Annotated in this window: 51 protein-coding genes and 3 pseudogenes; 19 read left to right on the forward strand and 35 right to left on the reverse strand. The window is 60.2% G+C overall.

Annotated features, from left to right (window positions below; genetic code table 11):
* Positions 1-97: 97 nt before the first annotated feature.
* The 3 pseudogenes from BI292_RS13505 to BI292_RS13515 form a co-directional block, all read left to right on the forward strand.
* Positions 98-175 (forward strand): annotated as a pseudogene (locus tag BI292_RS13505) (HAD-IB family hydrolase); the annotation flags it as partial.
* A gap of 121 nt (positions 176-296) precedes the next feature.
* Positions 297-377: pseudogene (locus tag BI292_RS13510) on the forward strand (HAD-IB family hydrolase); the annotation flags it as partial.
* A 124-nt stretch (positions 378-501) separates the two neighbouring features.
* A pseudogene (locus BI292_RS13515) lies at positions 502-579 on the forward strand (HAD-IB family hydrolase); the annotation flags it as partial.
* A gap of 122 nt (positions 580-701) precedes the next feature.
* On the opposite strand, the gene BI292_RS13520 reads toward BI292_RS13515, so the two are convergent.
* Complete coding sequence (locus BI292_RS13520; protein ID WP_101208154.1) at positions 702-1,127, reverse strand: DUF2269 domain-containing protein; 426 nt, start codon at positions 1,125-1,127, stop codon at positions 702-704.
* A 39-nt stretch (positions 1,128-1,166) separates the two neighbouring features.
* Positions 1,167-2,681: a threonine ammonia-lyase, biosynthetic gene (ilvA, locus tag BI292_RS13525; RefSeq protein ID WP_101208155.1), complete on the reverse strand. Its 1,515-nt coding sequence runs from the start codon at positions 2,679-2,681 to the stop codon at positions 1,167-1,169.
* Positions 2,682-2,999: 318 nt separating this feature from the next.
* Here ilvA and rpiA point away from each other — a divergent pair, with 318 nt between their 5' ends.
* A complete protein-coding gene (rpiA, locus tag BI292_RS13535) occupies positions 3,000-3,671 on the forward strand; it encodes a ribose-5-phosphate isomerase RpiA (protein ID WP_101208156.1) in 672 nt (223 codons plus the stop codon).
* 113 nt (positions 3,672-3,784) lie between these two features.
* Here rpiA and BI292_RS13540 read toward each other — a convergent pair whose 3' ends face one another.
* From BI292_RS13540 to BI292_RS13560, 4 genes are all read right to left on the reverse strand, one after another.
* Positions 3,785-4,702, reverse strand: coding sequence for an SdiA-regulated domain-containing protein (locus BI292_RS13540; RefSeq protein WP_101208157.1), 918 nt, complete (start codon positions 4,700-4,702; stop codon positions 3,785-3,787).
* A 129-nt stretch (positions 4,703-4,831) separates the two neighbouring features.
* A complete protein-coding gene (locus BI292_RS13545; protein ID WP_101208158.1) occupies positions 4,832-5,761 on the reverse strand; it encodes an SdiA-regulated domain-containing protein in 930 nt (309 codons plus the stop codon).
* A 254-nt stretch (positions 5,762-6,015) separates the two neighbouring features.
* Positions 6,016-6,681: a fumarylacetoacetate hydrolase family protein gene (locus BI292_RS13555; RefSeq protein WP_101208159.1), complete on the reverse strand. Its 666-nt coding sequence runs from the start codon at positions 6,679-6,681 to the stop codon at positions 6,016-6,018.
* A 37-nt stretch (positions 6,682-6,718) separates the two neighbouring features.
* Positions 6,719-8,113: an FAD-binding oxidoreductase gene (locus tag BI292_RS13560; RefSeq protein WP_101208160.1), complete on the reverse strand. Its 1,395-nt coding sequence runs from the start codon at positions 8,111-8,113 to the stop codon at positions 6,719-6,721.
* A 204-nt stretch (positions 8,114-8,317) separates the two neighbouring features.
* On the opposite strand from BI292_RS13560, the gene serA reads away from it, so the two are divergent.
* Positions 8,318-9,547: a phosphoglycerate dehydrogenase gene (serA, locus tag BI292_RS13565; protein ID WP_092276607.1), complete on the forward strand. Its 1,230-nt coding sequence runs from the start codon at positions 8,318-8,320 to the stop codon at positions 9,545-9,547.
* Between the two features lie 118 nt (positions 9,548-9,665).
* On the opposite strand, the gene BI292_RS13570 is transcribed toward serA, so the two are convergent.
* Positions 9,666-10,097 (reverse strand): DUF4399 domain-containing protein, encoded by a 432-nt coding sequence (locus tag BI292_RS13570; RefSeq protein ID WP_092276603.1) that lies wholly within the window; start codon positions 10,095-10,097, stop codon positions 9,666-9,668.
* 135 nt (positions 10,098-10,232) lie between these two features.
* Between BI292_RS13570 and BI292_RS13575 the strand changes: the two genes are divergently transcribed.
* Positions 10,233-10,820: a transporter substrate-binding domain-containing protein gene (locus BI292_RS13575; protein ID WP_092276600.1), complete on the forward strand. Its 588-nt coding sequence runs from the start codon at positions 10,233-10,235 to the stop codon at positions 10,818-10,820.
* 548 nt (positions 10,821-11,368) lie between these two features.
* Here the strand turns inward: BI292_RS13575 and BI292_RS13580 are convergent.
* Positions 11,369-11,854 (reverse strand): DUF523 domain-containing protein, encoded by a 486-nt coding sequence (locus BI292_RS13580; RefSeq protein WP_101208161.1) that lies wholly within the window; start codon positions 11,852-11,854, stop codon positions 11,369-11,371.
* 2 nt (positions 11,855-11,856) lie between these two features.
* Positions 11,857-12,489, reverse strand: coding sequence for a 2OG-Fe(II) oxygenase (locus BI292_RS13585; protein WP_092276594.1), 633 nt, complete (start codon positions 12,487-12,489; stop codon positions 11,857-11,859).
* 108 nt (positions 12,490-12,597) lie between these two features.
* Here BI292_RS13585 and BI292_RS13590 point away from each other — a divergent pair, with 108 nt between their 5' ends.
* Positions 12,598-13,329: a DUF2059 domain-containing protein gene (locus tag BI292_RS13590; protein ID WP_092276591.1), complete on the forward strand. Its 732-nt coding sequence runs from the start codon at positions 12,598-12,600 to the stop codon at positions 13,327-13,329.
* A 130-nt stretch (positions 13,330-13,459) separates the two neighbouring features.
* On the opposite strand, the gene BI292_RS13595 is transcribed toward BI292_RS13590, so the two are convergent.
* A complete protein-coding gene (locus BI292_RS13595) occupies positions 13,460-14,407 on the reverse strand; it encodes an alpha/beta hydrolase (RefSeq protein WP_101208162.1) in 948 nt (315 codons plus the stop codon).
* 97 nt (positions 14,408-14,504) lie between these two features.
* Here BI292_RS13595 and BI292_RS13600 point away from each other — a divergent pair, with 97 nt between their 5' ends.
* Both BI292_RS13600 and BI292_RS13605 read left to right on the forward strand, forming a co-directional pair.
* Positions 14,505-15,083 (forward strand): DUF6436 domain-containing protein, encoded by a 579-nt coding sequence (locus tag BI292_RS13600; RefSeq protein ID WP_101208163.1) that lies wholly within the window; start codon positions 14,505-14,507, stop codon positions 15,081-15,083.
* 118 nt (positions 15,084-15,201) lie between these two features.
* The gene (locus tag BI292_RS13605; RefSeq protein WP_101208164.1) at positions 15,202-17,604 is read left to right on the forward strand and encodes a penicillin acylase family protein; all 2,403 of its coding nucleotides are present in this window, start codon (positions 15,202-15,204) and stop codon (positions 17,602-17,604) included.
* Positions 17,605-17,714: 110 nt separating this feature from the next.
* On the opposite strand, the gene BI292_RS13610 is transcribed toward BI292_RS13605, so the two are convergent.
* A complete protein-coding gene (locus BI292_RS13610) occupies positions 17,715-18,620 on the reverse strand; it encodes an AraC family transcriptional regulator (protein ID WP_101208165.1) in 906 nt (301 codons plus the stop codon).
* A gap of 110 nt (positions 18,621-18,730) precedes the next feature.
* Here BI292_RS13610 and BI292_RS13615 point away from each other — a divergent pair, with 110 nt between their 5' ends.
* Positions 18,731-19,072: a carboxymuconolactone decarboxylase family protein gene (locus BI292_RS13615; protein WP_092276575.1), complete on the forward strand. Its 342-nt coding sequence runs from the start codon at positions 18,731-18,733 to the stop codon at positions 19,070-19,072.
* Positions 19,073-19,281: 209 nt separating this feature from the next.
* Here the strand turns inward: BI292_RS13615 and BI292_RS13620 are convergent, their stop codons facing one another.
* On the reverse strand, positions 19,282-20,247 hold the full coding sequence (locus BI292_RS13620) for a GlxA family transcriptional regulator (protein WP_101208166.1): 966 nt from the start codon (positions 20,245-20,247) through the stop codon (positions 19,282-19,284).
* Positions 20,248-20,584: 337 nt separating this feature from the next.
* Here BI292_RS13620 and BI292_RS13625 point away from each other — a divergent pair, with 337 nt between their 5' ends.
* On the forward strand, positions 20,585-21,226 hold the full coding sequence (locus BI292_RS13625) for an HD domain-containing protein (protein ID WP_092276569.1): 642 nt from the start codon (positions 20,585-20,587) through the stop codon (positions 21,224-21,226).
* A 116-nt stretch (positions 21,227-21,342) separates the two neighbouring features.
* On the opposite strand, the gene BI292_RS13635 is transcribed toward BI292_RS13625, so the two are convergent.
* The 8 genes from BI292_RS13635 to BI292_RS13670 form a co-directional block, all read right to left on the reverse strand.
* Positions 21,343-22,233 (reverse strand): ABC transporter permease subunit, encoded by an 891-nt coding sequence (locus BI292_RS13635; protein WP_092276566.1) that lies wholly within the window; start codon positions 22,231-22,233, stop codon positions 21,343-21,345.
* On the reverse strand, positions 22,230-23,111 hold the full coding sequence (locus tag BI292_RS13640) for an ABC transporter permease subunit (RefSeq protein ID WP_178076580.1): 882 nt from the start codon (positions 23,109-23,111) through the stop codon (positions 22,230-22,232). The genes BI292_RS13635 and BI292_RS13640 overlap by 4 nt, the downstream gene beginning before the upstream one ends.
* 35 nt (positions 23,112-23,146) lie before the next feature.
* Positions 23,147-24,289, reverse strand: coding sequence for an ABC transporter ATP-binding protein (locus BI292_RS13645; RefSeq protein WP_092276560.1), 1,143 nt, complete (start codon positions 24,287-24,289; stop codon positions 23,147-23,149).
* 73 nt (positions 24,290-24,362) lie between these two features.
* The gene (locus BI292_RS13650; protein WP_101208167.1) at positions 24,363-25,460 is read right to left on the reverse strand and encodes a polyamine ABC transporter substrate-binding protein; all 1,098 of its coding nucleotides are present in this window, start codon (positions 25,458-25,460) and stop codon (positions 24,363-24,365) included.
* A gap of 235 nt (positions 25,461-25,695) precedes the next feature.
* Positions 25,696-26,793, reverse strand: coding sequence for a polyamine ABC transporter substrate-binding protein (locus tag BI292_RS13655; RefSeq protein ID WP_092276554.1), 1,098 nt, complete (start codon positions 26,791-26,793; stop codon positions 25,696-25,698).
* Between the two features lie 182 nt (positions 26,794-26,975).
* Positions 26,976-28,340, reverse strand: a complete 1,365-nt coding sequence (locus tag BI292_RS13660) for an aspartate aminotransferase family protein (RefSeq protein WP_101208168.1) — start codon at positions 28,338-28,340, stop codon at positions 26,976-26,978.
* A 57-nt stretch (positions 28,341-28,397) separates the two neighbouring features.
* Complete coding sequence (locus BI292_RS13665) at positions 28,398-29,756, reverse strand: glutamine synthetase family protein (protein ID WP_092276548.1); 1,359 nt, start codon at positions 29,754-29,756, stop codon at positions 28,398-28,400.
* Between the two features lie 50 nt (positions 29,757-29,806).
* Positions 29,807-30,187: a glutamine amidotransferase gene (locus BI292_RS13670; protein WP_101208181.1), complete on the reverse strand. Its 381-nt coding sequence runs from the start codon at positions 30,185-30,187 to the stop codon at positions 29,807-29,809.
* 279 nt (positions 30,188-30,466) lie between these two features.
* On the opposite strand from BI292_RS13670, the gene BI292_RS13675 reads away from it, so the two are divergent.
* Both BI292_RS13675 and BI292_RS13680 read left to right on the forward strand, forming a co-directional pair.
* Positions 30,467-31,843 (forward strand): glutamine synthetase family protein, encoded by a 1,377-nt coding sequence (locus BI292_RS13675; protein WP_054616983.1) that lies wholly within the window; start codon positions 30,467-30,469, stop codon positions 31,841-31,843.
* A gap of 259 nt (positions 31,844-32,102) precedes the next feature.
* On the forward strand, positions 32,103-32,741 hold the full coding sequence (locus BI292_RS13680) for a TetR/AcrR family transcriptional regulator (protein WP_092276545.1): 639 nt from the start codon (positions 32,103-32,105) through the stop codon (positions 32,739-32,741).
* A gap of 55 nt (positions 32,742-32,796) precedes the next feature.
* Here BI292_RS13680 and BI292_RS13685 read toward each other — a convergent pair whose 3' ends face one another.
* The 8 genes from BI292_RS13685 to BI292_RS13720 all read right to left on the reverse strand — a co-directional run bounded on the left by BI292_RS13685 (position 32,797) and on the right by BI292_RS13720 (position 40,199).
* Positions 32,797-33,012 carry a molybdopterin-binding protein gene (locus BI292_RS13685; protein ID WP_003229256.1) on the reverse strand — a complete coding sequence of 72 codons (216 nt, stop codon included), beginning with the start codon at positions 33,010-33,012 and terminating at the stop codon, positions 32,797-32,799.
* Between the two features lie 106 nt (positions 33,013-33,118).
* Positions 33,119-33,940 (reverse strand): aliphatic sulfonates ABC transporter ATP-binding protein, encoded by an 822-nt coding sequence (gene ssuB, locus BI292_RS13690; protein WP_178076579.1) that lies wholly within the window; start codon positions 33,938-33,940, stop codon positions 33,119-33,121.
* The gene (ssuC, locus tag BI292_RS13695; RefSeq protein ID WP_092276539.1) at positions 33,937-34,719 is read right to left on the reverse strand and encodes an aliphatic sulfonate ABC transporter permease SsuC; all 783 of its coding nucleotides are present in this window, start codon (positions 34,717-34,719) and stop codon (positions 33,937-33,939) included. The genes ssuB and ssuC overlap by 4 nt, the downstream gene beginning before the upstream one ends.
* A 9-nt stretch (positions 34,720-34,728) precedes the next feature.
* Positions 34,729-35,877, reverse strand: a complete 1,149-nt coding sequence (gene ssuD / locus BI292_RS13700) for an FMNH2-dependent alkanesulfonate monooxygenase (protein WP_101208169.1) — start codon at positions 35,875-35,877, stop codon at positions 34,729-34,731.
* Between the two features lie 25 nt (positions 35,878-35,902).
* A complete protein-coding gene (locus BI292_RS13705) occupies positions 35,903-36,883 on the reverse strand; it encodes a sulfonate ABC transporter substrate-binding protein (RefSeq protein WP_101208170.1) in 981 nt (326 codons plus the stop codon).
* A gap of 101 nt (positions 36,884-36,984) precedes the next feature.
* Positions 36,985-37,578 (reverse strand): NADPH-dependent FMN reductase, encoded by a 594-nt coding sequence (gene ssuE, locus BI292_RS13710; protein ID WP_101208171.1) that lies wholly within the window; start codon positions 37,576-37,578, stop codon positions 36,985-36,987.
* Positions 37,579-37,908: 330 nt separating this feature from the next.
* Positions 37,909-38,547 (reverse strand): peroxiredoxin, encoded by a 639-nt coding sequence (locus BI292_RS13715; protein ID WP_101208172.1) that lies wholly within the window; start codon positions 38,545-38,547, stop codon positions 37,909-37,911.
* Between the two features lie 305 nt (positions 38,548-38,852).
* Entirely contained in the window at positions 38,853-40,199 is a 1,347-nt protein-coding gene (locus BI292_RS13720) for an OprD family porin (protein WP_092276524.1), read from the reverse strand.
* A 365-nt stretch (positions 40,200-40,564) separates the two neighbouring features.
* Between BI292_RS13720 and tauA the strand changes: the two genes are divergently transcribed.
* Positions 40,565-41,554 (forward strand): taurine ABC transporter substrate-binding protein, encoded by a 990-nt coding sequence (tauA, locus tag BI292_RS13725; RefSeq protein ID WP_101208173.1) that lies wholly within the window; start codon positions 40,565-40,567, stop codon positions 41,552-41,554.
* 131 nt (positions 41,555-41,685) lie between these two features.
* On the opposite strand, the gene argA is transcribed toward tauA, so the two are convergent.
* Positions 41,686-42,984, reverse strand: coding sequence for an amino-acid N-acetyltransferase (argA, locus tag BI292_RS13730; protein WP_092276518.1), 1,299 nt, complete (start codon positions 42,982-42,984; stop codon positions 41,686-41,688).
* A gap of 247 nt (positions 42,985-43,231) precedes the next feature.
* Complete coding sequence (gene argE / locus BI292_RS13735) at positions 43,232-44,401, reverse strand: acetylornithine deacetylase (RefSeq protein WP_101208174.1); 1,170 nt, start codon at positions 44,399-44,401, stop codon at positions 43,232-43,234.
* Positions 44,402-44,557: 156 nt separating this feature from the next.
* Between argE and BI292_RS13740 the strand changes: the two genes are divergently transcribed.
* Positions 44,558-45,925, forward strand: coding sequence for an inorganic triphosphatase (locus BI292_RS13740; protein ID WP_101208175.1), 1,368 nt, complete (start codon positions 44,558-44,560; stop codon positions 45,923-45,925).
* A 148-nt stretch (positions 45,926-46,073) separates the two neighbouring features.
* Here BI292_RS13740 and BI292_RS13745 read toward each other — a convergent pair whose 3' ends face one another.
* Positions 46,074-46,553, reverse strand: coding sequence for an Lrp/AsnC family transcriptional regulator (locus BI292_RS13745; protein ID WP_092276508.1), 480 nt, complete (start codon positions 46,551-46,553; stop codon positions 46,074-46,076).
* A gap of 139 nt (positions 46,554-46,692) precedes the next feature.
* Between BI292_RS13745 and BI292_RS13750 the strand changes: the two genes are divergently transcribed.
* The 4 genes from BI292_RS13750 to BI292_RS13765 all read left to right on the forward strand — a co-directional run bounded on the left by BI292_RS13750 (position 46,693) and on the right by BI292_RS13765 (position 50,264).
* A complete protein-coding gene (locus BI292_RS13750) occupies positions 46,693-47,031 on the forward strand; it encodes a hypothetical protein (protein WP_092276503.1) in 339 nt (112 codons plus the stop codon).
* 114 nt (positions 47,032-47,145) lie between these two features.
* Positions 47,146-48,930, forward strand: a complete 1,785-nt coding sequence (locus BI292_RS13755; RefSeq protein WP_101208176.1) for a GspE/PulE family protein — start codon at positions 47,146-47,148, stop codon at positions 48,928-48,930.
* Between the two features lie 136 nt (positions 48,931-49,066).
* Entirely contained in the window at positions 49,067-49,384 is a 318-nt protein-coding gene (locus BI292_RS13760) for a DUF2388 domain-containing protein (protein ID WP_092276497.1), read from the forward strand.
* Positions 49,385-49,595: 211 nt separating this feature from the next.
* Complete coding sequence (locus BI292_RS13765) at positions 49,596-50,264, forward strand: outer membrane protein (protein ID WP_101208177.1); 669 nt, start codon at positions 49,596-49,598, stop codon at positions 50,262-50,264.
* 129 nt (positions 50,265-50,393) lie between these two features.
* On the opposite strand, the gene gcvP is transcribed toward BI292_RS13765, so the two are convergent.
* The 4 genes from gcvP to BI292_RS13785 all read right to left on the reverse strand — a co-directional run bounded on the left by gcvP (position 50,394) and on the right by BI292_RS13785 (position 56,724).
* Positions 50,394-53,267 (reverse strand): aminomethyl-transferring glycine dehydrogenase, encoded by a 2,874-nt coding sequence (gene gcvP / locus BI292_RS13770; RefSeq protein WP_101208178.1) that lies wholly within the window; start codon positions 53,265-53,267, stop codon positions 50,394-50,396.
* Positions 53,268-53,434: 167 nt separating this feature from the next.
* A complete protein-coding gene (gcvH, locus tag BI292_RS13775) occupies positions 53,435-53,818 on the reverse strand; it encodes a glycine cleavage system protein GcvH (RefSeq protein WP_092276488.1) in 384 nt (127 codons plus the stop codon).
* Between the two features lie 52 nt (positions 53,819-53,870).
* Positions 53,871-54,953, reverse strand: coding sequence for a glycine cleavage system aminomethyltransferase GcvT (gcvT, locus tag BI292_RS13780; RefSeq protein ID WP_101208179.1), 1,083 nt, complete (start codon positions 54,951-54,953; stop codon positions 53,871-53,873).
* Between the two features lie 154 nt (positions 54,954-55,107).
* A complete protein-coding gene (locus BI292_RS13785) occupies positions 55,108-56,724 on the reverse strand; it encodes an iron ABC transporter permease (RefSeq protein ID WP_101208180.1) in 1,617 nt (538 codons plus the stop codon).
* Positions 56,725-57,056: the final 332 nt, after the last annotated feature.

The raw sequence follows: 57,056 nt of genomic DNA on the forward strand, positions 1-57,056 counted from the left end.
GAGGCTGCGTCGGGCTGCGCAGCGGCCCCCGAGGGCGGTCCTGCGGACACGCAACGCAGCCTCGTACCTCGGCAGCTGCTACATAGGGATCGTGTCTTTGGCCGTAGACCCTGACCCAAACCTGCGCGCCGAAGCCGAGAAGCGCGGTTGGCCTGTCATGTCATTGCGCGACTGAAACCCTTTGTAGCAGCTGCCGAGGCACGAGGCTGCGTCGGGCTGCGCAGCGGCCCCCGAGGGCGGTCCTGCGGATACGCAACGCAGCCTCGTACCTCGGCAGCTGCTACATAGGGATCGTGTCTTTGGCCGTAGACCCTGACCCAAACCTGCTCGCCGAAGCCGAGAAGCGCGGTTGGCCTGTCATGTCATTGCGCGACTGAAACCCTTTGTAGCAGCTGCCGAGGCCCGAGGCTGCGTCGGGCTGCGCAGCGGCCCCCGAGGGCGGTCCTGCGGACACGCAACGCAGCCTCGTACCTCGGCAGCTGCTACATAGGGATCGTGTCTTTGGCCGTAAACCCTGACCCAAACCTGCGCGCCGAAGCCGAGAAGCGCGGTTGGCCTGTCATGTCATTGCGCGACTGAAACCCTTTGTAGCAGCTGCCGAGGCACGAGGCTGCGTCGGGCTGCGCAGCGGCCACCGAGGGCGGTCCTGCGGATACGCAACGCAGCCTCGTACCTCGGCAGCTGCTACATATCTATTCGTGTCAAACCGGTTTCGCGCCCATCAATCCGGCGATTGCGATCAGGCAGGCAAAACTGAATAACGCCAACGCGAAGGTGAATTTGCCCACGCCGCCCGGCGCCTTGCGCAGTTTGTTCAACCGCACCAGCAGCCAGAACCACGCCAGCGCCGCGACGGTGTAGAGCACGCTCGACGCCAGAATCCACGTCTGCCCCAGCGGCCAGCCCACCAGATGCACCATCCACCAACCGGTAAACGGCATGCTCAACAATGCCAGGCCCATCAGCAGCCAGACAAACACCCGTGGCCGTTGCAAGGTGCGGGCCGCAGCAGTCGCATCACCACTACGTCGCGTTTGCCAAACCCAGATCCCCAAGCCCAGCGCACAGCCCAACAATATTGCCGTGGCCGCGGTGTGCGCCATTTTCAGGGCGGTTAACGTTTCCATGGTTCGATTTCCTCAGGGCTTGCCCATCAGCGTAGCCGCTCAGCCAAGAAACAACTGATAGGCCGGGTTGTCGCTTTCATCCCAATACGGGTAGCCGATTTCTTCCAGCGCCGCGGGCACCAGATGGCGTTCGTCGTGCGGCACTTGCAGGCCGGCGACCACTCGGCCGTCCGCCGCGCCATGGTTGCGGTAGTGGAACATCGAGATGTTCCAGCGCCCGCCGAGTTTGTTGAGGAAGTTGAACAACGCACCCGGGCGTTCCGGGAACTCGAAACGCAGCACCACTTCATCGACCACTTGCGCCGCGCGGCCACCGACCATGTGGCGGATGTGCAACTTGGCCAGTTCGTTGTCGGTGAGGTCGAGCACCGGGAAACCCTGCTCGGTGAGGCTGGCGATCAACGCAGTGCGCGGATCAGTGTCCGGGTGGGTCTGCACGCCAACGAAGATGTGCGCTTCGCTGCCGGTGTTGTAGCGGTAGTTGAATTCAGTGATCTGGCGCTTGCCGATAGCCTCGCAGAACGCTTTGAAGCTGCCCGGTTTCTCGGGGATGGTCACGGCGATGATGGCTTCGCGGCCCTCGCCCAGTTCGGCGCGCTCGGCGACGTGGCGCAAACGGTCGAAGTTGACGTTGGCCCCCGAGTCGATGGCGACGAAGGTCTGCCCGCTGACGCCGCGCTGCTCGACGTACTTCTTGATCCCCGCCACGCCAAGAGCGCCGGCAGGTTCGGTGATCGAGCGGGTATCGTCGTAGATGTCCTTGATCGCCGCGCAGATTTCATCGGTGCTGACGGCGATCACTTCATCGACATAGTCTTTGCAGATTTCAAAGGTGTGATGGCCGATCTGCGCCACCGCCACGCCGTCGGCAAAGATGCCCACGGTCGGCAGCACCACGCGCTCGCCAGCGGCCATTGCCGCTTGCAGGCAATTGGAATCGTCCGGCTCGACGCCGATGATCTTGATCTCCGGGCGCAGGTATTTCACGTAAGCGGCGATGCCGGCGATGAGCCCGCCGCCGCCGACCGGGACAAAAATCGCATCCAGCGGCGCCGGGTGCTGGCGCAGAATCTCCATCGCCACCGTGCCCTGCCCGGCAATGGTGTGCGGATCATCGTAAGGGTGGATGTAGACGTAGCCTTTTTCGTCGACCAGTTTCAGCGAGTAGGCCAGGGCTTCGGGGAACGAATCACCGTGCAGCACCACTTTGCCGCCACGCGAACGCACGCCTTCGACTTTGATTTCCGGGGTGGTCTTGGGCATGACGATGGTCGCTTTCACGCCCAATACCTTGGCCGCCAGGGCCAGGCCTTGCGCGTGGTTGCCCGCCGACGCGGTGACCACGCCGCGCGCGCGTTCTTCGTCGCTCAGTTGCGTCAGCTTGTTGTAAGCGCCGCGAATCTTGAACGAGAACACCGGCTGCAAGTCTTCACGCTTGAGCCAAATGCTGTTGCCCAGCCGCTCGGAGAGCTGGCGAGCAGTCTGCAACGGGGTTTCTACGGCAACGTCATAAACGCGCGAGGTGAGGATCTTCTTGACGTACTGTTCGAGCATCGGAAAGCATCACTGAGCGGGTTGGCAGGGCCAAGGAGTCTAACCCGGCTTTCGCCCGAGCGACCACACTAAACCGGTGGTTTTACCTGTGGCGAGGGGGTTTACCTGTGGCGAGGGGGTTTACCCCCGTCGGAGCGCGAAGCGCTCCCCTGCATTCGTTCAAACACAATCTGCCCAGCAGGTTTTACGACGGCTACGCCGCCGAACGGGGGTAAACCCCCTCGCCACAGGTAAACCCCCTCGCCACAGGGACACGCGCAACCCATCAGCCTATAATGCCGGCCTTTCCGTTCTCCCCTTGCCCGCTTCGGAGCCCGCATGACTCAGGATCAACTCAAACAGGCAGTGGCTCAGGCCGCCGTCGACTTCATCCTCCCGAAACTCGACGACAAAAGCATCGTCGGGGTCGGCACCGGCTCCACCGCCAACTGCTTCATCGACGCACTGGCCAAGCACAAGGGCGCATTCGACGGCGCCGTCGCCAGTTCCGAAGCCACCGCCGCGCGCCTCAAGGGCCACGGTATTCCGGTGTATGAACTCAACACCGTCAGCGACCTCGAGTTCTACGTCGACGGCGCCGATGAAAGCGACGCTCACCTGAACCTGATCAAGGGCGGCGGCGCAGCCCTGACCCGCGAGAAGATTGTCGCGGCAGTGGCCAAGACCTTCATCTGCATCGCTGACGGCAGCAAACTGGTGTCGGTGCTCGGCGAGTTTCCGCTGCCGGTCGAAGTGATACCGATGGCCCGCAGCCACGTCGCTCGCGAGTTGGTGAAACTGGGCGGCGACCCGGTTTACCGCGAAGGCGTGCTGACCGACAACGGCAACATCATTCTTGATGTGTTCAACATGCAGATCACCAATCCCGTCGAACTGGAAAAGCAGATCAACGCGATTGTCGGCGTCGTCACCAACGGCCTGTTCGCGGCGCGCCCGGCGGACTTGCTGTTGCTGGGCACCGCTGAAGGCGTGAAAACCCTCAAGGCCTGACGCATAGCGCTCTTGTAGGAGCAGAGCTTGCTCGCGAACAGCGGTGTGTCTGACGGACCGCGTTTTCGTTGTTCGCGAGCAAGCTTTGCTCCTACAAGGTTTTGGGGTGACGGCTAGGGTTGTGCCGGTTTTTTGAAGGTGTAAAACAGGTTCGGCTCGCTGACGAGGTACAACACGCCGTCGTCATCCATCGCAATCCCTTCCGCCTGCGGCACTGTCCGCTTCAGCCCCTGACGCCCCTTGTTCAGTGACATCGTGCTCAACGGTCGGCCGTCCACGTCCATTTCGATAATCAGCCGCGATTCATCCGACAGCGCCATCAAATGGCCGCTGCGCTCATCGTATTGCAGGCTCGACAGGTCACGCACAAACATCCCGGCATCGCGCTTGGGGTTGTTGACCACGTGCACCGCGTAGGATTTTTCCGGGTTGTAATGCGGGAAGCCCTGCACTTCGTAGATCAGCATCGGGTCGCGCTCCTTGGCGACAAACAGGCGCTTGCCCACCGAGTCATACGCCAGGCCTTCGAAACCCTTGTTGCTGCTCATGTGCACACCGAGGGTCATCTGTTCGGCGTCATCGGCGTCGAGGAACGTCGTGTCTTTTTCCAGATGAATCTTGATCAGGCGCTGCTGGCGCTCGTCGGAGATCACGTAGGTGTCGGCGCTGATGTACTCCACCGCTTCCGCGTCGCCGAAACCGATCAGCGCGATGCGTCGCAGGATCTTGCCCTCCAGCGACATCTCGACCAGTTCGGCATTTTTGTTGGTCACCGTGAACAGGCTTTTGCGCACCGGATCGTAAGTCAGCGCCGAGACATCGTCGTCGAGCCCGTCGATCACCTGCGCCTCGATCACCACCTGATACTGGTCCAGGCCAATCGACTGCTCGCCGTAAGGATGCCAAGCCACTTGCAGATTGAACCAGGCGCGCTCGAACAGGCGCATGTATTGACCGATCGCGACCAGCGCGATCAGGGCAATCACCAGGAAGATTGAAACCAGTGGTTTGGGGCGGGCAAGTCGGCGCATTCGGGCAGCTCGAAAACAGGGCGGGCGGATGAAATACCACGGCTGTCTGAACTGAAGCTTAATGGCCTATTGCCGCGGTGCAGCAGATTTACCCTAACCTGCGCCCGCGCGCCACCCTTGCGCTGTAGGCTATTTCTGTTTTTCGAAGCGATAAAACAGATTCGGCTCGCTGACCATGTACAGCGTGCCCGCCTCGTCCATGGTCACGCCCTCGGCGCGGGGGATGGTTTTCTTCAAACCGTTGAAGCCGCCGAGCAGGGTCATGAAGCTGACCTGTTCGCCCGTCTCGTCCAGTTCCAGCAACAGGTGCGAGTCGGCCGACAGCACCAGGGTGTGCCCGGTGCGCGGGTCGATGGCCAGCGCCGAGAGGTTACGGATGTCCAGTTCGTTGCTGGCGAGTTTCTGCTTGTCGCCGCTGAGCGTCTGGCTGCCGTCGCTTTTCCAGGTGAACAACGCGGGCGGGCGTTCTTCGCCGAGCAACAGCTGTTGATTGCGCGAATCCCAGGCGACCGCCTCGAACGCTTTGTTCTGATCCTCAGACGTGCCGAGGTCGTATTTGGGGAAGTTGTCGCGTTGCAGTTCGCGGGTGTCGGCATCGATCTTGACGATCGACAGCAGGTGTTCGCGCTCATCGGTGATGGCGATCAAACCATTGGCCATTACGGTCAGGCCTTCCGGGTTGCTCCAGCCCACCAGCGGCATTTTGCGCAGCACGTCGCCCTGCAGATCGAGCTCAACCAGGAACGGATTTTTGCCCATGACGGCAAACAGGGTTTTGGTTTGCGGGTTGTAAGCGAGGTCGGACGCCTCGTCCTTTTCCATGCCCGGCAGCGCTTTGCCATCGATCACTGCCTGGTAATCCGGCAGCCAGATGCTTTCCTTGCGCTCGGTCGGGCTCTCGAAACGCTCGAGCACCCACAGCAGGCCACGGTCGTCCCAATGCATCGCAAACGCCAAGCCGTAACCCGCAACGATCACCAGCAACAACCAGTAATACCAGCGCATGAAAAAGCGTGGACGGCGGGAAGTTTGTGCAGTCGGAAGCGGTCGGGTGGCCATCGGGAATGCGTTCCAGAAATTCAGGCTAAGGGTAATAGCACAATCAGGGCTGGCTCAGCGGCCAGTGACCGAAGAATTATCCGGATGGGATGTGAAAAAAACGGGAAATGGCAAGAACACCTTTGCGCGAATCCTCAAAACCCAATGTGGGAGCGAGCTTGCTCGCGATGAGGCCGTGTCAGTCAACAGAGATGTCGAATGACAGGCCGCTATCGCGAGCAAGCTCGCTCCCACAGGGTTTTGCGTTGTTTCGGTTAGCGGACGCTGCTGTTGAAGCTGCTTGCGCCGGGCAATTCCAGCACCAGTTCGTCGCCGACGTTCAGCGGGCCGACGCCGACCGGGGTGCCGGTCAGGATCACGTCACCGGCCTGCAGCGAGAAGCAGCCGGCCATGTACTGGATCATCGGCACGATCGGGTTGAGCATGTCCTTGCTGTTGCCGTCCTGGCGCACGTCGCCATTGATGGTCAGGCGAATGCCGATGTCGGTGAGGTCAGCGAAAGTGCTGGCGGCCACGAACGGCGCGATCACAGCGGCGCCATCGAACGACTTGGCGATTTCCCATGGCAAACCCTTGGATTTCAGCTCGGCCTGCTTGTCGCGCAAGGTCAGGTCGAGCGCCGGGGCGATACCGGAGATTGCGTCGAGGACTTCTTCACGGCTCGGCTTGGTCGACAGCGGCTTGCCGATCAACACCGCAATTTCCGCCTCGTAATGCACCGAGCCACGCTCGGTCGGAATCGCAAAACCGCCTTCCAGCGGCACCACGCAACTGCCCGGCTTGATGAACAGCAACGGCTCGGTAGGCACCGGGTTGTCCAGTTCCTTGGCGTGTTCGGCGTAGTTACGGCCAATGCACACCACTTTCCCCAGCGGGAAGTGAATACGCGTGCCGTCGACATACTGGTGCTGATAGCTCATTTCCCGACTCCTGTTGCGTAGCGCTTAAGTTCGAAAATCAAACCGCGAAAATTTTACCCGGGTTCATGATGCCGTTCGGGTCGAACACCGCTTTCACGGCTTTCATGTACTCGATCTCAACCGGCGAGCGGCTGTAGGTCAAGTAATCACGTTTGGTCATGCCCACGCCATGTTCGGCAGAAATCGAGCCGTTGTACTTCTCGACGGTTTCGAACACCCACTTGTTGACGGTCGCGCACTTGGCAAAGAACTCGTCCTTGCTGAGGTTTTCCGGTTTGAGGATGTTCAGGTGCAGGTTGCCGTCGCCGATATGGCCGAACCAGACGATTTCGAAGTCCGGGTAGTGTTCGCCGACGATCGCGTCGATTTCCTTGAGGAACGCCGGGACTTTAGACACGGTGACCGAAATGTCGTTTTTGTACGGCGTCCAGTGCGAGATGGTTTCGGAGATGTACTCGCGCAGCTTCCAGAGGTTCTGCAACTGGCTTTCGCTCTGACTCATCACGCCGTCGAGCACCCAGCCCTGCTCCACGCAATGCTCGAAGGTTTCCAACGCGTGGTTGGCCACTTCTTCAGTGGTCGCTTCGAATTCCAGCAATGCGTAGAACGGGCAATCGGACTCGAACGGCGCCGGCACGTCACCGCGCGCCATGACTTTGGCCAGGGCCTTGTCGGAGAAGAATTCGAATGCAGTCAGGTCGAGCTTGCTTTGGAAGGCGTGCAGCACCGGCATGATCGAGTCGAAATCGGTGGTGCCGAGGACCATAGCGGTGAGGTTCTTCGGCGCGCGGTCGAGGCGCATGGTCGCTTCGACGACAAAACCCAGCGTGCCTTCAGCGCCGATAAACAGCTGACGCAGGTCGTAACCGGTGGCGTTCTTGATCAGGTCGCGGTTGAGTTCCAGCACATCGCCCTTGCCGGTGACGACTTTCATGCCGGCGACCCAGTTGCGGGTCATGCCGTAGCGAATCACCTTGATCCCGCCGGCATTGGTGCCGATATTGCCGCCAATCTGGCTCGAACCCGCCGACGCGAAGTCCACCGGGTAGTACAAGCCTTTTTCCTCGGCGACGTTCTGCAGATGCTCGGTGACCACGCCGGGCTGGCAAACGGCCGTGCGGTCAGTCAGGTTCACTTCGAGGATCTGGTTCATGTAATCGAACGACACCACCACTTCGCCATTCGCCGCCACGGCAGCGGCGGAAAGCCCGGTGCGACCGCCGGATGGCACCAGCGCCACTTTGCGGGTGTTGGCCCAACGGACGATGGCCTGGACCTGTTCGGTGGTCTTGGGAAACACAATGGCCGTCGGGGCCGGGGCGAAATGCTTGGTCCAATCCTTACCGTAAGCATTCAGGGAGTCGGCGTCGGTCAGGACCTTGCCAGGCTCAACCAGGGTCTTCAGCTCTTCAATCAGGGCAGGATTGGTCATCGACAGAACTCTCGAACAATTCATGGTCATCCTGAGAACGCTTCACGTCGCAGGAATGAGTGTTTAGCGGGGTGCGTATGCTAGCATACCGACCCCGCAGGGTAGTGCCCAAAGGCTATTCTGCGGCGACGGCTTTCCTGCCGTCCGGGTCAGCGTCTGCTGGCTATTTCCTGCCATTTTTCTCCGGGATACAGGTTTACGCAGATGAGCAAGACTTCTCTCGATAAGAGCAAGATCAAGTTCCTTCTTCTCGAAGGCGTCCACCAATCGGCTGTCGACGTTCTCAAGTCGGCTGGCTACACCAGCATCGAGTACCTCACCGGTTCTCTGCCGGAAGCCCAGTTGAAGGAAAAGATCGCTGATGCACACTTCATCGGCATTCGCTCCCGCACGCAGCTGACCGAAGAAATCTTCGATCACGCGAAGAAACTCGTCGCCGTCGGCTGTTTCTGCATCGGCACCAACCAGGTTGACCTGAACGCTGCCCGCGAACGCGGTATCGCTGTGTTCAACGCGCCGTACTCCAACACCCGCTCCGTGGCTGAGCTGGTGCTGGCCGAAGCGATCCTGTTGCTGCGCGGCATCCCTGAGAAAAACGCTTCCTGCCACCGTGGCGGCTGGATCAAGAGCGCGGCCAACTCCTTCGAGATCCGTGGCAAGAAGCTCGGCATCGTCGGTTACGGCTCGATCGGCACGCAGTTGTCGGTTTTGGCCGAAGGCCTGGGCATGCAGGTGTTCTTCTACGACACCGTGACCAAGCTGCCGTTGGGCAACGCGACGCAGGTCGGCAAGTTGACCGATCTGCTTGGCATGTCTGACATCGTCACCCTGCACGTTCCGGAAACCGCCGCCACCCAGTGGATGATCGGCGAGAAGGAAATCCGCGCCATCAAGAAGGGCGGCATTCTGATCAACGCTGCGCGCGGCACCGTGGTCGAGCTCGAAGCACTGGCGGACGCGATCAAGGACAAGCACCTGATCGGCGCAGCCATCGACGTCTTCCCGGTGGAGCCACGCTCCAACGACGAAGAATTCGAAAGCCCGCTGCGTGGCCTCGACAACGTGATCCTGACCCCGCACATCGGCGGTTCCACCGCTGAAGCGCAAGCCAACATTGGTCTGGAAGTGGCGGAAAAACTGGTCAAGTACAGCGACAACGGGACGTCGGTGTCGTCGGTCAACTTCCCGGAAGTGGCCCTGCCGGCTCACCCTGGCAAGCACCGTTTGCTGCACATCCACGAGAACATTCCGGGTGTGATGAGCGAGATCAACAAGGTTTTTGCCGAAAACGGTATCAACATTTCCGGTCAGTTCCTGCAGACCAACGAGAAAGTCGGCTACGTCGTGATCGACGTCGACGCCGATTACTCGGAAATCGCCCAGGAGAAACTGCAGCACATCAATGGCACCATTCGTTGCCGCGTGTTGTTCTAAGACAGCGGCAAGCCTCAAGCTTCAAGCGGCAAGCTAAGTTCGCTTTTGCTTCTACTTGAGGCTTGAAGCTTGAAACTTGCAGCTAATAAAAAAGGGAGCCCCTCGGGGCTCCCTTTTTTTATTCGACGTTGACGGTGATCTTTTTCGAAACGATTGGCGGCTCGAAAGCCATGTGTCCCATGTCGCCCAACTCCAGCTGCAAAGTGTGTTTGCCTGGAGTCAGTTTCAGATCGGAAACCTTCACTTCCGTCTGCGCTTTGCCAAAATGCACATGTTTGGCGTCTGCCGGGATGACTTGACCGGCAGCAATCGGCGCGGTGTCGATCAGCAAATGGTGGTGACCTGAATGCGCAGTCGAGTCACCGGCCGGCGCCAGGGAGATGTCCTTGACGCCGAACTTGATTACCGCGTCCTGTTTGATGGTGGCGCCGTCTTCCGGGGAAACAATGAACGCTTCGGCGCCCTTGGGGGCCGGAGTGGCGGCCGTTGCCAGCATCGAAGCACCCATCAACAGGCCAGCCAACGCTGCTCGTGACATGAACGTTTTCATTCTCTTCTCCAGTTTTTCCGTAAAATCCGCACGGCCGTGACAACTTCACGGCCATTCGTTGTCGAAGGACCTCGACAACCATAGCAAAGCGAGCCTGAATCAGAGCATCGCAATAATGAATTCAAAGGAGTGACCATGCGCTTTTTGCCTGGCCTGATCTGCCTGCTACCCCTTTTGAGCCCGCTGGCTCATGCCGAACTGATTGACGATGTGTTCGATCGCGGTGAATTGCGCATCGCTTTAGAGGCTAATACACCGCCCTTCAATTTCAAGGACGACGGCAAACTGACCGGGTTCGAAGTCGAGTTGGGTCAGTTGCTGGCCAATGAGCTGGATGTGCGCGCCGATTTCGTCGTCACCGATAACGGCGACCTGCTGCCCGGCGTCGAAACCGGCAAGTACGACGTCGCCATCAACCACATAGCAATGACCGCGGAACTCAAGGATCGTTTCGACTTCAGCCAGCCTTACAGCCACACCGACGCGCAATTGATCGCGCAGAAACCGGCGCAACCGCAGTCGATGCTGCTGGTGCAATCGTTGAACGCCGAGGCGCCGAAGGCCAGCGAGCCGGTGAGCCTGGCGATTCCGTTCCAGAAAGGTAACCCGGCGTTTCACGCGAGCCTGGACAACGCGCTGCAACGGATCAAGGCCGATGGCCGCCTGGAGGCGTTGACGCAGAAATGGTTCGGGGCGGATACGAGTGTTGAGCCCAAGCCCTGAGATTTTTGAGGCCTTTAGATCCACCCCTCACCCCAACCCTCTCCCCAGAGGGGAGAGGGTAAAGGGAGCCGATCTCCATGGTCTTCAAGGCCTGAGTTCGGCGTTTGATCGCAGTAGACCTGCTTTTTTCAAGACTCGAGTTCAACTCGGTAATTCAGGTCGATGTAGCTCCAAGGACAACTCGGTCAGTCCCCCCTACCCTCTGGGGAGAGGGTAAAGGGAGCCGATCTCCATGGTCTTCAAGGCCTGAGTTCGACGTTTGATCGCAGTAGACCTGCTTTTTTCAAGACTTGAGTTCAACTCGGTAATTCAGGTCGATGTAGCTCCAAGGACAACTCGGTCAGTCCCCTCTACCCTCTGGGGAGAGGGGAAAGGGAGCCGATCTCCATGGTCTTTAAAGCCTGAGTTCGGCGTTTGATCGCAGTAGACCTGCTTTTTTCAAGACTTGAGTTCAACTCGGTAATTCAGGTCGATGTAGCTCCAAGGACGACTCGGTCAGTCCCCTCTACCCTCTGGGGAGAGGGTTAGGGTGAGGGGTGGATTCAGGATCAGCTCAAAGCTCTCAAAGCCAGCGCCGCCTCAATCAACTCCAGCTCACTGAACACTTGCACGCCATGGCGCTTGAGCAGCGCCGCCGTCACGCCTTCGCCGGCGACTTTCACGCCGCTGAATGTGCCGTCATAGGTCAGCACATTCCCGCACGACGGGCTGTTGGCCTTCAACACGGCAATCCGGATCGCGTGCTTTTGCACCAGTTCCAGCGCCTGCCATGCCCCCGACAGAAACGCCGCGCTGACGTCCTCGCCCTCGGTGGTGATCACCGAGGCCTGGCCATCAAGCACTTCAGCGCCCTGCCCGCCCGGTATTTCCGCCGCCGCGCGCGGCGTCGGCAGCCCGCCCGCGACTTCCGGGCACAACGGCACCACCCGACCTTCGGCGATCCACTGGTCCAACAGATCAAATGGCCCACTCGCGCCGCCGTCGTAGCGCACGCGGTGGCCGAGCAGGCAGCGGCTTACCAGAATCTTTTGCATGATCAGAACGGCTCGTTGCCGCGCCGGCGAAACCACCCGGTCAATGACAGGCGATCGCGGGTCGCGGGCAGGACTTCGTGGGGCACTTCGCCCGACAGGAACACCACCAGGCAGCCGCCGGTGGGCACCACGTTGTGTTCGACGCCGCCCTTCAAATACATGCGCAATTCGCCGCCATGCTCCGGCAGCCACGCATCGTTGAGGTAGATCACCGCCGACACCATGCGCCGGTCATCGTCGCGGAAACGGTCGACATGCTTAAGGTAGAACGCGCCGGGCGGGTACATCGCGAAGTGGCTTTCGAAGTCTTCCAGACCGAGGAACAAACCACGGTTCATCGCCTCGCGCAGGCTGTCCATCAGGCTCAGGTAGCTGTCGCAGGACTCGGCTTCACCCGGTTCGAGCCACTGAATATGGTCGCCGCGAATGCCTTCGCGAATCTCCGAAGTCGGCCCACGGCCTACCGCTGCCGGCGCCAATTCACCCTCGGCTGCACGTTTACGGCACTCAGCCGCCAACTCCCGGGTCAGACCCAGAGGCAGGAAAATATTCTGCTGCGACCAGCCCCGTTCGGCCAGGTCGTCGACGATACGTAACAGCAGTGGGTGATCAGAGGATATTTGCATGGCGCGCATAGTATTCCTGTGCCTGCAAATCCGACAGAGCCGCGCAGCGGGCTGATACGAATTCTCGACAAGTTCTTGTACCGCACGGAGAATAGTCGCCTGCTGACAGGAGTCCCTATGCGCCGTTTGCTTTTCTCACTGCTGATGTTCTGCGTTTTGCCCGCGTGGGCAGACGACCACGACCAGTTGTACAAGGTCGCCGGTTGGCCAGAACAACGCGCGCATTTCAACGAAGCCCTGTCGGCCGCGCAGCAGCGCTACCAGAACAGCCTGCCGCCGGCGGTGTTTCAGGCATTGCTGAACAACAGCAACCAGCGCTTCGCCCCGCAAGCCATGGATCAGCGCGCCGAAGCGCAATTTCGCCAGACCCTCGCCGATCCGAAACCAGCGCTGACGTTTTTCCAGTCGCCGCTGGGCAAGAAGATCGTAGCCGCTGAATTGCTTGCGACCCGCCGCGATCAACTGGCGAAAAATGCCACGGGGTTGCCCAAGATCCAAGCCAGTGACAGCCGCCTGCTGATCATCGGCCACCTCGCCCAGGCCCTGCCCGCCCGCGAGGCCGGCGCCGAAGTGACGCTGGCGATTGCCGGCATCGCCGCTGACAGTTTGAGTTCGATGATCCCCGGTTTGCTCGGTGGCGGTCAGGCGCCGGGCATGTTGAACGGTCAGCGCCAGCGCTTGATGGATCAAATGAGCGCCGACCTCAACAACACGCTGCTCTACGTCTATCGCGACTTGTCGGATAACGAACTGGAAGAATTCGCAACGTTCGCCGAATCGGCGGAAGGCAAAGCGTATTACCAGGCTGCGCTGGCAGCGATCCGCGCCGGGTTGGCGGTGGGGCAGTAGGATTTTTAGCCCTACCCAGTGATTTTTTGGTGCTTGATAGATCGCCTTCGCGGGCAAGCCTCGCTACTACAGGGGATATGCATTCCAAATGTAGGAGCGAGGCTTGCCCGCGAAGAGGCTGGTAAGGCCGCTAAAGATTGCGCCCCTTGATCCGCTTGGTCAAAAACCCGAAATACTCTTCCCTCAACGCCGCCGTCTCATTCGCCAAATGATGCCGCGCCAACGGCAGCATCAACACCTGCGGCCGATCGAACTTGGCATTCAACACCGCAAGGTTATGCTGCCAATCCACCGTCATGTCCGCTTGCCCCTGCACAATCAGCGGCCGTCGCGGACTCTTCGGCGCCCCTTCGACACGCCTGATCCAGCGCCGCAGCGCCCCGACCCAAGCCGTCGGCAAACGCAGCGGCTGCAACGGATCGGCCTGCAGAAACGGCAGAAACGCCGGGTCATTGGAATTCTCGCTGAAGCGCCGGGCGATGCCTTTGACGAACGGCCGCAGCACGTGATAACTCAGCTGCGACCAGCCCCACGCCCGTGGCCGAACCAGCGGCGAGAGCAAAATAACCTGCCCCTGCGCCGGGCTGTCGACGCCGTGATTGAGCACATGATCAATCACGATCGCGCCGCCGGTGCTCTGCCCGCAGAGGTGCCACGGTTGCGGCAGACCCAGCGTTTGCGCTTCGACGAACAAGCCTTGCAGGGTGTCCTGATACTCGGCGAAATCCTTGATGCTCGCGCGCTCGCCGCTGGACAGTCCATGCCCCGGCAAATCGCAGGCGATCACCGCGAACCCCTGATCCAGCGCCCACTCGATCACATGCCGATACAAACCGGTGTGATCGTAGAAACCGTGAAACACAAACAACGTCGCTTTCGCCCGCTCCGGCCACCAGACCTGGCTGACCACCTCATATTCCGCCACCTGAAAACGCCCCAGACCCTGGCGCAGCGTGCGGCCCGGAAAGTCCAAACCATAAAAAAGCTGGTACGCCTGGCCCTGCGCCGACAACGGCTGCCACTCGGCCAATGGCCGCAGGCTGGCACGGAGGTGATCGGGATCGAAAGTGGCAGGCATGGGTTATTCCAGAGCGCGAAACAGACTTTATGGGCCTGCGATATTCATCTGTCGCGGCAAGCATGGCAAGCTGGGCGATCTTCGAGGATTGAAAGCCATGCGTCCGGCCTACCGCACCACTCTGTTTGCCAGCCTGCTCGCCCTCGTGTGCGCCGGCGTGTTGTGGGCGGCTTACGACTGGTTTCAGGGCCGCTACTTACGCGCTTTCAGCGAACACACGGCGGTGTTTTCCGGCGACCCGCTGCGCCTGCCCGACGACCTCGCCGGCCCCGGCGCGATCCGCCTCGTGCATTTCTGGGACCCGGCCTGCCCGTGCAATGTCGGCAATCAACAGCACCTCAGCGAACTGGTCGAGCACTACGTGTCGCAAGGCGTCGAGTTTTACGCAGTGCAAAAACCCGGCAGCCACGGCCAGTTGCCCAGCACCTTGAGCAGCCTGAAAAGCATCAACGTCTTGCCCGGTTCCGAGCAGATCCCGGCCAGCCCCGCCGTAGCGATCTGGGACCGCGCCGGCAAACTCGCCTATTTCGGCCCGTACAGCGAAGGCCTGACCTGCAACTCCAGCAACAGCTTTATCGAACCGATCCTGCAAGCGTTGAACCAGGGCCGCAGCGTCAGCGCGACGCACACGCTGGCGGTGGGTTGCTATTGCCCGTGGCCGGTGGAAACGCAGTAAGGCATTCCGGACTATTCAAGGACCACAGTGCGCGGCACGGGAGGTCTGTGCTAAACGTTGGCAGCTCACACCGGCGGCCATGCAGAAAAGCGGTTCGCCAGAAGAACAGGGAGTCACCATGAAGCGCGTCCTGACCGTACTTGCCTTGCTGATCATCGCGCTGGCCGTTGGCGTCGGCGTTTACCTGTACAGCAAGCAGCCAACGCGTCAGGGCCAGGTCGAGTTGCGCAACCTGCAAGGCTCGGTGACCGTGCGCTACGACGAGCGCGGCGTGCCGCACTTGCGCGCCGAGAATGAAACCGACCTTTATCGCGCCCTCGGCTACGTGCACGCCCAAGACCGTTTGTTTCAGATGGAAGCCATGCGCCGTCTCGCCCGTGGCGAACTGGCGCAAGTCCTCGGGCCGAAACTGCTCGACACCGACAAACTGTTCCGCAGCCTGCGCATCCGCGAACGCGCTGACCGTTATGTCGCCGCACTGGATCGCCAGTCGCCGGCGTGGAAAGCCCTGCAAGCGTATCTGGACGGGATCAACCAATATCAGGACAGCCACGCGGCGCCGGTCGAGTTCGACGTGCTGGGCATCAGCAAACGCCCGTTCACCGCCGAAGACAGCATCAGCGTCGCCGGTTACATGGCCTACAGTTTTGCCGCCGCGTTTCGCACCGAGCCGTTGATGACTTACGTGCGCGATCAGCTCGGCGCCGATTACCTGAACATCTTCGACCTCGACTGGCAGCCCAACGGCGTCCTCGCCAAAACCCACAGCCAACCGGGCGTGGCCCTCGCCGCCAGCGACTGGAAAGACCTCAACGCCCTCGCCCGTTTGAGCGAACAGGCGCTGGGCGACAACGGCTTGCCGCAGTTCGAGGGCAGCAACGCCTGGGCCATCGCCGGCAATCGCAGCAAGAGCGGCAAACCGCTGCTGGCCGGTGATCCGCACATTCGCTTTTCGGTGCCGTCGGTGTGGTACGAGGCGCAATTGTCGGCGCCGGGTTTCGAGTTGTACGGGCATCATCAGGCGCTGGTGCCGTTTGCGTTTCTGGGGCACAACCTGGATTTCGGCTGGAGCCTGACCATGTTCCAGAACGACGATCTGGACCTGATCGCCGAGAAGGTCAACCCGGACAATCCGAATCAGGTCTGGTATCGCGGCCAGTGGGTGGACCTGCTCAACACCGAACAGCAGATCGCCGTGAAAGGTCAGGCGCCGGTCACGCTGACCCTGCGCCAATCGCCGCACGGGCCGATCATCAACGACGCGCTCGGCACTGCCGCCGGCAAGACGCCGGTGGCGATGTGGTGGGCGTTCCTCGAAACGCCGAACCCGATTCTCGAAGGCTTTTACCAGCTCAACCGCGCCCACACGCTGGCCAAGGCGCGCGCCGCCGCAGCCAAGGTGCAAGCGCCGGGGCTGAACATCGTTTACGCCAATGCCAAGGGTGATATCGGTTGGTGGGCGTCGGCGTTATTGCCCAAGCGGCCGGCCGGGGTCAAGCCGGGTTTCATCCTCGACGGCAGCAGCAATCAGCCGGACAAGGAAGGTTTTTACCCGTTCAGCGCCAACCCGCAGGAAGAAAACCCGGCGCGCGGCTACATCGTCTCGGCCAATTTCCAGCCGGTTTCGCCGACCGGCATGGAAATCCCCGGTTACTACAACCTGGCTGATCGCGGCCAGCAGCTGAATCGCCAGCTCAGCGACAAGAACGTGAAGTGGGACAACGAGGCCAATCAGCAGCTGCAACTGGGCACCACCACCGCGTATGGCCCGCGCCTGCTCGCGCCGCTGCTGCCGGTATTGCGCGAAGTGGTCAGCGACCCGGCCGAGCGTAAACTGGTCGAACAATTGGCGTTATGGCCGGGCGACTATCCGCTGGACTCGATCAGCGCCACGCTGTTCAACCAATTCCTGTTCAACCTCACCGACGCGACGCTGCGCGATGAGTTGGGCAATGACTTTTTCGAAACCCTGCTCTCCACCCGAGTGATCGACGCCGCGTTGCCGCGCCTCGCCGCCAGCGCGGATTCACCGTGGTGGGACAACCGCGCCACGCCCGCCAAAGAGACCCGCGCCGACACGGTCAAAGTCGCCTGGCAGGCGAGCCTCGCGCATCTGAAAACCACGCTCGGCGCCGATTCTGCGCAATGGCTGTGGGGCAAGGCGCACACGCTGACTCATGGTCATCCGTTGGGCACGCAAAAGCCGTTGGAGCGGGTTTTCAACGTCGGCCCGTTCGACGCGCCCGGCACCCACGAAGTGCCGAACAACCTCTCGGCGAAAATCGGCCCGGCGCCGTGGCCGGTGACTTACGGGCCATCGACGCGGCGGCTGATCGATTTCGCCGACGCGGCGCACAGCCTGACCATCAACCCGGTCGGGCAAAGTGGCGTGCCGTTTGATCGGCACTATGAGGACCAGGCTGAGGCGTACATCGACGGCATGTACGTGCAGGCGCATTTCAGCGATGAAGAAGTGACGGCGAATACGCGCAGCACCTTGAAGCTATTGCCAGCGCGGTAGTTTTTTAGTGTTTGTGCTGCCGTCTTCGCGGGCAAGCCTCGCTCCTACAGATCTCACCGTCCGTAGGAGCGAGGCTCGCCCGCGAAAAGGCCATCACAGGCGCCGAAGATCTAAATCCCGCGCCGCACCCGCCCCGGCGCTTCGCCGTAGATTTCCCTGAATTTCTTGCTGAACGCCGCTTGCGATTGGTAGCCGACCTGCAACGCGATATCGCTCAAACCCAGGTGCGATTGGCTGAGCAGACTGAATGCCAATTCCATCCGAATCTGCGTCAGCAACACCCACGGCGAGACCCCGGCCACTTTCACGAACGCACGCATGAACGTCGCGCGGGACATGTTCGCGGCATCGGCGAGGCTGTCGATGGTCCACTGGTGCGCCGGGTCCGCGAGCATCGCTTGCCAGGCGCGGCCGAGGCGTTTGTCGGCGAGTAACGCCAGCGCACCGCTGGCCGGGCCGAGCGTTGCCAGATGCGCGCGTAGCATCAGGGTGAACAAGGCCTGCGACAACGCGTCGAGCAAGAACTTCGCCCCCGCCTGATTGCCGTCCGCCTCGCCGCGCAGCACCTCGACCAGCGCCGGCAACGGCCCGTTGGCCGGCAGTGCGCCGCTGGGGATCACCAGATAATCCGGCAGCGAGGCAAACAGCAGCGAGGCGCGGTTGTAGTGAAAACTGCCGCAGAGCATGTCCAGGTCCGGGCTGGCGTTACCGATGCGATGCACCGGCAACGCACCGCCACGGATGATGTGCCGAGCGCTCGGCGCGACGGTTTTGCCGGGGCTGTGGATAACGTGGGGCGTGCCGCCGGGCAGCAGCAGAATGTCCCCGGCGCGCATCGGCAGGCGCTGGCCGTCGGGGAATTCGACGCGGCAATCGCCGGCCAGCACGATGTGATACGGCGCCTTGCCCAACACTTCCTGCTCGTGGGCCAGCGCCCAGTCGCCCTGGAATTGGCAGCGCAAATCCAGGGTCCCGCGCACATTGGCGAGGGTGATGAGTTTATCGATCGAATTCATTTGAGCGCATCGAAGAAATGACTGAGCGGATCGGACAAAACCGGACCGCGCCAAAGGGCAAAACTGAGCGTGTCGAAACAGTACACCCAACCTGCTCAGGAGTTAATGCAATGTTCAATAACTGGTCCGAACTGCTGCCCACCATCCAGAAAGCCTTTGGCGCGTTGGGCAAGAGCAACCCGAAAATGGTCAAGGCCTACATGGCGTTGGGCGAGGCCGCTGCCGAAAACGATGTGCTGGATGTGAAAACCCGCGAGTTGATCTCGATTGCGGTGGCGATCACCACGCGTTGCGACGGCTGTATCGCTTCGCACACGGCGGCGGCGATCAAGGCTGGCGCCAGTCGAGAGGAAGTCGCGGCGACCCTGGCCACCGCGATTTCGCTGAATGCCGGCGCGGCTTACATCTACTCGCTGCGCACGCTTGAGGCGTACGACACCCTGAAAAACTGAAGCGAAACCTGTGGCGAGGGGGCTTGCCCCCGTTGGGTTGCGAAGCAACCCCAAATTCCCAAACTGGTTGCATCAGGCATATCGCGGCTTGGGATTGGGGAGTGCTTCGCACTCCAACGGGGGCAAGCCCCCTCGCCACAGCAAGCGCTCTTGCCACAGTAAGCGTTCTTGCCACAGCAAGCTCGTTCGCACAGGGGTCGGTATTTTGCCTAGACCATCGCGGTGAAGTTGCGGCGAAATTGCTGTGGCGTCACGCCCAGTCGGCGGTTGAACACGCTGCGCATGTGTTGGGCGTCGCGAAAGCCGCATTGATACGCCACGGTTTTCAACGGCGAGCGCGTGCTTTCCAGCAGCACCCGCGCCGCATCCACGCGGGCCCGCTCGACGAACTCCGCCGGCGTCACTTTGGCTTCCTTGGCAAACACCCGGGAAAAGTTGCGCGCGCTCATGTTGGCGGCGTTGGCCAGATCGGACAGCGCCAGATCGCCAGTCAGATTGGCCAACACGTAGAGCTGCACCAACGCCACTGCCGAAGTCGGTTCGGCGTGCGGCGTGAGGAACGGGCTGAACTGCGATTGCCCGCCCGAGCGCTGGGTGAACACCACCAGCCGCTTGGCGACGCTGAGCGCGACTTCCGGGCCGTGATCGCGCGCTAGCAGGTACAGCGACAAATCGATCCCCGCCGTGACCCCGGCCGAGGTGTAAAGCTCGCCGTCCTGCACGTACAAACGATCGGCCTCGACCTGCGTGCCCGGAAACAACGCCGCCAGCGCTGGCGCGTCGTCCCAATGCGTGGTCACGGTGCGCCCCTCGAGCAAACCCGCACGCGCGAGAATGAACGCGCCGTTGCAGATCGAGCCAAAGCGCCGCGCCCGCGCGCAGGCATCGCGCAGCCAGGCATCAAACGTCGCGCCAAAATTCATGAACGGCAACTGCGGCCCGCCAGCCACCAGCAGCAAGTCGTAAGCGTCGAGTGCGGCGCTGAAATGCCGATGCGCGTTGAGCGACAAACCGTTCGAGCACGGCATCATCCCGCGCTCGATGCCAATGACCTCGAGCCGATAGTGATCGTGCGGCGCAAGAAAACGATTGGCCTCGGAAAACACATCCATGGGCCCGGTGACGTCCAGCGCCTGCACCCCGGAAAACACCACGATGGCGACGGATTTTTGCATGGCTCGAATCGCCTCTCTGACTTCAAGTTTCAACATGGCAAATACAAAACTGTGGCGAGGGGGCTTGCCCCCGTTGGAGTGCGCAGCACGCCCATTGCGGCACACTCGGTGACGAGAAACAGGGCTGCTTCGCAACCCAACGGGGGCAAGCCCCCTCGCCACAAAAGGCTCACACGCTGCGCTCAACCCTAGCCAATCCGCGCGCAACTAGCGAGGTTGGCGCGATTTGCATGCTCATTGGCCGGGATCGCAGGCATGCCGCGATTGTTCGTCACCCGCGGCGAGAACAGACTTTCCCCAGCAGCGCCGCCACGGCGTTCCCCACGAGGAAAGCACCATGAGCAGCATCATCGCCGGCATCAAAATCCCTGACAGCGCGTTGGCCAAAGCCACCACCGAATACATCCGCGACGTCGAATCCGATCTGCTTTACCACCACTCGCGCCGGGTGTTCCTGTTCGGCGCGTTGAGCGGTGAACGCAAACAACTGGCCTACAACCCCGAGCTGCTTTACGTCGGCGCGATGTTCCATGACTTGGGGCTGGTTGAAGGTCAGCGCAGCGATGACGAGCGGTTCGAAGTCGACAGTGCCAACGCTGCCAAAGCGTTCCTCAAACCGTATGGTTTGAGCGATGACGACATCGAGCAAGTCTGGCTGTCGATTGCGCTGCACACCACTCCGGGCGTGCCGCAGCATTTACGGCCGAACGTGGCGCTGGTGACGGCGGGGGTCGAGATGGACGTGCTCGGCATCGATTACGCGGCGTTCCCGAGCGAGCAGCGTGAAGCGGTGGTGCACGCTCACCCGCGTGGCGACGGGTTCAAGGAATGCATCCTGTGTGCGTTCGCCAACGGCTTCAAGCACAAACCCGATACCACGTTTGGCACGGTCAACGCGGATGTGCTGGTGGACAGCGAGCCGGGATTCAAACCGATGAACTTCGTCGAGATCATCCGCAAATCCCCTTGGGTGTCCTGAAACAACGGTGGGAGCGAGCTTGCTCGCGATGAGGGCATAACATTCAACGAAAGGGTTGAATGACAGTCCGCTATCGCGAGCAAGCTCGCTCCCACAGGGGAACGAGCATCGCCGGATCAGGCCGCTTGCGGCGCTTGCGGACGGCGTACGTCCGGTTGCTTCCACGAATCGGCGGCGCTTTCTTCGATGGCTTGCTGGATCGCGCGTTTGCGGTTTTCTTCGGCGCGACGACTGAAGAACCAGACCAGGAAGGTCACGATCGACACCGCCAGCAGTATCAGACTCGCCACCGCGTTGATCTCAGGCTTCACGCCCAGACGCACCGCCGAGAACACTTCCATCGGCAAGGTCGTCGAACCCGGCCCCGAAACAAAACTCGCCAGCACCAGGTCATCCAGCGACAGCGCGAACGACATCATCCCGCCCGCCGCCAGCGACGGCGCGATCATTGGAATGGTGATCAGCAGGAACACCTTCCACGGCCGCGCGCCGAGGTCCATCGCCGCTTCTTCGATCGACAGGTCCAGCTCACGCAAGCGCGCCGACACCACCACCGCCACATACGCCGCACAGAACGTCGTGTGAGCGATCCAGATGGTGACGATGCCGCGCTCCTGCGGCCAACCGATCATCTGCGCCATCGCCACAAACAGCAGCAACAGCGACAGACCGGTGATCACTTCGGGCATCACCAGCGGCGCCGTCACCAGCCCGCCAAACAGCGTGCGGCCCTTGAAGTGGGTGATGCGCGTCAGCACAAACGCCGCCAGCGTGCCGAGCGCCACTGCTGCAATCGCGGTGTAGCAGGCGATTTCCAGCGAGCGCAATACCGAGCCCATCAGTTGCGTGTTGTCGAGCAAACCGACATACCACTTGATCGACCAACCGCCCCACACCGTCACCAGTTTCGAGGCGTTGAACGAGTAGATCACCAGGATCAGCATCGGCGCGTAGATGAACAGCAAACCGACGATCAGCATGAAACTCGAGAAACGGAAGCGCTTCATTCTTTACCCTCCATTTCCTTGGCCTGACTGCGGTTGAACAGGATGATCGGCACGATCAGGATCGCCAGCATCACCACCGCCAGGGCAGACGCCACCGGCCAGTCACGGTTGTTGAAGAATTCTTGCCAGAGCACTTTACCGATCATCAAGGTTTCCGGACCGCCGAGCAGTTCCGGAATCACGAACTCGCCGACCACCGGAATGAAGACCAGCATGCACCCGGCGACAATGCCGTTTTTCGACAGCGGAATAGTGATTTTCCAGAAGCTGTTGAACGTGCTCGAACCAAGGTCCGACGCGGCTTCCAGCAGGCTGTTGTCGTGTTTCACCAAGTTGGCGTAGAGCGGCAGGATCATGAACGGCAGATAGGAGTAAACGACGCCGATGTAGACCGCCAAGTTGGTATTGAGGATCTGCAGCGGTTCGTCGATCCAGCCCATGGTCATCAGGAAACCGTTGAGCAAACCGTTGTTGCTGAGGATGCCCATCCACGCATACACGCGGATCAGAATCGCGGTCCAGGTCGGCATCATGATCAGCAACACCAGCACCGTTTGCAGCTCTTTGCGGGCGGTGGCGATGGCGTAGGCCATCGGGTAGCCGATCAGTAGACACAGGACGGTGCTGATCAGCGCCATCTTCAGCGAGCCGAGGTACGCGGCGATGTACAGCTCGTCGTCGCCGAGCATCGCGTAGTTGCCGAGGTTCAGCAGCAGTTGCAGCTTCTGCTCGGCAAAGGTGTAAATCTCGGTGTACGGCGGGATGGCCACGTCGGCTTCGGCGAAGCTGATCTTCAAGACAATGAAGAACGGCAACATGAAGAACAGGAACAGCCAGATGAACGGAACCCCGATGACCAGTTGGCGGCCATTGGGGATTATTCGGTTGATACGGCGTTTGAATTTGCGCATGTTCATGAGCGAAGTACCACGCCGCTGTCATCTTCCCAGTACACGTAAACCTGATCGCCCCAGGTCGGACGCTGGCCACGGCGCTCGGCGTTGGCCACGAACGACTGCACCAGTTTGCCGCTCGGCAATTCGACGTAGAACACCGAGTGGCCGCCGAGGTAGGCGATGTCGTGCACTTTGCCGCTCGACCAGTTGTATTCGCAGGTCGGCATCTGGGCGGTGACCAGCAGTTTCTCCGGACGAATCGCGTAAGTGACCGACTTGTCCTGCACCGAGGTACTGATGCCGTGGCCGACGTAGATCTGCCGATCGAGGTCTTTGCAGGTGATGGTCGCGTAACCCTCGGCGTCGTCGATCACTTCACCTTCGAAGATGTTGACGTTGCCGATGAATTCGCAGACCAGACGGCTGGTCGGGGTTTCGTAGATGTCGATCGGGCTGCCGATCTGCGCGATCCAGCCCAGGTGCATGATCGCAATGCGTTCGGCCATGGTCATGGCCTCTTCCTGATCGTGGGTGACCATGACGCAGGTCACGCCGACGCGCTCGATGATCTCGACCAGCTCAAGCTGCATCTGCGAACGCAGTTTCTTGTCCAGTGCGCCCATCGGCTCGTCGAGCAGCAACAGCTTCGGCCGCTTGGCCAACGAACGCGCCAGCGCCACACGCTGACGCTGGCCGCCGGACAACTGATGCGGCTTGCGTTTGGCGAACTGGCTCATCTGCACCAGTTTGAGCATTTCGGCCACACGCGCATCAACTTCAGCCGCCGGGATCTTGTCCTGCTTGAGGCCGAACGCGATGTTCTGCGCCACGGTCATGTGCGGGAACAAGGCGTAGGACTGGAACATCATGTTGATCGGCCGCTCGTACGGCGGCATATCGGTGATGTCCACGCCATCGAGGAAAATGCGCCCCTCCGTGGGCCGTTCAAACCCTGCGAGCATGCGCAGCAAGGTGGATTTGCCCGATCCCGAACCGCCGAGCAGGGCGAAGATTTCGCCCTTCTTGATTTCCAGGGACACGTCGTCCACGGCAATCGTCTCGTCGAACTTCTTCGTGACCCGGTCGATTTTGACCAACACCTGCTTCGGTGTCTGGTCGCCCTCGAGGGCTTTCTTGTAGGCGCCGGAGGCAACTGCCATTTACGAAACTCCCAAAACAAAAGAGTGCAGTTCGCTCAAGGTGAGCCAACCTTGGTTAGTTTGATCCTTGCCGCTATTTGCCCGACTTGACCTTGGTCCAGCTGCGGGTCATCAAACGTTGAATGTTCGGTGGTAACTCGGTCGATACGTAGGTTTTGTCGAGCACCGCTTGCGGCGGATAAACCGCGGCGTCGGTGCGAATCGACTGCTCCATCAACTTGTCCGACGCCGGGTTCGGGTTGGCGTAGCCCACGTAATCACTGACCTGGGCAATGACTTCGGGTTTGAGCAGATAGTTGATGAACGCATGCGCTTCTTTGACGTTGGTCGAGTCCTTTGGAATCGCCAGCATGTCGAACCACAGCGCCCCGCCCTCTTTCGGAATCGAGTAAGCGATGTTCACGCCTTTCTTCGCTTCTTCAGCGCGGTTCTTCGCCTGGAACATGTCACCGGAGAAACCGATGGCGATACAGATGTCACCGTTGGCCAGGTCCGAGATGTATTTGGACGAGTGGAAATACGTCACGTAAGGCCGCACCGCGAGCAACTTGGCTTCAGCCTTTTTGTAATCCTTGGGATCGGTGCTGTTGGCGTTCAAACCCATGTAGTTGAGAACGGTGGGCATCATTTCATCGGCGGAATCGAGGAACGCGACGCCGCAGCTGTGCAGTTTCTTGATGTTCTCCGGCTCGAACAGCACGCTCCACGAATCGATCTTGTCGACGCCGAGCACGGCTTTGATTTTGTCGACGTTGTAACCGATGCCGTTGGTGCCCCACAGGTACGGCACGGCGTACAAGTTGCCCGGATCATTCTGTTCCAGGCGCTTGAGCAAGACCGGATCGAGGTTGGCGTAGTTGCTCAGTTGTTTCTTGTCGAGCTTCTGGAAAGCGCCAGCCTTGATCTGCTTGCCGAGGAAGTGGTTGGACGGCACGACCACGTCGTAACCGGTACGTCCGGCCAGCAACTTGCCTTCCAGGGTTTCGTTGGAGTCGAAGACGTCGTAAACCGGCTTGATCGAGCTTTCCTTCTCGAAGTCGGCCAAGGTGTTCGGACCGATGTAATCCGACCAGTTATAAATATGCACAGTGCCGGCAGCCTGGACACTGAAGGCCAGTGTCAACCCGGCGCCGACCAGCATGGCGTTGCGTAACAAAGAAAAAATAGGCAAGTGGAGGTCCTCTAAAATTAGTTGGGCCCAAGTTGCCCCGTGTGCATGACAGCCGTAGCTGCCTGACAACAAAACCGGCGCGCAACTTACCCTCGATAAACCTTTGCAGCAAACTTTATGCAGATCTGTAGCAGCTGCCGCAGGCTGTGTTCAACGGCGAAGCAGTTGCGCTGTCGAGATCGCGGAGGTCCTACGGACCTCAACGCAGCCTTCGGCAGCTGCTACAGGGGTCTATTTACTTACCGGATTTAATCTTGGTCCAGCTGCGAGTCATGATCCGCTGGGTCGCGGCCGGCAGGTCGGCAATCGCGTACAGCTTGGCCAATACGTCAGCCGGTGGATAAACGCCCGGGTCGCTGGTGATGTCTTTATCAACCAGTGCGGTGGCCGCAGCGTTACCGTTCGGGAAACGCACCGCGTTGGTGATCTCGGCCATGATTTCCGGCTTCTGCAGGAAGGTCATGAACTTGTAGGCGCCTTCGACGTTTTCGGCATCTTTAGGGATGGCGACCATGTCGTAGAAGCTGCCCGCACCTTCTTTCGGAATGTTGTAGCTGACTTTCACCTTGTCACCGGCTTCAGCCGCGCGGGACTTGGCCTGGTAAATGTCACCCGAGTAACCGACCGCGACGCAGATGTTGCCGTTGGCCAGGTCGGAGATGTACTTGGACGAGTGGAAGTAGCCCACCGAAGGACGAATCTTCAGGAACAGCGCTTCGGCTTCGGCCAGTTGTTTTTTGTCCTGGCTGTCGGTTGGATAGCCCAGGTAATGCAACGCCACCGGAAGCATCTCGGTTGGCGAATCGAGGAAACTGATCCCGCAGGATTTCAACTTGGCAGCGTTCTCAGGTTTGAACAGCAAGTCCCAGGAATTGGTTGGCGCATCGGCACCCAGTGCAGCCTTGACCTTCTCGGCGTTGAAGCCGATGCCGATCGAACCCCACATGTACGGGAAGGCATGTTCGTTGCCCGGGTCGCTGACAGCCACAGCTTTGAGCAGGTCCGGGTTCAGGTTCTTCCAGTTAGGCAGCTTGGACTTGTCCAGCTTCTGGTAAACGCCGGCCTTGATTTGCTTGGCGAGGAAGTTGTTCGACGGCACGACGATGTCGTAGCCGGACTTGCCCGCGAGCAACTTCGCTTCCAGCGTTTCGTTGCTGTCGAACACGTCGTAGACCACTTTGATCCCCGACTCGGCTTCGAACTTCTTGACGGTATCCGGCGCGATGTAATCGGACCAGTTGTACACGTGCAGGACCTTGTCATCCGCCTGAACTGCACCCGCCATCACGCCCATAAGGGACATGGCGAGGAGGGTCTTGCCAGCTATCTTCATACCTAATGCCTTCATGGGTAATGCTCCAGTTTTTCTTTTTAACCACGTGTCCGGCGATCTGTCACAGGGCATCCGAACGACCGGTAGTCTGGCAAGTTCCGAGGCAGGCTTTCAAGGAAAGTCCGAGCCTTTGTTTGCACTGAGCGAAGTGCCGACCGCGCACCTCGCTCAGAGCCTAGCACTTAGCCCTGCAACGCACTCAGGGTCAGGTCCAGGCACTTGCGTGCCTTGGTCACCAGTTCATCGATCTCCGCCTCGGTAATCACCAGTGGCGGCGAGATGATCATGGTGTCGCCAACCGCGCGCATGATCAGGCCGTTGTCGAAGCAGAAGGTTCGGCAAATCATGCCGACGCCCTTGCCTTCGTAACGCTTGCGAGTGGCTTTGTCCTGCACCAGCTCAATCGCCCCCAACATGCCGACGCCGCGCACTTCCCCCACCAATGGGTGATCGCCCAGCTCCCGCAGACGCTTTTGCAAATAGGGTGCCGTTTCAGCGTGGACGCGCTCGATAATTTTTTCTTCGCGCAGGATGCGGATGTTTTCCAGCGCCACCGCAGCAGCCACCGGGTGCCCGGAATAGGTGAAGCCGTGGTTGAAATCGCCGCCCTCATTGAGCACTTTCACCACTTCATCACGCACGATCAGGCCACCCATCGGGATGTAACCGGAAGTCAGGCCTTTGGCGATGGTCATCATGTCCGGTTGCAGATCGTAATGATCGCTACCGAACCACTCACCGGTGCGACCGAAACCACAGATCACTTCGTCGGCGACGAACAGGATGTCGTACTTGGCGAGAATTTCCTTGATGCGCGGCCAGTAAGTCTCTGGCGGCACGATCACGCCACCGGCGCCCTGGATCGGCTCGGCAATAAAGGCACCGACGTTATCCACGCCGACTTCGAGAATTTTCTCTTCCAGTTGATTGGCCGCCCAGATCCCGAATTCTTCCGGGCTCATGTCGCCACCTTCACCGAACCAGTAAGGCTGGGCGATGTGGACGATGCCCGGGATCGGCAAGTCGCCCTGTTCGTGCATGTAAGTCATGCCGCCAAGGCTCGCGCCGGCCACGGTGGAACCGTGATAACCGTTCTTGCGGCTGATGATGACTTTCTTGTTCGGCTGGCCTTTGATCGCCCAATAGTGGCGAACCATACGCAGCATGGTGTCGTTGCCTTCGGAGCCGGAACCGGTGAAGAACACGTGGTTCATGCCTTGCGGCGCGATGTCGGCGATGGCTTTGGCCAGCTCCAGCACCGGCGGGTGCGCAGTCTGGAAAAACAGATTGTAGTAAGGCAGTTCGCGCATCTGTTTGGCAGCGGCATCGGCCAGTTCATCGCGACCGTAACCGATCGCCACGCACCACAGGCCGGCCATGCCGTCGAGAATCTTGTTGCCTTCACTGTCCCAGAGATAAACGCCCTTGGCGCTGGTGATGATGCGCGGGCCTTTCTCTTTGAGTTGTTTGAAATCGCTGAACGGCGCCAAGTGGTGATCGCTGCTCAAGGCTTGCCATTCACGTGTTTGCGGATTGTTGCTGGTCATGCGAATTCTCCTGTTGATCCAGTGAAGGCGCCGCCAGCTTCGGCGGCGCCCGGCGTATCAGACGGCGAAGAGCAGGAATTCCCGCTCCCATGAGCTGATCACGCGCTTGAAGTTTTCATGCTCGGCCCGCTTGACCGCGACGTAGCCAGTGATGAATTTCTTGCCCAGGTATTTCTCGATGGTCGCGCTGTTTTCCATGCGTTCCAGCGCGTCCTCGATGGTCAGCGGCAGGCGCAGGTTGCGGCGTTCATAGCCACGACCGACCACCGGCGCACTTGGGTTCAGGCCTTCGACCATGCCGATGTAGCCGCAGAGCAGGCTCGCGGCAATCGCCAGGTACGGGTTGGCGTCGGCGCCCGGCAGGCGGTTTTCCACCCGACGGTTCTGCGGCCCGGCGTCCGGCACGCGCAGGCCGACAGTGCGGTTTTCTTCGCCCCACTCCACGTTCACCGGCGCCGAGGTATCGGGCAGGAAGCGGCGGAACGAATTGACGTTGGGCGCGAACAGCGGCAGCAATTCCGGAATCAGTTTCTGCAGGCCACCGATGTGGTGCAGGAACAGCTGGCTCATGGTGCCGTCGGCATTCGAGAAGACGTTCTTGCCGGTTTCGATATCGATGATGCTCTGGTGCAAGTGCATCGCGCTGCCCGGCTCGCCGGTCATGGGTTTGGCCATGAAAGTCGCGGCCACGTCATGCTTGAGCGCCGCTTCGCGCATGGTGCGCTTGAACACCAGAATCTGGTCGGCCAGCGACAGGGCGTCGCCGTGACGGAAGTTGATTTCCATCTGCGCCGTGCCGTCCTCGTGAATCAACGTGTCGAGGTCCAGTTCCTGCAATTCGCACCAGTCGTAGACGTCTTCGAACAATGGGTCGAATTCGTTCGCCGCTTCAATCGAGAACGACTGGCGACCGGTTTCCGGGCGACCGGAACGGCCAATCGGCGGTTGCAGCGGGAAGTCCGGGTCTTCGCAGCGCTTGGTCAGGTAGAACTCCATTTCCGGCGCGACAATCGGCTGCCAGCCTTTGTCGGCGTAGAGTTTCAGCACCTTCTTCAACACGTTGCGCGGCGACAGCTCGATCGGGTTGCCTTGCTTGTCGTAGGTGTCGTGGATCACCTGCGCCGTCGGCTCGATGGACCAGGGGACCAGGTACACGGCGTTCTGGTCGGGACGGCAGATCATGTCGATGTCGGCCGGGTCGAGCAGTTCGTAATAGATGTCATCTTCGACATAGTCGCCGGTTACGGTCTGCAACAGAACGCTTTCGGGCAGGCGCATGCCTTTTTCGGCAATGAACTTGTTGGTCGGCGAAATCTTGCCCCGGGTGATCCCGGTCAAGTCGGCGATCATGCATTCGACTTCTGTGATCTTGTGGTCTTTCAACCAATCGGTGAGCTGGTCGAGGTTGTTACTCATAAATGCCTCTTAGGCTGGGTTTCCTGACTCGTATAAGTCAGGCGTTTAAGTCAGGCGTTAATTGACGCATCGGCGTGACTTGATACAGATTGCCACTGCGCCGACCGCGCACATATGCCGTTGAAGGCTGCGCGAGAGTGTAGAGGGGCGACGGTCGTGCGTGCAGAATCGTGAGCAGTTCGCCGCGCCTCGGCTGAGCCGGCGCAGTCAAACGGTTCTATATTGGAAAGACGAGTAGTAAAGAGAATGTGCTGTGGGCCGTCCAGAATATCGGACGGGGCCAGCGAGATCACCGGGGAAGGAAGAGTCGACGCCGCGCCATTGGCAATGCTGGCCTTGGCGTGGACGTAACAATCGCCACTGATGTGATAAGCATACAGACCGATCTGCCTGGAGCAGACGGTGACGCCGATTAACGGCAGGCGAGACATGAAGCACCCCGGTATTATTGCTGTTATGGGTTTGAATCGGAGCTTAGCCTTGTTCATTTTTTTACACAACACCCCCGTAAAAAATACAACACGGCCCGCTCAAGCCCGCAGACATCAAAGTATTCAAAGGCATAAAAACGCCCCAAAGTGCCTCAAAAAAGCCACTTGAGCGCTTTTTTAGGGCAAAAAAGGCCTTGCTTGACTTCGGCATGCCGTTCGGGTTGACTGAAACCCGAAGAGCTCAATGATTGATATTTTTAACAACAAAGGTGTTGCATCATGTCGGTACCCCCGCGTGCCGTTCAGCTTAACGAAGCGAACGCGTTCCTTAAGGAACATCCTGAGGTTCTGTACGTTGACCTTCTGATTGCGGATATGAATGGTGTGGTGCGCGGCAAGCGCATTGAACGCACCAGTCTCCACAAGGTTTACGAGAAAGGCATCAACCTGCCGGCCTCTCTATTTGCTCTGGATATCAATGGCTCGACGGTGGAAAGCACCGGCCTGGGCCTGGACATCGGCGATGCTGACCGAATCTGCTATCCAATCCCAGACACCCTGTGCAACGAGCCTTGGCAGAAGCGCCCTACCGCGCAACTGTTAATGACCATGCACGAACTCGAAGGTGAACCCTTCTTCGCGGATCCCCGTGAAGTCCTGCGCCAAGTTGTTACCAAGTTTGACGAGATGGGCCTGACCATCTGCGCCGCATTCGAACTTGAGTTCTACCTGATCGACCAGGAGAACGTGAACGGCCGCCCGCAACCGCCGCGCTCGCCGATCTCCGGCAAACGCCCGCATTCGACACAGGTCTACCTGATCGACGACCTCGACGAATACGTCGACTGCCTCCAGGACATTCTGGAAGGTGCGAAAGAGCAAGGCATCCCGGCCGACGCCATCGTCAAGGAAAGTGCCCCGGCGCAGTTCGAAGTGAACCTGCACCACGTCGCCGACCCGATCAAGGCATGCGACTACGCGGTACTGCTCAAGCGTCTGATCAAGAACATCGCCTACGACCATGAAATGGACACCACCTTCATGGCCAAGCCTTACCCGGGCCAGGCAGGTAACGGTTTGCATGTCCACATCTCGATTCTCGACCGTGACGGCAAGAATATTTTTGCCAGCGAGGATCCCGAGCAGAACGCCGCACTGCGTCACGCGATCGGCGGTGTGCTCGAGACCCTGCCGGCGCAGATGGCTTTCCTCTGCCCGAACGTCAACTCGTACCGTCGTTTCGGCGCACAGTTTTACGTGCCGAACTCACCGTGCTGGGGCCTGGACAACCGGACTGTGGCGATTCGCGTGCCGACCGGTTCGTCCGATGCCGTGCGTATCGAGCATCGTGTAGCCGGTGCCGACGCCAACCCGTATTTGCTGATGGCTTCGGTTCTGGCGGGCGTGCATCACGGCCTGACCAACAAGATCGAGCCGGGCGCACCGGTTGAAGGCAACAGCTACGAGCAGAATGAGCAAAGCCTGCCGAACAACCTGCGCGACGCATTGCGCGAGTTGGACGACAGCGAGGTGATGGCCAAGTACATCGATCCGAAGTACATCGATATCTTCGTCGCCTGCAAGGAAAGTGAGCTGGAGGAGTTCGAACACTCCATCTCCGACCTTGAGTACAACTGGTACCTGCATACCGTTTAAGCGGTTGCAGAAAAAAAACGCCGCCGGCTGCTGAAGCCTGCGGCGTTTTTTTATGGCCAGCAAAAAATCCTGTGGCGAGGGGGCTTGCCCCCGTAGGGTTGCGCAGCAGCCCCAAACCGAATCTGATCAAATCACGCACACCACATGTACCGGATTTGGGAGCGCTGCGCACTCCAACGGGGGCAAGCCCCCTCGCCACGGGGTATGGATCAATTCCAACCACTGCGTACAATGCCCGCAGCCCCGCAGGAGGACTTCAATGACGCGCCCCGCCCCTATTCGCAAACCCCGCGCACGCAGCCAGGCGCGGATCGATTCGATCCTCGATGCCGCCCGCACGCTGCTGGCCGCCGAGGGCGTGGCGAGCCTGTCGATCTACAGCGTCGCCGAGCGTGCGGAGATCCCGCCCTCCTCCGTCTACCACTTCTTCGCCAGCGTCCCGGCGCTGCTCGAAGCGCTGACCGCCGACGTCCACGGCGCATTCCGCGCCTGCCTGCAAGCGCCGATCAATCACGATGAGCTAAACGGTTGGCGCGACCTCTCGCAACTGGTCGAGCAACGCATGCTCGACATCTACGGCGAAGACGCCGCCGCGCGCCAACTGATCCTCGCGCAACACGGCTTGACCGAAGTCACCCAGGCCGACCGCCAGCACGACATCGAACTAGGCGACCTGATGCACAAGTTGTTCGACCATCACTTTGAATTGCCGCGCCTGCCGAGCGATGTCGACGTGTTTGCATTGGCGATGGAATTGGGCGACCGCGTTTACGCGCGCTCAGTGCAGCAACACGGGCAAATCACCCCGCGCATGGCCGAAGAAGGCATGCGGGTGTTTGATGCCTATCTGGGACTGTATCTGCCGCCGTACCTGCCCAAGCGCACATTGTCGGCCTGAGCTGATCGTTCCCATGCTCCGCGTGGGAACGATCAGGGCAGACGCTCGCCGCTGCTTACAACTTGGCGATCGACACTTCGGTGGATTTGACGAAGGCGATTACTTCGCTGCCGACCACCAGTTCCAGCTCTTTCACCGAACGCGTGGTGATCACCGAAGTGACGATGCCGGACGCGGTTTGCACGTCGATTTCCGACAACACGTCACCCAGGACGATTTCCTTGATCGAGCCTTTGAACTGGTTACGAACGTTGATGGCTTTGATAGTCATGCGATTTCTCCTCGGGTCGAAATGAGCTGCAAGCGGCAAGCTACAAGCCGCAAGAAAAAGCACCTGCTTCCTCTTGCCGCTTGAAGCTTGCAACTTGCCGCTGCCTCTATTGCGCCCAACGCAATTGCGTGGGCAATGGTGAAACGGGTTCCGGTTCCGGTGGCTCGCCGGGGAGCGACAACACGCGGTTGAGTACTTCGGTTTCCAGCGCCGCCAGCCGATGCGAGCCGCGCACACGCGGGCGTGGCAGTTCGACGTGAAGGTCGAGGCCGACTTCGCCGTCCTCGATCAGGATCACCCGGTCAGCAATCGCCACCGCTTCGCTGACGTCGTGAGTCACCAGCAACACGGTGAAGCCGTGTTTTTGCCAGAGCCGTTCGATCAGTTGCTGCATCTCGATTCGGGTCAGCGCATCGAGGGCGCCCAGCGGTTCGTCCAGCAGCAGCAAGCGCGGTTGGTGGATCAGCGCGCGGGCCAGCGCCACGCGTTGCTTCTGGCCACCGGACAGCGCCGCTGGCCACTCATTGGCGCGGTCCGCCAGGCCAACCGATTCCAGTGCTTCCAGGGCTTTCGGCCGCCAGTCGTCGCCGAGCCCGAGGCCGACGTTGTCGATGACTTTTTTCCACGGCAGCAGACGCGCTTCCTGGAACATCAATCGCGTGTCTTCGCGGGCCTCGCTGAGCGGCGCCGAACCGGCCAGCAGTTCGCCGCCGGTAGGTTTGTCGAGACCGGCGAGCAAGCGCAGCAAGGTGCTTTTGCCGCACCCGCTGCGCCCGACTACAGCAACGAATTGCCCAGCCGGAATGTGCAGGTCAATCTCGCGCAGCACTTGCCGCGCGCCGAAGGTCTTTTGCAGCTTGCGCACCACCAGCGGAATTCCGCGCAGCAGGCGTGGGGGTTGTTGCGCGGTCAGATGTTGAGCGGTCATGCGGCACCTCCCTTGGCGACTTGATACGCCGGATGCCAGCGCAGCCACACACGTTCAAGTCCACGGGCGGCGAGGTCGGCGAGTTTGCCGAGCACCGCGTACAGCAGAATCGCCAAAACCACGACGTCGGTCTGCAGGAATTCGCGCGCGTTCATCGCCAGATAACCGATGCCGGAACTCGCGGAAATGGTTTCCGCGACGATCAGCGTCAGCCACATGAAGCCCAGCGCGAAACGCACGCCAACCAGAATCGACGGCAACGCGCCCGGCAGAATCACCTGCCGGAACAGGCTGAAACCGCTCAAGCCGTAACTGCGCGCCATCTCCACCAGTGCCGGATCGACGTTGCGGATGCCGTGATACGTGTTGAGGTAAATCGGGAACAACGTGCCCAGCGCCACCAGAAAAATCTTCGCCGACTCGTCGATGCCGAACCACAGGATCACCAGCGGAATCAGCGCCAGGTGCGGCACGTTGCGGACCATTTGCACCGAACTGTCGAGCAAGCGTTCGCCCCACTTCGACAGGCCGGTGATGAAACCGAGCACCAGACCGATGCTGCCGCCGATGGTAAAACCGAGGGCCGCGCGCCAGCCGCTGATGGCCAGGTGCGTCCAGATTTCACCGCTGCGCACCAGACTGACGCCGGCCTCGATCACTGCAATCGGCGCCGGCAGAATCCGCGTCGACAACCAGCCCGCCGACACCGACAACTGCCACACCGCCAGCAGCAACACCGGCAACGCCCACGGCGCAAGGTTGTGGATAATTCTCTTCATGACGGCGCCTCAGCTCTGGGACGCGGCTTTGGGGAGAATATCGTTGGCGACCATCTCGCCGAACGGGCTGACGAAGTTGGCCCCTTGAGGCTGTTCCGGGCGCTGGACGTCGATGTGCGGGAACAGCAACTCGGCGACCCGGTAGGCCTCTTCGAGGTGTGGATAACCGGAGAAAATAAACGTGTCGATGCCCAGGTCGGCGTATTCCTTCATCCGCGCCGCGACGGTCGGACCGTCACCCACCAGCGCCGTGCCGGCACCGCCACGCACCAGGCCGACACCGGCCCAGAGGTTGGGGCTGACTTCCAGATTGTCGCGACTGCCACCGTGCAGCGCGGCCATGCGTTGCTGGCCGACCGAATCGAAACGCGACAGTGAAGCCTGAGCACGCGCGATGGTTTCGTCGTCGACGTGCGAGATCAGTCGATCCGCTGCGGCCCACGCTTGCTCGTTGGTTTCGCGCACGATCACATGCAAACGAATGCCGAAGCGCACGGTACGCCCGAGCTTCGCCGCTTTCGCCCGCACTTGTGCAATCTTCTCGGCCACCGCCGCGGGCGGTTCGCCCCAGGTCAGGACCATTTCCACTTGTTCAGCGGCCAAGTCCTGCGCCGCTTCCGACGAGCCGCCGAAGTACAGCGGCGGACGCGGTTGCTGGATCGGCGGATAGAGCAGTTTGGCGCCCTTCACGCTGATGTGCTGGCCGTCGTAATCGACGGTTTCGCCTTCGAGCACGCGGCGCCAGATGCGGGTGAATTCCACCGAAGCCTGATAACGCTCTTCGTGGCTGAGAAACAAACCATCGCCGGCCAATTCGTCCGGATCACCGCCCGTGACCAGGTTGAACAACGCCCGCCCGCCGGACAGGCGATCCAGGGTTGCGGCCTGACGCGCGGCGACCGTCGGGGAAATGATCCCGGGGCGCAGCGCGACAAGGAATTTCAGGCGCTGGGTCACCGGGATCAGCGACGCGGCGACCAGCCAGGAGTCTTCGCAGGAGCGCCCGGTGGGGATCAACACCCCGCCAAACCCCAGGCGATCGGCCGCTTGAGCGATTTGTTGCAGATAACCGTGGTCAACGGCGCGAGCGCCTTCGGCGGTGCCAAGGTAATGGCCGTCGCCGTGGGTGGGCAGGAACCAGAAAATATTGAGGCTCATGGAGTGGTCTCCTTGGGGGTTCGAATTACTGCGCTTTGGCAACGGCTGCCGGTGGCGTCCAGATCACGTCTTTGATGCTCAACGGCTTGGGAATCAGTTTGAGCTGATAGAAGCTGTCGGCGATTTTCTGTTGCGCAGCGACCACTTCCGGGGTCAGGAACAGCGCGCCGTAGCCCTGGCGTTTAACCGAGGTCAGGGTGATGTCCGCCGGCAAGCCGAGCAGCGGCGAGACCTGTTTGGTCACGTCTTCAGGATTGGCTTTGGACCATTCACCGACCGCGCGCACTTCTTCGACGAGGGTCTTGATCACTTCAGGATTTTTCTGCGCGTAGGGCTTGGTCGCGAGGTAGAACTGATGGTTGTCGACGATGCCCTGGCCATCGCGCAGGGTGTGCGCTTGCAGTTGCTGTTCGGCGGCGGCCTGGTACGGGTCCCAGATCACCCACGCATCGACACTGCCGCGCTCGAACGCCGCGCGGGCATCGGCGGGTGGCAGGAAGACAGTCTGGATGTCGGTGTATTTGAGGCCGGCGTCTTCGAGTGCGCGCACCAGCAGGTAGTGGACGTTCGAGCCTTTGTTGAGGGCGACTTTTTTGCCCTTGAGGTCGGCCACCGATTTGATCGGCGAGTCCTTCGGCACGAGGATCGCTTCGCTGTGCGGCGCAGGTGGTTCGTAGGCAACGTAGAGCAGATCGGCACCAGCGGCCTGAGCGAATACCGGCGGCGTTTCGCCGGTGACGCCGAAGTCGATCGAGCCGACGTTCAGGCCTTCAAGCAACTGCGGGCCGCCGGGGAATTCAGTCCATTGCACGTCCACGCCTTGCGCGGCGAGGCGTTTTTCCAAGGTGCCTTTGGCTTTGAGCAGCACCAGGGTGCCGTATTTTTGATAGCCGATTCGCAGGACGCCTTCATGGGAAGAAAGCGCTTGTGCTTGGGTAATGGCGCCGAAGGTCACAGCCGCTGCAAACAGAGCGACCAGACCACGACGCAAAATGACAGTGCGCATGGCGCTCTCCTATTTGCTGTTGGGTTTTGGCTGCACCTGCTTGGCCGTTGGCGGCTGAGTAAGGTGGAGTGGAGCAGATTCAGGGGTGGCTTGAGGGCCGTTTAAATGCTCCAGCGAGCACTTAATAAACGTTCGTTGAGCAGGTTCGGGTCGATCGGTTTCGGTCGGCGCGCCATGGCGCTGAGAAACAGTTCCAGCGATTCATCCAGGCGTTGTTCCAACTCCGGCGCCAGTTGCGCCTGGGCACTGCCCTCGGCGTAAGCAATTTGGCTGTCGACGGCGAAAATCCCGTGGAGCATTTCCTGCGCCTTCAGTGCTGACAGCACCGGTTTGAGCGCGTAATCCACCGCCAGCATGTGCGCGATGCTGCCGCCGGTAGCCATTGGCAACACCACTTTGTGATCCAGCGCGCGTTCGGGCAGCAGATCGAGCACGGTTTTCAGCGCGCCGGAGAACGACGCTTTGTAGACCGGCGTGGCGATCAGCAGGCCATCGGCGTTGGCAATCTGCTGCAACAGGTCGATCACCTTGGGGCTGTCGAAGTGTGCGTGCAGCAAGTCTTCGGCCGGGAAGTCCCGTACCTGATAACTCACCACTTCCACACCGCGTTCCTGCAACCAGCGTTGCGAGCGTTCCAGCAGCACCCCGGAACGGGAGCGTTGGCTGGGGCTGCCACCGAGTGAGACGACCAGCATTCAGATGATTCCTTGAGCAATTCAGGCGATTCGCAATGTGCGATCTCGCTTCGATGGAGTGACCTTAACAGGTGATTTATATATCCATAAATCATATTTATTCATTTGGTTATTCTTTAAAGAACTATGCAGCAAGACGATTTCCGGGCAAAAAAATAGGCCGTATAACGGCCTGAAAATCCCCTGCGTTGTGGATACGTTTCAATTCTGATTCTGCGGTGCCTGGTGGATCGTCATCGCGAGCAAGCTCGCTCCCACAGGTACAGCGCGAGCAAATGTGGGAGCGAGCTTGCTCGCGAAAGCGGCATCAACCACGCCGCGATGGATGGTTTAGCGATTCGGTTGCGGCGTCAGGCGCAGGTACGGTTTGACTGCGCGATAACCCTTGGGAAAGCGTTTGTTGATCTCATCTTCATCCTTGAGCGACGGCACGATCACCACTTCATCACCGTCCTGCCAGTTGGCCGGGGTCGCTACTTTGTAGTTGTCGGTGAGTTGCAGCGAGTCGATCACCCGCAGGATTTCGTGAAAGTTGCGCCCGGTGCTGGCCGGGTAAGTAATGGTCAGCCGCACCTTCTTGTTCGGGTCGATCACAAACAGCGAGCGCACGGTCAGGGTGTCGTTGGCATTCGGGTGAATCAGGTCGTACAGGTCCGAGACCTTGCGATCAGCGTCAGCGAGGATCGGGAAATTGACCAGCGTGTTCTGGGTTTCGTTGATGTCTTCGATCCACTTGTGGTGCGAGTCCACCGGGTCAACCGACAGTGCAATCGCCTTGACGCCGCGCTGGGCGAATTCTTCCTTGAGCTTGGCGGTAAAGCCCAGTTCGGTGGTGCACACCGGGGTGAAGTCCGCCGGATGGGAAAACAGCACGCCCCAGCTATCGCCCAGCCACTCGTGGAAACGAATGGTGCCGGCGCTGGAATCCTGTTCGAAATCGGGGGCGATATCGCCAAGTCTGAGGCTCATGGTGCTGCTCCTGGTGAGTGCGTGATGAGCCCAACTGTGCCTGCAATCGAAATGAATTAAAAAGAATAAATATCGATTTATTTAGATCTTAAAAGAATATTAAAAATCTGTTCACTGGACCTCATCCGCCATCGCCAGCAACATCGCCGACAAGGTTCGAGAAGGCCTTGAGTAGTTGCAAACGTGGCAACGTTTCGGGGTGGGATTACGGGGGTGACTCCACCCAGAAACGCAAAAGCCCCGCCCGGCGAGGTGCCGGGCGGGGCTTTTTTTCCGCAGTTACGCGAGCGCTGCTTTTACAGCTATTACAGCAGCGGGATCGAGTAGCTGAGGATCAGGCGGTTTTCGTCCTGGGAGCGAACGCCCGGGATGTCTGTACGCCATGTAGCGTTTTTCCACATCACGCCAACGTTTTTCAGCGGGCCTTCCGGCACCACGTAAGCCACGGTCAGGTCGCGTTCCCACTCGCTGCTGTTATTGCCAGCAGGTACGGTAGCGCTGACGCGGTTGGTGTCGATATCGCTGCCACGCAGGTAAACCATACCGGCGGTCAGGCCTGGTACGCCAACCTTGGCGAAGTCATACGAGTAGCGTGCCTGCCAGGTTTTCTCGCCGGCACGGCCGAACTTCTGGATCTGCATGTCGGTGATGGTGTAGTTCGACGAACCGTCGCCCTGGTTCAGCCAAGGGAAGTCGCTGCTGCCGTTGCTGACTTGGTATCCGCCACCGAAGGTGTGACCGGCAACGGTGTACAGGAACAGGCCGCTGTACAGATTGTTGTCGACTTTGCCTTTACCGTTACCAGTGCTGCTGTAGTTGCCGGAGCTGTAGTACAGCGGGTCGTGGCCGTTGGCACCGTCATCCGAGCTGTTGAAGTAGCGCAAGTCAGACTTCAATACGCCCGGGCCGATTGCCCAGTTGTGCACCAGACCGAGGAAGTGCTGCTTGTAGAAGTCTTCCAGGTTGCCGTAGTAGTACTGCGCGGTCAGGTCTTTGGTGATTTTGTAGTCACCACCGGCATAGATGAACTTGTTGCTGTCGCGACCATTGATGGTGCGGGAGTTGGCGCCACCGATCGACATCTGTTCATTGTTGCTGGAGTTACGACCTTTCACCGCTTCGATCTGACCGCCAACCAGCGTCAGGTCTTTGATGTCGCCAGAAGTGATCTGGCCGCCCTGCCAGGTCTGCGGCAGCAGACGACCATCGTTGGTCACGATAACCGGGTTCTTAGGCTGCAGAGTGCCCAGTTTCAGCTCGGTCTGGGAGATCTTGGCTTTGGCAGTCAGGCCCAGGCTGGAGAAGTTATCAACCGCTTCGCCGTTGGACTTGCTTGGGAAAACAGTGCCGCCGTAAGAGTTGTTCGACGCACCGTTAGTGCCGCCGCCCGAATCCAGCTTCACGCCCAGCAGGCCGATTGCATCAATACCGAAGCCAACAGTGCCTTGGGTGTAACCGGAGATGAAACGCAGATCGAAGCCTTGGCCCCACTCTTCGTTCTTGTTGGCGCCAGCGCCGTCACGGTTATCGGTATTGATGTAGAAGTTACGCAGGCCCAGGGTAGCCTTGCTGTCTTCGATAAAACCGGCGGCGCCTGCCTGCTGCGCCAAAACCCCTACAGCCACAGCCAGGGCCAAGGTGGACTTGTTCATTGTTTCGCTCCTCTCGTTCTAATTCTTGTGTTCCTGGTCCGGGGTCGAATGCCCTGGATCCTAAGATGCGCGATTAGCGCCAGACCGTGACTGACAAGTCAATCGTAACCTTGTATGTCTACGACCAAGGTCTAATCGCCATGGATTGGGTCCGTGCAGGGTAATGATTTCTTCATAAACCCAAAAAGAATTATTTCATTCTTTTTCATACTGCTTTGGAATATAGCCCGCCGCCGAAAAACCGCGCCGGGATACCCGGTATCGGCACATAAGCTAATTACTAAATAATATTTATTGGCCTTTTTTTAGATCGATTAGCTTTGACGCATTCCCCATACGTCAATCCCTATCGAAAAGGCGACGCCATGATGGCCAAACGCGCACTATCCCGTCAAATTGTTACAGTTTGTGTGTCGGTATTAATTGCTTGCGGCGCGCAGGCAGCCAACCTTACGGTCGGTTATCAAACCGGCATCGACCCAAGCAAAGTCCCGCAAGCGGATGGCGTCTACGAGAAAACCCTGGGTGAGAAAATTGACTGGCGCCGCTTCAACAGTGGCCCGGAAGTGGTCACCGCCATTGCCTCCGGCGACGTGCAGATCGGCAACCTCGGCTCCAGCCCGCTCGCCGCCGCCGCCTCACGCAATTTGCCGATCGTCGCGTTTATCGTTTCCGCGCAGATCAACGCCGCCGAAGCCTTGGTAGTGCGCAACGGCAGCGGCATCGATAAACCGCAAGATCTGATCGGCAAAACCATCGCCACGCCATTCGTGTCCACCTCCCACTACAGCCTGCTCGGCGCGCTGAAGCACTGGGGCCTGGACACTTCGAAAGTCAAAGTGGTGAACCTGCAACCGGCAGAAATCGCCGCGGCGTGGAAACGTGGCGACATTGATGGCGCGTTTGTCTGGTCGCCGGCGCTGGGGGAAATTCGCAAGACGGGCAAGACCTTGACCGACGCCGCGCAGGTTGGCCAGTGGGGCGCGCCGACCTTCGAAGTGTGGGTCGCGCGCAAGGATTTCGCCGAGAAGCATCCGGACGTCGTGGCGAAATTTGCCAAGGTTACGCTGGACTCGTTTGCCGACTATGCGGCGCATAAAGACAGCTGGACTACCGATTCGGTGCCGGTGCAGAAAATCGCCAAACTGACTGGTGCCAACGCGGCTGATGTGCCGGAGTTGCTGGCCGGCTCAACCTTCCCTGACGCCAAAGCCCAGCAAACCGCCGCACTGCTGGACGGCGGCACGGCGAAAGCGATTGGCGAAACGGCGAAGTTTTTGAAGGAACAGGGGAAAGTCGAAAGCGTACTGGCGGATTATTCGCCGTACGTCAGCGCGAAGTTCGTTGCCGAGTAACCCACAACGCACTTGTGGCGAGGGGGCTTGCCCCCGTTCGGTCGCGAAGCGGTCGCAAAACCCTACGACTCGGTTTAGCAGGTTTCAGGGCTGCTCCGCAGCCCAACGGGGGCAAGCCCCCTCGCCACAGGTCACAGGGTTTTTTCGAAGATCTTCGAATTGCGCTGATAGTTGTACAGCGACGCCCGGGCCGAAGGCAGGCGCTCGACGCTGCTGGGTTCGAAACCGCGTTCGCGGAACCAGTGCGCCGTGCGGGTCGTCAGCACGAACAAGGTTTTCAGGCCCTGCGCGCGGGCGCGGGTTTCGATGCGCTCCAGCAATTCATCGCCACGGCCGCCGTGGCGATACTCCGGGTTCACCGCCAGACACGCCAGCTCGCCGGCATCCGAATCGGCAATCTGATACAGCGCCGCACACGCGATGATCATGCCTTCGCGCTCAACCACGCTGAACTGCTCGATCTCACGCTCCAGCACTTCACGCGAGCGCCGCACCAGAATCCCCTGCTCTTCCAGCGGGCTGATCAAATCGAGCAAACCGCCGACGTCTTCAATCGCCGCTTCGCGCACCAGTTCGAATTGTTCCTGGGCCACCAGCGTGCCGCCGCCGTCGCGGGTAAACAGCTCGGTCAGCAGCGCACCGTCCTCGGCGTAACTGACGATGTGGCTGCGCGCCACCCCACCGCGACACGCTTCAGCCGCCGCATCGAGCAACTCGCCTTGATAGTTGTTGCCGAGGCGTTGCAGGTGCGCCGGCACTTGTTGCGGGCGCAACTCGCGCACCAGCCGACCGTTTTCATCGATCAAACCGAGGTCGGCGCCGAACAGCAGCAATTTGTCGGCGCCCAGGTCGATGGCCGCGCGGGTCGCGACGTCTTCGCAGGCGAGGTTGAAAATCTCCCCGGTCGGCGAATAGCCCAACGGCGACAACAGCACGATCGAGCGCTCGTCGAGCAGGCGATTGATGCCTTTGCGGTCGACCCGGCGCACTTCGCCGGTGTGGTGATAATCGACGCCTTCGAGCACGCCGATCGGCCGCGCCGTCACCAGGTTGCCGCTGGCCACCCGCAGGCGCGAGCCCTGCATTGGCGACGACGCCATGTCCATCGACAACCGCGCTTCGATGGCGATGCGCAATTGGCCGACCGCATCGATCACGCACTCAAGCGTCGCGGCATCGGTGATGCGCATGCCGTGGTGGTAATGCGGGATCAGGCCGCGTGCGGCGAGGCGGGTTTCGATTTGCGGACGCGAACCGTGGACCAATACCAGACGCACACCGAGGCTGTGCAGCAGCACCAGGTCGTGAACGATATTGCCGAAGTTCGGATGCTCGACGCCGTCGCCGGGCAGCATGACGACGAAGGTGCAATCGCGGTGGGCATTGATGTAAGGGGACGCGTGGCGAAGCCAATTAACGTATTCGGGCATGAACCTGGGCCTGTAATAAATAGCAGCCAAAAAATGGGCGAAACGGAAATGCACAGCGGGCTGGTGGTTATCGTCGGAACAGGCTTGGCGACACGCGCGCTCTCCTCATGAATACGGGTTGGGGTACAGGTAATTTATCTATTTCTGTAGGAGCAAAGCTTGCTCGCGATGGCGGTGTAACAGCCAACTGTGATGTTGGATTTAATGCCGTCATCGCGAGCAAGCTTTGCTCCTACAGGTGTTGCGTTTAATTGACCGACATCGGTGTTTGGGCCGGTGTCAGGCAGTAATGTTCAATCAGTTGCCGTAATAGATGCACGGTAGGCTGCAAACGTGACATTTCCAGGTATTCCCCCGGTTGGTGCGCGCAAGCGATGTCGCCTGGGCCGAGCACCAGTGTTTCGCAGCCAAGTTGCTGAAGATAAGGCGCTTCGGTGCCGAACGCTACCGCTTCGGCGCGATGGCCGGTGAGCTTTTCAGCGACGCGGACCAATTCGGCGTCCTCGGCCTGCTCGAAGGGCGGTACGGCGGGGAACAGCGGCGCGTAATCGATCTTCACCTGATGGCGCTCGGCAACCGGGGCGAGCTTCTGCAAAATCGCCGCGCGCAGGGCATTCGGGTCCATGCCCGGCAATGGCCGCAAATCGAATTCCAGCGAACATTGGCCGCAGATACGGTTGGGATTGTCGCCGCCATGAATGCAGCCAAAATTCATCGTCGGCACCGGCACGCCGAATTGCGCATTGCGGAATTCGCGCTGCCACAACAGGCGCAAACCGCGCAGTTCGCCGATCGCATCGTGCATCGCTTCGAGGGCGCTGTGGCCCAGGCGCGGATCGGAGGAATGGCCGCTCTGACCGAGAATGTCGATGCGTTCCATCATGATGCCTTTGTGCATGCGGATCGGCTTGAGCCCGGTCGGCTCGCCAATCACTGCGGCACGCCCCAGCGGACGCCCGGCTTCGGCCAGGGCTCGCGCGCCGGACATCGAGCTTTCTTCATCGCACGTGGCAAGGATCAGCAGTGGTTGTTTGAACGGTTGATCGAGCAGCGGCAGCACCGCTTCGATGGCCAAGGCAAAAAAGCCCTTCATGTCGCAACTGCCGAGCCCGACCCAACGGCCATCCACTTCAGTCAGCTTCAACGGATCGGTCTGCCACAACGCGCCGTCGAACGGCACCGTGTCGCTGTGCCCGGCCAGCACCAGGCCACCGGGGCCGGAGCCAAAACTGGCGAGCAAGTTGAATTTGCCGGGGCTGACCTGCTGGATGTCGCAGGCAAAACCCAAATCACCGAGCCACGTCGCGAGCAAGTCGATGACCGGACGATTGGTCTGATCGAGGCTCGCCTGCGTACAGCTGACGGACGGTGCGGCGATCAGCGCAGCGAACTGATCTTTCATGGACGGCAAAGGCATCGCTGACTCCAACTCCCGAATTGAAGCCCATCATAGAACCATCCGGCGACAGGAATAAACCGCCGCGGCACTTAGGACGAATGACTCCTGTACACTGCACGACCTTGGCAGCCACACATTCCCCCGGCTGCGCTCCCGATCCTGGATTTTCCGGCCATGCAGAAAGAAACCGAAATCAAACTCCGCGTCAGCCGCGAAACCCTCGCCGCGCTGCGCGAGCACCCGCTCCTGAAAAAACGCAACAAAAGTGGCTGGGAACGCCGTGAGTTGATGAACCAATACTTCGACACGCCTGAGCGCGACCTGGCCCGCGCCAAGGTTGCCCTGCGCCTGCGCCGCGATGGCGAAGAAGTGATTCAGACGCTCAAGACCCGTGGCCAGAGCGTCGCCGGCCTGTCCGAGCGTAACGAATACGACTGGAACCTGCCCAAAGCCAAGCTCGACGTGAAGAAACTCGACGGCGAATGCTGGCCCGAAGAGCTGGCCGAACTGGACAAGAAAACCCTGAAAGCCATTTTCACCACCGATTTCGTCCGCGAACGCGCGGAAATCGCCTGGGGCCGTGGCAAGACCAAAGTGGTCATCGAAGCCGCGCTGGACTTCGGCCACGTCGTGGTTGGTAAACAGAAAGAAGAGATCTGCGAACTGGAACTGGAATTGCGCGAAGGCGAGCCTGCCGCGCTGCTGGAACTGGCCGCCGAACTGGCCGCAACCCTGCCGTTGATGCCGTGTGACATCAGCAAGGCCGAGCGCGGTTATCGTTTGTACGACGCCAACAGCTACTCGCTGAGCCTGCCGGCGCCGCAAATCACTGCTGAAATGCCGCTCGACGACGCGTTCGCCGCGCTGAGCTGGCACTTGTTGGGCAGTAGTCAGCGTCTGGCCGAGCAATATCGTTTCAATGGCCACTGGCGTCTGTTGCAGGACTGGGTGGAAAACCTTGTCGAACTGCGCGCCCTGCTCAGCAGCCTCGGCCAAGCCGCACCGCGTCAATCGACGCACGATTTGCGCGTGGCGCTCGACGCCTTGCTGGAAGACTGGCGCCCGCTGGTGCAGGCCGGTCAGGACGACGAAGACGTGCGCAAAGCCGCGCCGGAGCAGTTCCTCGAAGAGTTGCAGGACCCGCGTTGGGGCCTGTTCTCGCTGAACACTTCACGCTGGTTGCTCGCGCGCACTTGGGCTGCTGATCGCAACGTTCGCGGCAATCGCCAAGGCGCTGCGCAATTGGCCAACTGGCTGCCGCGCCTGCTCGGCGAAGAAGCCACGTCCCTGCAATTGCAGCGTTATCAGCAGCAGCCGGAAGACTTGGCCGAGCAACTGCCGCGCATCGAGCGCATCCAGTCGTGGATGCACCATGCCCGTGGCGTGCTGGACATCCCGGAAATGGATCGCTTGTACGGCGAGCTGAACAAATTGGCGCAACTGGCCAACGAGCCGATCACCGAAGAAGCGCTGGATGCGCGCAAACAACAGGCGATCGCGGTGTACCAGAACCGTGCCTGGAAAATGTTGCTGCGCATGTAATGCCCAGTGGCGAGGGGGCTTGCCCCCGTTCGGCTGCGAAGCAGTCGTAAATCAGCCAACGCGTTATATCTGACTCAACGCGTTGGCTGGTTTTGGGAGTCCTTCGGACTCCAACGGGGGCAAGTTCCCTCGCCACAAAAGCCCTCTGTCACAATGATGAGCGCAACACCGGCAAACTCGTCGTCGATTTAATCTCCGACAACGCCACTATCGAGTTCACCTCCTGAATCCCCGGCACCATCGACAGCTTCTCAAAGAAAAACCGCTCATACGCCTCGATGTCCGCCGTGACAATCCGCAGCAAAAAATCCACCGACCCCATCAGCACATAACATTCCAGCACTTCGGGAAAACCGCGAATCGCCTCGGTGAACTCGGTGAAGTTCGACCGCCCGTGCGCATTGAGTTTGATCTCGGCAAAGATCTGCGTGTTCAGGCCGATTTTCTTACGATCAAGCAACGTCACCTGCCCGCGAATGATCCCCTCCTCTTTCATCCGCTGAATCCGCCGCCAACACGGCGACTGCGACAGCCCGACCTGCTCGGCGATCTGCGCGCTGGAAAGCGAAGCGTCCTCTTGCAGCAACGCGAGGATCTTGCGGTCGTAGCCATCCAGCTCGGCATGCATAGAAAAACCCTCAGATGATCACTTGTTGAATCAAACAATTCGATAAATCGCCAATACGCCCGATCATAGCCAAGAAATGCCCGCCGCCGAATGTAAAAATTCCTCCAGAAAATTTGGCCAGATAATTTGGAGAGCGAGCATGCCGCATCTGGAAGCCGTGAATACCCCAGCCACCCGCGCCGATGTGTGGAACGTCAGCAACGCCCATTGCCGCGTGCAATATCAACTGCTGGCCGAGGCCGAACCGGATGTGCTCTGCCGCGCACTTAACTTGTTCGCCCTGCAGTTTCTGACGCCGGAACAGGTCAACGTGCAGCGTCTGGACGATCTGCTGTCGGTCGATATCGTCATCGACGGCTTGAGCTGGCACCGCGCCGAGGTCATCGCGGAAAAACTTCGTAACCTGATCAGCGTCTGCTCGGTAAATCTGCAGAGCGCCGATTCGGCGTGGCAGGCACAGGCGCAAGCGGCCGGTTGAAAGACCTGGAAACGCCTTCGTCGGGTAGTGGCCCAACGGTCTGCGCCTGCGCGACTATCCTTTGCACACTGCGGTCTAGATCGCTGTTTGCAGGATTGTTCAAAAGGAAAGCGCATGTCCGTTCAACTTGCCACTCAGGACCGTTGGCTGGATCTCAATGATTTGCTGCGAGAACTGGTCGCCCAAGGCTTCATCAACCAGGATTCGGCGGAACTCGCCCTCAATGCGCGACGGCGCAACGCCACCAGCGTGCAGTTGCATCCGCTGGAGTTTATCGCCAGCCAGCACCTCGACGACCTCAGCCGGCCGGGCAAACACCTCGACCTCGAAAGCCTGACCCTGTGGCTGTCGCAACAGGCCGGCCAACCTTATTTGCGCATCGATCCACTGAAGATCAACGTCGCGGCGATCACGCCGCTAATGTCTTACGCCTTCGCCCAACGGCACAAGATTCTCGCCGTTTCCATCGACCGCGACGCGGTCACCGTGGCCAGCGCCCAGCCCTACGTCACCGCGTGGGAAGCCGACCTGACCCACGTTTTGAAGCTGCCGATCAAACGCGTAGTGGCCAACCCGGCAGACATCCAGCGCTTCAGCGTCGAGTTTTTTCGCCTGGCCAAATCGGTCACCGGCGCGACCAACGCCGATCAGCAGACCAGCACCCTCGGCAACTTCGAACAGCTGCTCAACCTCGGCGCCAGCGATCAGGAGCCGGACGCCAACGACGCGCACATCGTCAATATCGTCGATTGGCTGTTCCAGTACGCGTTCCAGCAGCGCGCCAGTGATATCCACATCGAGCCGCGCCGCGAGCAGGGCACGGTGCGTTTTCGCATCGACGGCGTGTTGCACAACGTCTATCAATTCCCGCCGCAGGTGACCATGGCCATCGTCAGCCGCCTGAAAAGCCTGGGCCGGATGAACGTCGCGGAAAAACGCAAACCGCAGGACGGCCGGGTCAAAACCAAAACCCCGGACGGCGGCGAAGTCGAACTGCGGCTATCAACCTTGCCGACTGCGTTCGGCGAAAAAATGGTCATGCGGATCTTCGATCCGGAAGTGCTGCTCAAGGATTTTGATCAGCTGGGGTTTTCCGCCGATGATTTGCGGCGCTGGCAGGACATGACTCGCCAGCCCAACGGCATCATTCTGGTGACCGGGCCGACCGGTTCGGGCAAGACCACCACGCTCTACACCACCCTGAAAAAACTGGCGACGCCGGAGGTCAACCTCTGCACCATCGAGGACCCGATCGAGATGGTCGAGCCGGCCTTCAACCAGATGCAGGTCCAGCACAACATCGACTTGAACTTCGCCGCCGGCGTGCGCGCACTGATGCGGCAAGACCCGGACATCATCATGATCGGCGAGATCCGCGACCTCGAAACCGCCGAAATGGCGATCCAGGCTGCGCTCACCGGCCACCTCGTACTCTCGACCCTGCACACCAACGACGCCCCGAGCGCGATCAGCCGTCTGCTGGAACTCGGCGTGCCGCATTACCTGATCAAAGCCACGGTCCTCGGCGTCATGGCCCAACGCCTGGTGCGAACCTTGTGCCCGCACTGCAAAGCACCGCTGACCCTGGGCGAAGAAGACTGGCAAACCCTGACCCGCCCGTGGCAAGCGCCACTGCCGAACAACGCCCACCGCGCCATCGGCTGCCTCGAATGCCGCGACACCGGCTACCGCGGCCGCGCCGGCGTCTACGAAATCATGCAACTGACCGACAGCGTCAAAGCCCTCATCACCCCCGACACCGACTTGCTCGCAATCCGACGCCAGGCCTTCAAAGAAGGCATGCGCAGCCTGCGCCTGTCCGGCGCACAAAAAGTCGCAGCGGGGCTGACGACGATCGAGGAAGTGTTGCGAGTGACGCCGCAGAGTGAGCAGAAGTAGCTGGGGCGACGCTTGCATTCAGTGCGTCACCAACAATCGCCAATCCTGCCTGCAACATCCGCTGACCGAGCAGTCACGGAACTCGATTGGGTATATGACGATCCAACGCCGTAGTTAACCCAGTGGAGTCACCCCTATGCGTCTCAAACTTGCTGTCGCTACCCTTGCCTTGCTGTCCCTTCCTGTTGGTTCAGCCATGGCCGACAGCTTTTGGCGTAACGTGCTGTCTTCCGGTGCAACCACCGGTTCGACTTACCTGACGTTCAAGGATCACAAGCTGATTGTTGCGGCTCAGGACGATGCCGGCAGTTTCGTCGCCAGTGATGGCGGCATTCGTGGCCCGTACCTGGAAGCGGCGATGCAGAAAGTTCGCGCAGACAATCCAGGCCTGCAGGCTACGGACATGGAGCTGGCGAACGCGATTCTGGCGAAGAATGCCGTTGCCTCTGAATAAGCCGTACCGTTGAACAAAAATGCCGCTCCCATGAGCGGCATTTTTTTGCCTCAAACAAACTGCACGGCTGTTTTCCTACAGCGACAAATGCCAAATCCGCGGTGGCCCGACGAGAATTCATCGGCCAACGCCGGATAAGTCCGATATTAGCCTCAGGTGCGCCAACCCAGACTTTGTCGATTCGAATAACCACACAAGCGAATCGATCACCATGAAAAAAACAAAACTGTCTGTATTACTGCTCGCCGCAGCCTTCACCAACCTGGCAAATGCTGAAGGCCTTTACGGCTCGTTGAAAATTCAAAGCGTCGAGCAGAACCTGGAAAGCGCGCTGCTCACCAGTCCCAGGGTCAGCCATCGTGTGGTGAGCCCGGACAGTCAGAAAGATGTCGGCGGCTCGTTGGGCATCGGCTACGGGTTCAAGGGTGACTGGCGTCTGGAAGGCGAATATTCGATCAAGCAGGATTCGCAGTTCAAGAGTCACTGGGCGCCGTTCGATGCCAACGTCAACAACATGCAAGTCTCGTCCAGTCGCCTGATGCTCAATGCCTACAAGGATTTCCCGCTCAACCAGTACCTGTCGGTGTACGCGATGGCGGGGGTTGGCGTCGCGCACATCAGTTCGCAGGGTTATCAGTCCAACCCCTCGCGACAGTTCGCCAACAACAGTCAGAACAATTTTGCCTATGCGCTGGGTGTTGGCGTGGACTTGAAAGTCACCCGGCAAATCACCCTCGGCAGCGGTTATCGCTACGTCGACATGGGCGATATCGAGACCGGTTACAACACCTTCGCCAATCGCATCAACGCTCGGGACGAACAACTCAAAGGCAAGTTGCGCGAGCAGAACCTCTACGTCGAAGCGCGCATGGCGTTCTGATTTTCGGCCCGACGTGCAACGTCCCTGTAGGAGCGAGGCTTGCCCGCGAAGGCGGCGGATCATTCCCCCATGATTCAGCCTGATCAACCGCTTTCGCGGGCAAGCCTCGCTCCTGCAAGGGCTAGGTCTTCAGCGGTAATCGTCTACCGGGACGCACGCGCAAAACAGGTTGCGGTCGCCGTAGACGTTATCGACGCGGTTCACCGCCGGCCAGTATTTGTGCACTTGGGTATGCGCATCCGGGGTCACCGCTTGCTCGATGCTGTACGGCCGCTCCCACACCCCGGTGATGTCGGCGAGCGTATGCGGCGCGCGTTTCAGCGGATTGTCTTCGGCGTGCCAATTGCCGTTTTGCACTTCGGTGATTTCTGCGCGAATGCTCAGCATGGCGCCGATAAAACGGTCCAGCTCCGCTTTCGATTCGCTCTCGGTCGGCTCGACCATCAACGTGCCGGGCACCGGGAACGACATGGTCGGCGCATGAAAACCGTAATCCATCAGGCGCTTGGCGACGTCTTCTTCGCTGATCCCGGTCAGTGCCTTGAGCGGTCGCAAATCCAGAATGCACTCATGCGCGACCCGCCCGTTGCGCCCGGTGTAGAGCACCGGAAAGGCCCCGGACAGATGCTGCGCGAGGTAATTTGCGGCGAGGATCGCCACTTCGCTGGCATCGGCCAACTGCGGGCCCATCATTGCGATGTACATCCAACTGATCGGCAGAATGCTCGCGCTGCCCCACGGCGCGGCGCTGACGGCACCGTTCTGCGGTTGCGGGCCGTCGAGCGGCACCACCGGATGATTGGCCACAAACGCTGCCAAATGTGCGCGCACGCCAATCGGGCCCATGCCCGGACCGCCGCCACCGTGGGGAATGCAGAAGGTTTTGTGCAGGTTCATGTGCGATACGTCAGCGCCGATATCCGCCGGCCGGGTCAAGCCGACCTGCGCATTAAGGTTGGCGCCATCCATATACACCTGGCCGCCATGGCTGTGGATAACTTCACAGATCTCGCTGATGCCTTCTTCGTAAACGCCGTGGGTCGAGGGATAAGTCGCCATCAGGCAGGCGAGTTTGCTCCCGGCCGTCGCGGCTTTGTCCTTCAGGTCAGCCAATTCGACGTTGCCCGCCTCGTCACACTCGACGATCACCACGCGCATCCCGGCCATTTGCGCCGAGGCCGGATTGGTGCCGTGGGCCGAGGACGGAATCAGGCAAATATCCCGCGCACCTTCGTCGCGGCTCTCGTGGTATTTGCGGATCGCCAGCAGCCCGGCGTACTCGCCTTGGGCGCCGGAGTTGGGCTGCATGCAGATCGCATCAAACCCGGTGATCGCGCAGAGCCAGCGCTCCAGTTCTTCAATCATCAAGGTGTAACCGACCGCCTGTTCCCTCGGCACAAACGGGTGCAAATTGGCGAACTGCGCCCAGGTGATCGGGATCATTTCGCTGGTGGCGTTGAGTTTCATGGTGCAGGAGCCGAGCGGGATCATCGACTGGTTCAGCGCCAGGTCTTTGTTCTCCAATTGCTTGAGGTAACGCAGCATCTCGGTTTCGCTGTGATGAGCGCTGAACACCGGATGGCGCAGATAGGGCGTGCTGCGCAACAAGCCGTCGGGAATGCCGGAGACGAGGGTTTGCGCGTCCAGTTGTTCGACGTTCAAGCCATGATCGGCGCCGAGGAAAATATCCAGCAGCCTGGCCACCGTTGTTTCATCGCAGGTTTCATCAAGGCTCAGGCCCAAGCGCCCGCGCCCGAGAATGCGCAGATTGATTTGCACTGCTTTGGCACTTTCGATGATCGCGGTTTGCGCGCCGCCGACCTCAAGCGTCAGCGTGTCGAAGAACTGCTGGTTGACCCGGACAATGCCGTTGCGCTCCAGGCCAGCGGCGAGAATGCAGGTCAGCCGATGCACGCGCTGGGCAATCCGTTTCAGCCCTTCCGGGCCGTGATACACCGCGTAGAAACTGGCGATATTTGCCAGCAGAACCTGCGCGGTGCAGATGTTCGAGTTGGCCTTCTCGCGGCGAATATGTTGCTCGCGGGTCTGCAGCGCCATGCGCAGGGCAACGTTGCCGCGGGCATCTTTCGAAACACCGATGATCCGCCCAGGAATCGCCCGTTTGTATTCATCACGACTGGCGAAGAACGCCGCGTGCGGGCCGCCGTAACCCATCGGCACACCAAAACGCTGCGACGAACCGAACACCACGTCCGCGCCCAATTCGCCCGGCGGCGTCAGCAATAACAGGCTGAGCAGATCCGCCGCGACGCAGGCCAATGCCTGCTGGGAATGCAGATGATCGATCAGCGGCCGCAGATCGCGGATCTCGCCGTGGGTGTCCGGGTACTGCAAAAGTGCGCCGAACACTTGATGCTGTTGCAAGTTATCCACAGCGTCGATGATCAGGTCGAAACCAAAGCCCTCGGCGCGGGTTTGAATCACCGAAATGGTCTGCGGATGGCAGTTCTCGTCGACGAAGAACAGATTGCTCTTGGACTTGGCGACTCGTTTGGCCAGGGCCATGGCTTCAGCGGCGGCGGTGGCTTCATCGAGCAGCGAGGCGTTGGCCAGTTCGAGGCCCGTGAGGTCGATGGTCAGTTGCTGGAAATTCAGCAGCGCTTCGAGCCGGCCCTGGGCAATCTCCGGTTGATACGGCGTGTAAGCGGTGTACCAACCGGGATTTTCCAGGACGTTGCGCAAGATCACCGTCGGCGTCAGCGTGCCGTGGTAGCCCATGCCGATCAGGCTGGTCCAGACCTGGTTCTGCTCGGCATAACCGCGCAACTTGGCGAGCGCGGCTTGTTCGTCGAGGGCCGGCGGCAGGTCCAGTTCACGGTTGAGGCGAATGCCCGGCGGCACGGTCTGTTCGATCAGCTCGCTGCGGCTGCCCAGACCGAGGCTGTCGAGCATCGCCTGCTGCTCGGCGGCGTCTGGCCCCAAGTGGCGGCGCAGGAAGGCATTGGGGTCGCGTAACTGGCTCAGGGACGGCAATGGGGACATGACGGGCTCTCTCTTGACTGGCGCTCGACGTCGATGCAACACGGTCAAACCAGCATAGCAGCCGCTGCCGACCGCGAATTTCCGGGCATCAACGCTGCCCCTGCAGGGATTTACTGCGGGCAATAAAAAGCCCCGACAGGTCGGGGCTTTGGGGTAACGCCTGTGGCTTACTCGCCGATGGCAGCCTTGTACGCCGCAGCATCCAGCAACTTGTCCAGATCAGCCGCATTGCTTGGCTTGAGCTTGAAGATCCACGCGCCGTACGGGTCGGTGTTGAGCGCTTCGGGCGAGCCGCTCAAATCTTCATTGATCGCAATCACTTCACCGGCAATCGGCGAATAGATGTCGGAGGCTGCTTTAACCGATTCCACCACACCCGATTGATCGCCGGCAGCAAACACTTTGCCGACTTCGGTCAGCTCAACGAACACCACGTCGCCCAAGGCTTCCTGAGCGTGATCGCTAATGCCGACGGTAACGGTGCCATCGGCTTCCAGACGCGCCCATTCGTGACTTTCGGCAAAACGCAGGTCGGCAGGGATATCGCTCATGTTCTGTGTCCTCAAAAAAGAATGTCAGCGGTCGATGCCCGCCAGAAAAGTTTTAAATCAAGGTTTTGCCATGGCGTACGAAGGTCGGTTTGACCACTCGGACCGGGTACCACTTGCCACGGATTTCCACTTCTGCGCGGTCGGCAGTCGCCATCGGCACGCGCGCCAGTGCAATCGACTTGCTTAGCGTAGGAGAGAAACTACCACTGGTGATCTCCCCTTCGCCAACATTGGCGATCCGTACCACTTGATGCGCGCGCAAAACGCCGCGTTCCTCAAGCACCAGACCGACCAGTTTGTGCTGCACACCGTTGGCTTTTTCCGCCTCCAGAGCCTCGCGCCCGATGAATTGGCGGGTGGCCGGTTCCCAGGCAATGCTCCAGGCCATGTTGGAGGCCAACGGTGAAATATCTTGATGGATGTCTTGGCCGTAGAGGTTCATGCCGGCCTCGACGCGCAAGGTATCGCGGGCGCCGAGGCCGATTGGCGAGATACCGGCGCCGACCAGATCGTTGAAAAAACCCGGCGCCTGCTCGGCTGGCAGAACGATCTCCAAGCCGTCTTCACCGGTATAACCGGTGCGCGCGATGAACCAGTCGCCATCGGACCGGCCTTCGAACGGTTTGAGCAATTGAATGAGGTTGCCGCGCGACTGGGTCACCAGTTCGGCGATCTTGTGCCGCGCCTGCGGACCTTGGATAGCCAGCATCGCCAGCTCGGAACGCTCCTTGAGCGCTACTTTGAAATCGCCAAGGTGCGCCTGCATCCAGGCCAGGTCCTGGTTACGCGTCGAAGCGTTGACCACCAGCCGATAACCTTCATCGAGGCGATAAACCAGCATGTCATCGACGATGCCGCCGCGCTCGTTGAGCATGGTGCTGTACAAGGCACGGCCGGGGCTGTGCAGGCGTTCGACGTCATTGGCCAGCAAATGCTGGAGCCATTCCTTGGCCTGGGGGCCGTCAACATCGATTACGGTCATGTGGGACACATCAAACACCCCGCAATCGCGGCGCACCTCATGGTGTTCCTCGACCTGCGAGCCGTAATGCAGTGGCATATCCCAACCGCCAAAATCGACCATCTTCGCGCCGAGGGCGAGATGAAGGTCATACAGAGGCGTACGCTGTCCCATGGGTTTCTCCTTCCGGGCGTGGCGAAGGTGCGGAACGGTGCTTACCGGTGAAAGCCTTGAAATACAAGGCTTCCAGCCGATCTCAGCTACCGGGTCTGAAGGACGGACCGCACCGAATGCCGCGCATTGTAGCCTCAAGGTGTAGGACTGACACCTAGGTGTTTCGATGCGCCGAACGTCGAATCAATCCGATGACCGGTAACAGCCCGACCAAAACCAGGGTCAGCGCCGGCAACGACGCTCTCGCCCATTCGCCTTCGCTGGTCATTTCGAAGATGCGCACCGCCAGCGTGTCCCAGCCAAACGGGCGCATCAGCAGGGTCGCGGGCATTTCCTTGAGCACATCGACAAACACCAGCAACGCCGCGCTCAACGTGCCGGGCAGCAACAACGGCAGATACACTTTGAAAAACAGTCGTGGCCCACTGACGCCAAGGCTACGTGCTGCTTCGGGCAACGAAGGACGGATTCGCGCCAGGCTGCTTTCCAGTGGTCCGTAAGCGACGGCGATGAAACGCACCAGATAAGCCAGGATCAGCGCTGCCAGACTGCCGAGCAGCAACGGCTTGCCGGTGCCGCCGAGCCAACTCGACAGCGGAATCACCAGCTCGCGGTCGAGGTAACTGAACGCGAGCATGATCGACACCGCCAGCACCGAGCCGGGTAACGCATAACCGAGATTGGCCACGCTGACGCCCGAGCGGATCGCCCGGGTCGGCGCCAGGCGTCGGGCGAACGCCAGCAGCAGGGCCACGCTGACGGTGATCAGCGCCGCCATGCCGCCCAGATACAAGGTGTGCACGATCAGCCCGGCGTAACGCTCATCCAGATCGAAACGGCCACGCTGCCAGAACCACACCACCAGTTGCAGCATCGGAATCACGAACGCGCAGGCAAACACCACGCCGCACCAACTCATCGCCGCCAAGGCTTTGAAGCCGCGCAGGTGATACAGCGCCTTGACCCGTGGTCGCTCGTTACTCGCGCGGTTGGCGCCACGGGCACGGCGCTCGCCGTACAGCACGACCATCACCACCAGCAGCAACAGGCTGGCTAATTGCGCGGCGGTCGAGAGGCTGAAGAAGCCGTACCAGGTTTTGTAGATGGCAGTGGTGAAGGTGTCGAAGTTGAACACCGACACCGCGCCGAAATCCGCCAGGGTTTCCATCAACGCCAACGCCACGCCGGCGCCAATGGCCGGACGCGCCATTGGTAATGCCACGCGCCAGAAGGCCTGCCACGGCGATTGCCCAAGGACCCGCGCGGCTTCCATCAGGCCTTTGCCCTGCGCGAGAAACGCGGTGCGCGCCAGCAGGTAAACGTAGGGGTAAAACACCAACACCAGCACCACAATCACGCCGCCGGTGGAGCGCACGCGCGGCAAACGCAAGCCGCTGCCGAACCATTCGCGCAGCAGCGTTTGTACCGGGCCGGCGAAGTCCAGCAGGCCGACGAAGACGAATGCGAGCACGTAAGCGGGGATTGCGAATGGCAGCATCAGCGCCCAGTCGAGCCAGCGTCGGCCAGGGAATTCGCAGAGGCTGGTCAGCCAGGCAAGGCTCACGCCCAACAGCGTCACGCCGACCCCGACGCCGAGCACCAGTGTCAGGGTGTTGCCGAGCAGGCGCGGCATCTGCGTGTCCCAGAGGTGGGACCAGATTTGTTGATCGATGGTTTGCCAGGAGAAAAACAGCACGCTCAGCGGCAGCAGAACCAGCGCGGCGATGGCGAAAACCAGTGGATACCAGCGACGTTGGGCGGGGTGGGCCACGTTAAAGTCTCTGAGACGGTGGGTGTGTGGTGCATGGGTCAAGATCGCCCCCTCACCCTAACCCTCTCCCCAAAGGGGCGAGGGGACTGACCGCGGCGTTTAAGTGAAATGCTGCGACCTGAAATTCCAAAGTCGAACTCAGGATTTGAAAAGCATGAAGATCTGCTCCCTTTCCCCCTCTCCCCAAAGGGGCGAGGGGACTGACCGCGGCGTTTAATTGAAATGCTGCGACCTGAAATTCCAAAGTCGAACTCAGGATGTGAAAAGCATGAAGATCTGCTCCCTTTCCCCTCTCCCCAAAGGGGCGAGGGGACTGATCGCGGCGTTTAAGT

The organism is Pseudomonas sp. 43NM1, assembly GCF_002836905.1.
In the GTDB taxonomy this organism is placed as follows: Bacteria; Pseudomonadota; Gammaproteobacteria; order Pseudomonadales; family Pseudomonadaceae; genus Aquipseudomonas; species Aquipseudomonas prosekii.

Bases quoted from the DNA above. Each gene is read 5' to 3' on its own strand.
- argA (WP_092276518.1), bottom strand. From the start codon at position 42,984: ATGCCCGAATACGTTAATTGGCTTCGCCACGCGTCCCCTTACATCAAT.
- BI292_RS13705 (WP_101208170.1), bottom strand. From the start codon at position 36,883: ATGCGCACTGTCATTTTGCGTCGTGGTCTGGTCGCTCTGTTTGCAGCG.
- BI292_RS13575 (WP_092276600.1), top strand. From the start codon at position 10,233: ATGCGCTTTTTGCCTGGCCTGATCTGCCTGCTACCCCTTTTGAGCCCG.
- ssuD (WP_101208169.1), bottom strand. From the start codon at position 35,877: ATGAGCCTCAATATTTTCTGGTTCCTGCCCACCCACGGCGACGGCCAT.
- argE (WP_101208174.1), bottom strand. From the start codon at position 44,401: ATGCCTTTGCCGTCCATGAAAGATCAGTTCGCTGCGCTGATCGCCGCA.
- BI292_RS13595 (WP_101208162.1), bottom strand. From the start codon at position 14,407: ATGCCTGCCACTTTCGATCCCGATCACCTCCGTGCCAGCCTGCGGCCA.
- BI292_RS13560 (WP_101208160.1), bottom strand. From the start codon at position 8,113: ATGACCAATCCTGCCCTGATTGAAGAGCTGAAGACCCTGGTTGAGCCT.
- rpiA (WP_101208156.1), top strand. From the start codon at position 3,000: ATGACTCAGGATCAACTCAAACAGGCAGTGGCTCAGGCCGCCGTCGAC.
- ilvA (WP_101208155.1), bottom strand. From the start codon at position 2,681: ATGCTCGAACAGTACGTCAAGAAGATCCTCACCTCGCGCGTTTATGAC.
- ssuB (WP_178076579.1), bottom strand. From the start codon at position 33,940: ATGACCGCTCAACATCTGACCGCGCAACAACCCCCACGCCTGCTGCGC.
- ssuE (WP_101208171.1), bottom strand. From the start codon at position 37,578: ATGCTGGTCGTCTCACTCGGTGGCAGCCCCAGCCAACGCTCCCGTTCC.
- gcvT (WP_101208179.1), bottom strand. From the start codon at position 54,953: ATGGGACAGCGTACGCCTCTGTATGACCTTCATCTCGCCCTCGGCGCG.
- BI292_RS13520 (WP_101208154.1), bottom strand. From the start codon at position 1,127: ATGGAAACGTTAACCGCCCTGAAAATGGCGCACACCGCGGCCACGGCA.
- BI292_RS13655 (WP_092276554.1), bottom strand. From the start codon at position 26,793: ATGAAGATAGCTGGCAAGACCCTCCTCGCCATGTCCCTTATGGGCGTG.
- BI292_RS13755 (WP_101208176.1), top strand. From the start codon at position 47,146: ATGTCCGTTCAACTTGCCACTCAGGACCGTTGGCTGGATCTCAATGAT.
- BI292_RS13610 (WP_101208165.1), bottom strand. From the start codon at position 18,620: ATGAATTCGATCGATAAACTCATCACCCTCGCCAATGTGCGCGGGACC.
- BI292_RS13555 (WP_101208159.1), bottom strand. From the start codon at position 6,681: ATGAGCTATCAGCACCAGTATGTCGACGGCACGCGTATTCACTTCCCG.
- BI292_RS13760 (WP_092276497.1), top strand. From the start codon at position 49,067: ATGCGTCTCAAACTTGCTGTCGCTACCCTTGCCTTGCTGTCCCTTCCT.
- BI292_RS13685 (WP_003229256.1), bottom strand. From the start codon at position 33,012: ATGACTATCAAAGCCATCAACGTTCGTAACCAGTTCAAAGGCTCGATC.
- BI292_RS13545 (WP_101208158.1), bottom strand. From the start codon at position 5,761: ATGGCCACCCGACCGCTTCCGACTGCACAAACTTCCCGCCGTCCACGC.
- BI292_RS13605 (WP_101208164.1), top strand. From the start codon at position 15,202: ATGAAGCGCGTCCTGACCGTACTTGCCTTGCTGATCATCGCGCTGGCC.
- BI292_RS13715 (WP_101208172.1), bottom strand. From the start codon at position 38,547: ATGAGCCTCAGACTTGGCGATATCGCCCCCGATTTCGAACAGGATTCC.
- gcvP (WP_101208178.1), bottom strand. From the start codon at position 53,267: ATGTCCCCATTGCCGTCCCTGAGCCAGTTACGCGACCCCAATGCCTTC.
- BI292_RS13600 (WP_101208163.1), top strand. From the start codon at position 14,505: ATGCGTCCGGCCTACCGCACCACTCTGTTTGCCAGCCTGCTCGCCCTC.
- BI292_RS13750 (WP_092276503.1), top strand. From the start codon at position 46,693: ATGCCGCATCTGGAAGCCGTGAATACCCCAGCCACCCGCGCCGATGTG.
- BI292_RS13590 (WP_092276591.1), top strand. From the start codon at position 12,598: ATGCGCCGTTTGCTTTTCTCACTGCTGATGTTCTGCGTTTTGCCCGCG.
- BI292_RS13680 (WP_092276545.1), top strand. From the start codon at position 32,103: ATGACGCGCCCCGCCCCTATTCGCAAACCCCGCGCACGCAGCCAGGCG.
- BI292_RS13720 (WP_092276524.1), bottom strand. From the start codon at position 40,199: ATGAACAAGTCCACCTTGGCCCTGGCTGTGGCTGTAGGGGTTTTGGCG.
- BI292_RS13635 (WP_092276566.1), bottom strand. From the start codon at position 22,233: ATGAAGCGCTTCCGTTTCTCGAGTTTCATGCTGATCGTCGGTTTGCTG.
- BI292_RS13745 (WP_092276508.1), bottom strand. From the start codon at position 46,553: ATGCATGCCGAGCTGGATGGCTACGACCGCAAGATCCTCGCGTTGCTG.
- BI292_RS13625 (WP_092276569.1), top strand. From the start codon at position 20,585: ATGAGCAGCATCATCGCCGGCATCAAAATCCCTGACAGCGCGTTGGCC.
- BI292_RS13570 (WP_092276603.1), bottom strand. From the start codon at position 10,097: ATGAAAACGTTCATGTCACGAGCAGCGTTGGCTGGCCTGTTGATGGGT.
- BI292_RS13740 (WP_101208175.1), top strand. From the start codon at position 44,558: ATGCAGAAAGAAACCGAAATCAAACTCCGCGTCAGCCGCGAAACCCTC.
- BI292_RS13670 (WP_101208181.1), bottom strand. From the start codon at position 30,187: ATGTCTCGCCTGCCGTTAATCGGCGTCACCGTCTGCTCCAGGCAGATC.
- BI292_RS13765 (WP_101208177.1), top strand. From the start codon at position 49,596: ATGAAAAAAACAAAACTGTCTGTATTACTGCTCGCCGCAGCCTTCACC.
- BI292_RS13585 (WP_092276594.1), bottom strand. From the start codon at position 12,489: ATGCGCGCCATGCAAATATCCTCTGATCACCCACTGCTGTTACGTATC.
- BI292_RS13665 (WP_092276548.1), bottom strand. From the start codon at position 29,756: ATGAGTAACAACCTCGACCAGCTCACCGATTGGTTGAAAGACCACAAG.
- BI292_RS13675 (WP_054616983.1), top strand. From the start codon at position 30,467: ATGTCGGTACCCCCGCGTGCCGTTCAGCTTAACGAAGCGAACGCGTTC.
- BI292_RS13660 (WP_101208168.1), bottom strand. From the start codon at position 28,340: ATGACCAGCAACAATCCGCAAACACGTGAATGGCAAGCCTTGAGCAGC.
- serA (WP_092276607.1), top strand. From the start codon at position 8,318: ATGAGCAAGACTTCTCTCGATAAGAGCAAGATCAAGTTCCTTCTTCTC.
- BI292_RS13645 (WP_092276560.1), bottom strand. From the start codon at position 24,289: ATGGCAGTTGCCTCCGGCGCCTACAAGAAAGCCCTCGAGGGCGACCAG.
- BI292_RS13615 (WP_092276575.1), top strand. From the start codon at position 18,731: ATGTTCAATAACTGGTCCGAACTGCTGCCCACCATCCAGAAAGCCTTT.
- ssuC (WP_092276539.1), bottom strand. From the start codon at position 34,719: ATGAAGAGAATTATCCACAACCTTGCGCCGTGGGCGTTGCCGGTGTTG.
- tauA (WP_101208173.1), top strand. From the start codon at position 40,565: ATGATGGCCAAACGCGCACTATCCCGTCAAATTGTTACAGTTTGTGTG.
- gcvH (WP_092276488.1), bottom strand. From the start codon at position 53,818: ATGAGCGATATCCCTGCCGACCTGCGTTTTGCCGAAAGTCACGAATGG.
- BI292_RS13580 (WP_101208161.1), bottom strand. From the start codon at position 11,854: ATGCAAAAGATTCTGGTAAGCCGCTGCCTGCTCGGCCACCGCGTGCGC.
- BI292_RS13540 (WP_101208157.1), bottom strand. From the start codon at position 4,702: ATGCGCCGACTTGCCCGCCCCAAACCACTGGTTTCAATCTTCCTGGTG.
- BI292_RS13620 (WP_101208166.1), bottom strand. From the start codon at position 20,247: ATGCAAAAATCCGTCGCCATCGTGGTGTTTTCCGGGGTGCAGGCGCTG.